Annotated in this window: 48 protein-coding genes; 35 read left to right on the forward strand and 13 right to left on the reverse strand. The window is 51.1% G+C overall.

Going from position 1 to position 57,671, the window contains the following annotated elements:
• Nucleotides 1–74 precede the first annotated feature (74 nt).
• The 11 genes from OGV38_RS15780 (at nucleotide 75) to vexE (ending at nucleotide 15,170) form a co-directional block, all read left to right on the forward strand.
• On the forward strand, nucleotides 75–629 hold the full coding sequence (locus OGV38_RS15780; RefSeq protein WP_057064486.1) for a recombinase family protein: 555 nt from the start codon (nucleotides 75–77) through the stop codon (nucleotides 627–629).
• A gap of 1,208 nt (nucleotides 630–1,837) precedes the next feature.
• The gene (locus OGV38_RS15785) at nucleotides 1,838–2,365 is read left to right on the forward strand and encodes a hypothetical protein (protein WP_019077624.1); all 528 of its coding nucleotides are present in this window, start codon (nucleotides 1,838–1,840) and stop codon (nucleotides 2,363–2,365) included.
• 257 nt (nucleotides 2,366–2,622) lie between these two features.
• Nucleotides 2,623–3,900, forward strand: coding sequence for a Vi polysaccharide biosynthesis UDP-N-acetylglucosamine C-6 dehydrogenase TviB (tviB, locus tag OGV38_RS15790; protein WP_016157409.1), 1,278 nt, complete (start codon nucleotides 2,623–2,625; stop codon nucleotides 3,898–3,900).
• Between the two features lie 2 nt (nucleotides 3,901–3,902).
• Nucleotides 3,903–4,943, forward strand: a complete 1,041-nt coding sequence (gene tviC, locus OGV38_RS15795; RefSeq protein ID WP_049041951.1) for a Vi polysaccharide biosynthesis UDP-N-acetylglucosaminuronic acid C-4 epimerase TviC — start codon at nucleotides 3,903–3,905, stop codon at nucleotides 4,941–4,943.
• Nucleotides 4,944–4,972: 29 nt separating this feature from the next.
• A complete protein-coding gene (tviD, locus tag OGV38_RS15800) occupies nucleotides 4,973–7,468 on the forward strand; it encodes a Vi polysaccharide biosynthesis protein TviD (protein WP_286473964.1) in 2,496 nt (831 codons plus the stop codon).
• Entirely contained in the window at nucleotides 7,468–9,204 is a 1,737-nt protein-coding gene (tviE, locus tag OGV38_RS15805; RefSeq protein WP_286473967.1) for a Vi polysaccharide biosynthesis glycosyltransferase TviE, read from the forward strand. The genes tviD and tviE overlap by 1 nt, the downstream gene beginning before the upstream one ends.
• Before the next feature lie 45 nt (nucleotides 9,205–9,249).
• Complete coding sequence (gene vexA, locus OGV38_RS15810; RefSeq protein WP_286473970.1) at nucleotides 9,250–10,317, forward strand: Vi polysaccharide ABC transporter protein VexA; 1,068 nt, start codon at nucleotides 9,250–9,252, stop codon at nucleotides 10,315–10,317.
• Between the two features lie 8 nt (nucleotides 10,318–10,325).
• Nucleotides 10,326–11,120: a Vi polysaccharide ABC transporter inner membrane protein VexB gene (vexB, locus tag OGV38_RS15815; RefSeq protein WP_016154312.1), complete on the forward strand. Its 795-nt coding sequence runs from the start codon at nucleotides 10,326–10,328 to the stop codon at nucleotides 11,118–11,120.
• Nucleotides 11,121–11,145: 25 nt separating this feature from the next.
• Nucleotides 11,146–11,841 carry a Vi polysaccharide ABC transporter ATP-binding protein VexC gene (vexC, locus tag OGV38_RS15820; RefSeq protein ID WP_286473973.1) on the forward strand — a complete coding sequence of 232 codons (696 nt, stop codon included), beginning with the start codon at nucleotides 11,146–11,148 and terminating at the stop codon, nucleotides 11,839–11,841.
• Between the two features lie 22 nt (nucleotides 11,842–11,863).
• Entirely contained in the window at nucleotides 11,864–13,168 is a 1,305-nt protein-coding gene (vexD, locus tag OGV38_RS15825) for a Vi polysaccharide ABC transporter inner membrane protein VexD (RefSeq protein WP_115190269.1), read from the forward strand.
• A gap of 19 nt (nucleotides 13,169–13,187) precedes the next feature.
• Complete coding sequence (vexE, locus tag OGV38_RS15830) at nucleotides 13,188–15,170, forward strand: Vi polysaccharide transport protein VexE (protein ID WP_269518035.1); 1,983 nt, start codon at nucleotides 13,188–13,190, stop codon at nucleotides 15,168–15,170.
• Nucleotides 15,171–15,398: 228 nt separating this feature from the next.
• Here vexE and OGV38_RS15835 read toward each other — a convergent pair whose 3' ends face one another.
• Entirely contained in the window at nucleotides 15,399–15,935 is a 537-nt protein-coding gene (locus OGV38_RS15835) for a GNAT family N-acetyltransferase (protein WP_101700195.1), read from the reverse strand.
• Nucleotides 15,936–16,896: 961 nt separating this feature from the next.
• Here OGV38_RS15835 and pgaA point away from each other — a divergent pair.
• From pgaA to OGV38_RS15865, 6 genes are all read left to right on the forward strand, one after another.
• Complete coding sequence (gene pgaA / locus OGV38_RS15840) at nucleotides 16,897–19,359, forward strand: poly-beta-1,6 N-acetyl-D-glucosamine export porin PgaA (protein WP_075847466.1); 2,463 nt, start codon at nucleotides 16,897–16,899, stop codon at nucleotides 19,357–19,359.
• A 9-nt stretch (nucleotides 19,360–19,368) separates the two neighbouring features.
• Nucleotides 19,369–21,390, forward strand: coding sequence for a poly-beta-1,6-N-acetyl-D-glucosamine N-deacetylase PgaB (pgaB, locus tag OGV38_RS15845; RefSeq protein WP_269518031.1), 2,022 nt, complete (start codon nucleotides 19,369–19,371; stop codon nucleotides 21,388–21,390).
• Nucleotides 21,387–22,721 (forward strand): poly-beta-1,6-N-acetyl-D-glucosamine synthase, encoded by a 1,335-nt coding sequence (pgaC, locus tag OGV38_RS15850; protein WP_109017259.1) that lies wholly within the window; start codon nucleotides 21,387–21,389, stop codon nucleotides 22,719–22,721. Before pgaB ends, pgaC begins: the two co-directional genes overlap by 4 nt.
• Nucleotides 22,718–23,224 carry a poly-beta-1,6-N-acetyl-D-glucosamine biosynthesis protein PgaD gene (gene pgaD, locus OGV38_RS15855; RefSeq protein WP_016154304.1) on the forward strand — a complete coding sequence of 169 codons (507 nt, stop codon included), beginning with the start codon at nucleotides 22,718–22,720 and terminating at the stop codon, nucleotides 23,222–23,224. Before pgaC ends, pgaD begins: the two co-directional genes overlap by 4 nt.
• 82 nt (nucleotides 23,225–23,306) lie before the next feature.
• Nucleotides 23,307–23,537 carry a 4Fe-4S mono-cluster protein YjdI gene (gene yjdI, locus OGV38_RS15860; protein ID WP_016154303.1) on the forward strand — a complete coding sequence of 77 codons (231 nt, stop codon included), beginning with the start codon at nucleotides 23,307–23,309 and terminating at the stop codon, nucleotides 23,535–23,537.
• An 11-nt stretch (nucleotides 23,538–23,548) separates the two neighbouring features.
• On the forward strand, nucleotides 23,549–23,821 hold the full coding sequence (locus OGV38_RS15865) for a GNAT family N-acetyltransferase (protein WP_016157396.1): 273 nt from the start codon (nucleotides 23,549–23,551) through the stop codon (nucleotides 23,819–23,821).
• A gap of 42 nt (nucleotides 23,822–23,863) precedes the next feature.
• Here OGV38_RS15865 and OGV38_RS15870 read toward each other — a convergent pair whose 3' ends face one another.
• Nucleotides 23,864–24,793, reverse strand: coding sequence for a LysR substrate-binding domain-containing protein (locus OGV38_RS15870; protein ID WP_046276120.1), 930 nt, complete (start codon nucleotides 24,791–24,793; stop codon nucleotides 23,864–23,866).
• Between the two features lie 391 nt (nucleotides 24,794–25,184).
• On the opposite strand from OGV38_RS15870, the gene OGV38_RS15875 reads away from it, so the two are divergent.
• The 7 genes from OGV38_RS15875 (at nucleotide 25,185) to OGV38_RS15905 (ending at nucleotide 33,688) form a co-directional block, all read left to right on the forward strand.
• On the forward strand, nucleotides 25,185–25,790 hold the full coding sequence (locus OGV38_RS15875; protein ID WP_016157395.1) for an ankyrin repeat domain-containing protein: 606 nt from the start codon (nucleotides 25,185–25,187) through the stop codon (nucleotides 25,788–25,790).
• A 15-nt stretch (nucleotides 25,791–25,805) separates the two neighbouring features.
• Nucleotides 25,806–26,705: an oxamate carbamoyltransferase subunit AllH family protein gene (locus OGV38_RS15880; RefSeq protein ID WP_502874075.1), complete on the forward strand. Its 900-nt coding sequence runs from the start codon at nucleotides 25,806–25,808 to the stop codon at nucleotides 26,703–26,705.
• On the forward strand, nucleotides 26,683–28,230 hold the full coding sequence (gene fdrA / locus OGV38_RS15885) for an acyl-CoA synthetase FdrA (RefSeq protein WP_286473984.1): 1,548 nt from the start codon (nucleotides 26,683–26,685) through the stop codon (nucleotides 28,228–28,230). The genes OGV38_RS15880 and fdrA overlap by 23 nt, the downstream gene beginning before the upstream one ends.
• Nucleotides 28,230–29,648 carry a YlbE family protein gene (locus OGV38_RS15890; RefSeq protein WP_286473987.1) on the forward strand — a complete coding sequence of 473 codons (1,419 nt, stop codon included), beginning with the start codon at nucleotides 28,230–28,232 and terminating at the stop codon, nucleotides 29,646–29,648. The genes fdrA and OGV38_RS15890 overlap by 1 nt, the downstream gene beginning before the upstream one ends.
• A gap of 117 nt (nucleotides 29,649–29,765) precedes the next feature.
• The gene (locus OGV38_RS15895; protein WP_286473990.1) at nucleotides 29,766–31,316 is read left to right on the forward strand and encodes a permease family protein; all 1,551 of its coding nucleotides are present in this window, start codon (nucleotides 29,766–29,768) and stop codon (nucleotides 31,314–31,316) included.
• Between the two features lie 26 nt (nucleotides 31,317–31,342).
• The gene (locus OGV38_RS15900) at nucleotides 31,343–32,293 is read left to right on the forward strand and encodes a carbamate kinase family protein (RefSeq protein WP_016154295.1); all 951 of its coding nucleotides are present in this window, start codon (nucleotides 31,343–31,345) and stop codon (nucleotides 32,291–32,293) included.
• 12 nt (nucleotides 32,294–32,305) lie between these two features.
• Complete coding sequence (locus tag OGV38_RS15905) at nucleotides 32,306–33,688, forward strand: amidohydrolase family protein (RefSeq protein ID WP_286473995.1); 1,383 nt, start codon at nucleotides 32,306–32,308, stop codon at nucleotides 33,686–33,688.
• Nucleotides 33,689–33,733: 45 nt separating this feature from the next.
• Here the strand turns inward: OGV38_RS15905 and OGV38_RS15910 are convergent, their stop codons facing one another.
• Nucleotides 33,734–34,627 carry a nickel/cobalt efflux protein RcnA gene (locus OGV38_RS15910; protein ID WP_075847478.1) on the reverse strand — a complete coding sequence of 298 codons (894 nt, stop codon included), beginning with the start codon at nucleotides 34,625–34,627 and terminating at the stop codon, nucleotides 33,734–33,736.
• Between the two features lie 120 nt (nucleotides 34,628–34,747).
• On the opposite strand from OGV38_RS15910, the gene rcnR reads away from it, so the two are divergent.
• Nucleotides 34,748–35,020: a Ni(II)/Co(II)-binding transcriptional repressor RcnR gene (gene rcnR, locus OGV38_RS15915; protein WP_003825567.1), complete on the forward strand. Its 273-nt coding sequence runs from the start codon at nucleotides 34,748–34,750 to the stop codon at nucleotides 35,018–35,020.
• Nucleotides 35,021–35,073: 53 nt separating this feature from the next.
• Here the strand turns inward: rcnR and OGV38_RS15920 are convergent, their stop codons facing one another.
• Nucleotides 35,074–36,303, reverse strand: coding sequence for an amino acid permease (locus tag OGV38_RS15920; protein ID WP_286473998.1), 1,230 nt, complete (start codon nucleotides 36,301–36,303; stop codon nucleotides 35,074–35,076).
• 142 nt (nucleotides 36,304–36,445) lie between these two features.
• Nucleotides 36,446–36,901, reverse strand: a complete 456-nt coding sequence (locus tag OGV38_RS15925) for a multidrug/biocide efflux PACE transporter (protein ID WP_269518022.1) — start codon at nucleotides 36,899–36,901, stop codon at nucleotides 36,446–36,448.
• A 101-nt stretch (nucleotides 36,902–37,002) separates the two neighbouring features.
• On the opposite strand from OGV38_RS15925, the gene OGV38_RS15930 reads away from it, so the two are divergent.
• From OGV38_RS15930 to kduD, 4 genes are all read left to right on the forward strand, one after another.
• Nucleotides 37,003–37,887, forward strand: coding sequence for a LysR family transcriptional regulator (locus tag OGV38_RS15930; RefSeq protein WP_016154289.1), 885 nt, complete (start codon nucleotides 37,003–37,005; stop codon nucleotides 37,885–37,887).
• A 102-nt stretch (nucleotides 37,888–37,989) separates the two neighbouring features.
• Complete coding sequence (locus OGV38_RS15935) at nucleotides 37,990–39,168, forward strand: acetyl-CoA C-acetyltransferase (protein ID WP_006686936.1); 1,179 nt, start codon at nucleotides 37,990–37,992, stop codon at nucleotides 39,166–39,168.
• Between the two features lie 484 nt (nucleotides 39,169–39,652).
• Nucleotides 39,653–40,489: a 5-dehydro-4-deoxy-D-glucuronate isomerase gene (kduI, locus tag OGV38_RS15940; protein ID WP_016154287.1), complete on the forward strand. Its 837-nt coding sequence runs from the start codon at nucleotides 39,653–39,655 to the stop codon at nucleotides 40,487–40,489.
• Between the two features lie 57 nt (nucleotides 40,490–40,546).
• Entirely contained in the window at nucleotides 40,547–41,308 is a 762-nt protein-coding gene (kduD, locus tag OGV38_RS15945; protein WP_016154286.1) for a 2-dehydro-3-deoxy-D-gluconate 5-dehydrogenase KduD, read from the forward strand.
• Between the two features lie 144 nt (nucleotides 41,309–41,452).
• On the opposite strand, the gene OGV38_RS15950 is transcribed toward kduD, so the two are convergent.
• Nucleotides 41,453–41,779 carry a cupin domain-containing protein gene (locus OGV38_RS15950; RefSeq protein ID WP_019077609.1) on the reverse strand — a complete coding sequence of 109 codons (327 nt, stop codon included), beginning with the start codon at nucleotides 41,777–41,779 and terminating at the stop codon, nucleotides 41,453–41,455.
• A 137-nt stretch (nucleotides 41,780–41,916) separates the two neighbouring features.
• Between OGV38_RS15950 and OGV38_RS15955 the strand changes: the two genes are divergently transcribed.
• Nucleotides 41,917–42,624, forward strand: a complete 708-nt coding sequence (locus OGV38_RS15955; RefSeq protein WP_016154284.1) for an aspartate/glutamate racemase — start codon at nucleotides 41,917–41,919, stop codon at nucleotides 42,622–42,624.
• Here the strand turns inward: OGV38_RS15955 and OGV38_RS15960 are convergent.
• On the reverse strand, nucleotides 42,596–43,531 hold the full coding sequence (locus OGV38_RS15960) for a LysR family transcriptional regulator (protein WP_269518019.1): 936 nt from the start codon (nucleotides 43,529–43,531) through the stop codon (nucleotides 42,596–42,598). The two genes, OGV38_RS15955 and OGV38_RS15960, sit on opposite strands and share 29 nt — an antisense overlap.
• A gap of 118 nt (nucleotides 43,532–43,649) precedes the next feature.
• On the opposite strand from OGV38_RS15960, the gene lysA reads away from it, so the two are divergent.
• Nucleotides 43,650–44,906: a diaminopimelate decarboxylase gene (lysA, locus tag OGV38_RS15965; protein WP_016154282.1), complete on the forward strand. Its 1,257-nt coding sequence runs from the start codon at nucleotides 43,650–43,652 to the stop codon at nucleotides 44,904–44,906.
• 51 nt (nucleotides 44,907–44,957) lie between these two features.
• Here the strand turns inward: lysA and OGV38_RS15970 are convergent, their stop codons facing one another.
• The gene (locus tag OGV38_RS15970) at nucleotides 44,958–45,968 is read right to left on the reverse strand and encodes a LacI family DNA-binding transcriptional regulator (protein WP_016157383.1); all 1,011 of its coding nucleotides are present in this window, start codon (nucleotides 45,966–45,968) and stop codon (nucleotides 44,958–44,960) included.
• A gap of 13 nt (nucleotides 45,969–45,981) precedes the next feature.
• On the reverse strand, nucleotides 45,982–47,010 hold the full coding sequence (gene galR / locus OGV38_RS15975) for an HTH-type transcriptional regulator GalR (protein WP_016157382.1): 1,029 nt from the start codon (nucleotides 47,008–47,010) through the stop codon (nucleotides 45,982–45,984).
• A 599-nt stretch (nucleotides 47,011–47,609) separates the two neighbouring features.
• Between galR and aas the strand changes: the two genes are divergently transcribed.
• Nucleotides 47,610–49,769, forward strand: a complete 2,160-nt coding sequence (aas, locus tag OGV38_RS15980; RefSeq protein ID WP_016154280.1) for a bifunctional acyl-ACP--phospholipid O-acyltransferase/long-chain-fatty-acid--ACP ligase — start codon at nucleotides 47,610–47,612, stop codon at nucleotides 49,767–49,769.
• Nucleotides 49,762–50,967 carry a lysophospholipid transporter LplT gene (lplT, locus tag OGV38_RS15985; protein WP_016154279.1) on the forward strand — a complete coding sequence of 402 codons (1,206 nt, stop codon included), beginning with the start codon at nucleotides 49,762–49,764 and terminating at the stop codon, nucleotides 50,965–50,967. The genes aas and lplT overlap by 8 nt, the downstream gene beginning before the upstream one ends.
• A gap of 100 nt (nucleotides 50,968–51,067) precedes the next feature.
• On the opposite strand, the gene OGV38_RS15990 is transcribed toward lplT, so the two are convergent.
• The 4 genes from OGV38_RS15990 to mutH all read right to left on the reverse strand — a co-directional run bounded on the left by OGV38_RS15990 (nucleotide 51,068) and on the right by mutH (nucleotide 54,062).
• Nucleotides 51,068–52,108, reverse strand: a complete 1,041-nt coding sequence (locus OGV38_RS15990; protein WP_016154278.1) for an NADP(H)-dependent aldo-keto reductase — start codon at nucleotides 52,106–52,108, stop codon at nucleotides 51,068–51,070.
• A gap of 106 nt (nucleotides 52,109–52,214) precedes the next feature.
• Nucleotides 52,215–52,433 (reverse strand): lipoprotein YgdR, encoded by a 219-nt coding sequence (gene ygdR, locus OGV38_RS15995; protein WP_000758660.1) that lies wholly within the window; start codon nucleotides 52,431–52,433, stop codon nucleotides 52,215–52,217.
• 144 nt (nucleotides 52,434–52,577) lie between these two features.
• Nucleotides 52,578–53,291: a TerC family protein gene (locus OGV38_RS16000; RefSeq protein WP_016154277.1), complete on the reverse strand. Its 714-nt coding sequence runs from the start codon at nucleotides 53,289–53,291 to the stop codon at nucleotides 52,578–52,580.
• A gap of 75 nt (nucleotides 53,292–53,366) precedes the next feature.
• A complete protein-coding gene (gene mutH / locus OGV38_RS16005; RefSeq protein WP_286474001.1) occupies nucleotides 53,367–54,062 on the reverse strand; it encodes a DNA mismatch repair endonuclease MutH in 696 nt (231 codons plus the stop codon).
• Nucleotides 54,063–54,746: 684 nt separating this feature from the next.
• Between mutH and rppH the strand changes: the two genes are divergently transcribed.
• Both rppH and ptsP read left to right on the forward strand, forming a co-directional pair.
• The gene (rppH, locus tag OGV38_RS16010; RefSeq protein ID WP_003825602.1) at nucleotides 54,747–55,277 is read left to right on the forward strand and encodes an RNA pyrophosphohydrolase; all 531 of its coding nucleotides are present in this window, start codon (nucleotides 54,747–54,749) and stop codon (nucleotides 55,275–55,277) included.
• A 12-nt stretch (nucleotides 55,278–55,289) separates the two neighbouring features.
• A complete protein-coding gene (gene ptsP, locus OGV38_RS16015; RefSeq protein ID WP_016157379.1) occupies nucleotides 55,290–57,536 on the forward strand; it encodes a phosphoenolpyruvate--protein phosphotransferase in 2,247 nt (748 codons plus the stop codon).
• Nucleotides 57,537–57,671: the final 135 nt, after the last annotated feature.

A 57,671-nucleotide genomic window follows, 5' to 3' on the forward strand; every position in this document is an offset into this window, starting at 1 on the left:
CAAACCAACGTTTCCGATAATGATCGTTAGTCGCTCAAATGGCATTATTCCCGCCATTTAAAGTGAGTTTAACCATGCTTATTGGCTATGTACGTGTATCAACAAATGACCAGAACACGGCATTACAGCGTAATGCGCTGGAATGTGCAGGATGTGAGCTGATTTTTGAAGATAAGATAAGCGGCAGAACCTCAGACAGACCTGGACTTAAACGGTTACTCAGAACGCTATCTGAAGGTGACACGCTCGTGGTCTGGAAGCTTGATCGCCTCGGACGCAGCATGCGTCATCTGGTTGGACTGGTGGAAGAACTACGCGAGCGAGGTATCAACTTTAAAAGTCTGACTGACAGCATAGATACTTCATCGCCAATGGGGCGCTTCTTCTTTCATGTTATGGGAGCATTGGCTGAGATGGAACGTGAACTGATTGTTGAACGTACACGTGCAGGTCTGGCTGCTGCGCGAGCTGAGGGGCGCGTGGGAGGTCGAAGACCTAAGTTAACACCTGAACAGTGGGCGCAGGCTGGAAGATTGTTAGCGGCTGGCGAAACTCGTCAGAGGGTGGCCCTAATTTATGACGTCGGAATCTCAACCCTGTACAAACGATTCCCAGCATCTGACATATAAATCACGATCACAAACGCGATCCAATGTTAGTTGTCAATGTGTCGCGTTTTGATTGGCGCGCGGCACAGGCTAAAGCGATTGTGGGAGACGATAGGCCCCCCTGGCGGGAGATACCTCATATGAAACTAACTATCCACAGGGGCCAAAGAGAAATCTTTGACGCTCTCGGATAGTAGAGCTTTGTATATGCTGGTTAATCCTTACAATTCGCGATACTGGTGTCTTAAATATCGCATTTCCCCCGTGGTACAAAAAATCAACTATCAATCAATTGAATTTATTTAAGAAATTTTAAGGAGTATGTTTGATTGTCTGTCTGAAAATATATCAACGCTAATACAGGTCAAGTAGTTAATTGTTAGATTATAATTCCATAGTTATCTTTTTTGAACACGATATAAGATTAGTTATCCTTCATAAATAAGTAATGTGGCCTTTTCGTAGGTCAATTTTCTCTAATCGGTAGTAACAGGTTTTAAATGGTTTAGACTTGGTAGGATTTTACCTGGATAAACATGGTGGACATCTATTTTGTTAAAAATATCTTCAGGAGTTTTATCATTAGTAATAATTTCTTAAAGTGACTAGTTTTGTTCTCATTATCCGGTCACGAAATTATGTAGATACACAAAAATATACGAATTACTTTAGTACTTTGTACCATTTTGAATGCTTGCTATGCCGGGGGTTCGTTAGCCTTGTGTATATTCTGTCATTGTTGTTGAAAAATATAGCAAATATAGTTAGATAGACTTCAGTTGTACTGATTAAAATCTCACACGGTATAGCTACGAATTTAAAGGTAGATATATGGGTGACAATTCAGTCAGGCTACCTTTAACCACAGTATGTATGCTGGTAATTTGTAAGAAAATGTTTCATTGTGTTTTGAGAATTTTCTCATTTTGAATAAAAGATGAAAGTGCGGTTTCACAGGTGGTGCTAATAATACAACCAATAATCGTATTGAAATGCCGGTATCCATTAGTAATTCAAATCTAAGAATGAGTGATTGATAGCTTTTAGCTATGAATGGCGAGGGGTTGATATCACATCCTTGTTGTGTAAAAGTTCATCTCATGTATTTAGCAATATTAATAAAATCAATTACTCGATTGTTAGGTATTTTTTAGAGGGTCGGTGTGCTTAAAAGTACACACTTACCTTTCCATGGATGAAATAGAGTTTTTTGAGGTTATGGAGGCTTCATGAAGTATCAACATTTCTGGCCACCTAATGATATTTACTTTGGGGGTGGTGTCGCTAGTGTTATTGATGAAATGTCATTGATTACAAACGAAAGAAATTATTTATTCGTGAATCTTAATCAATACAGCTTACGTAGTACCTTGGTTTTTTTCTCACGTAATAAAGATATCAATAAAATTATAATCATCATTTCCAGCTCACGGTTGATGCCTTTGGCTCTTTTTTGGCTGGATAATATCAAAAATGTTATTGCTGTTTTCGATACCTCAACACCTGTGTCGGAGATGATTAAGAAAATAAGCCTATATCGACGAAATGGTGACAAGATAACGGCAGGGCGAAGGGAATGTAACTTTAAGATTAGCAACAAAGATATCATGAAGATGAAGTACTTCTTAACCGAAAGCGGTATGGAGGAGCTTCAGGATAGATTTATGAACTCGCCGTCAACATTGTATCGTTGGAGAAAAGAGATTGCCCTTAAATTTGGCGTGCGAGACCCTCGATATCTTCTATTGCCAGAATAAAATGCTATGCGTTTTCTCATTAAGAATTACAATTAAAGATCCGATCTTTAATTGTTGTTTTAGAACGGATACTGCATACGACTTCCATTTAACTAAAATTAGGAAATATAAAATTTCTAGCCTTGCTTAGACTAGAAACTGTCGTGATTTCGATAAGAATAGATACGCTGGCTAAGAACGTCAGGGGCGGTAGCGTTCCAGAAAACATCTGGGATTTATTTAAAGTTAATAATTATTAAATAAGGGACTTATCAGTAATGATCAGCAAAGATGATGTAAAAATTGCCATTATTGGACTCGGGTATGTTGGCTTACCATTGGCTGCTGAATTTGGGAAAATTCGTCAGGTGGTTGGTTTTGATGTTAATCATAAACGTATACTCGAGCTAAAAGAAGGGATCGATGTCAATCTCGAAACCACAGAAGAAGAGCTACGTGATGCTCGCCATCTGACGTTTACCTCATCAATTGATGAAATCAGAGAATGCAATTTTTACATCATTACCGTCCCGACGCCGATCAACGATTATAAGCAACCAGATCTCACCCCTTTGATTATGGCAAGTGAAACTGTTGGCAAAGTACTGAGGCCGGGGGATATCGTGGTGTATGAATCTACGGTATATCCAGGGTGTACTGAAGAAGAATGCGTGCCGATCCTTGAGCGTATGTCAGCGATGACATTTAACAAAGACTTCTTTGTCGGATATAGCCCAGAGCGCATCAATCCCGGCGATAAAAAATATCGTCTGACAACTATCAAGAAAATTACCTCAGGTTCAACTGCAGAAACGGCCTGTCTGGTTGATGAGATCTATCGACAGATCATCACGGCAGGAACGTACAAAACGGAAAGCATTAAGATCGCGGAAGCGGCAAAGGTGATTGAAAATACCCAACGCGATCTCAATATCGCGCTGGTAAATGAATTGGCGATTATCTTTAACCGATTAGAGATTGACACTGAAGCCGTACTGCGAGCAGCGGGAAGTAAATGGAACTTCCTGCCATTCCGTCCTGGACTGGTTGGTGGTCACTGCATTGGCGTCGATCCCTATTATCTGACTCATAAATCTCAGGGCATCGGTTACTATCCGGAAATTATCCTCGCGGGTCGTCGACTGAACGATAATATGGGTAACTATGTTTCGGGACAGTTGATCAAAGCCATGATCAAAAAAGGGATTAATGTTGAGGGTTCTAACGTTCTGATTCTGGGGTTCACCTTTAAAGAAAACTGCCCGGATATCAGGAATACCCGCATTATCGATGTTGTAAAAGAGTTGGGCAATTACAGCTGTAATGTTGATATTTTTGACCCTTGGGTGGATGCTGAGGAAGTCGAAGAGGAATACGGGATTATACCTGTATCGGAAATCAAGGCGGCTTCTTATGATGCCATTATTGTTGCCGTTGGCCATGAGCAGTTTAAGAAGATGGGGAGTACTGATATTCGTGGCTTTGGAAAAGATAAACATGTGCTTTATGATTTGAAGTATATCCTTTCGCCTGAGCAGTCAGATGTGAGGTTATAATCATGACAGCCTATGATGAATTAAAAATACAACTCGTTCTTGAACCAAAACGTTGGCTTATTACTGGCGTAGCAGGTTTTATCGGCTCTGGATTATTAGAAGAACTACTCTATTTAAATCAAACAGTAATTGGGTTGGATAACTTTTCAACTGGCTATCAACATAATTTAGAGGATGTGCGTGCCGCTGTCAGTGAAGAACAATGGTCGCGGTTTACCTTTGTTCATGGGGATATCCGGTCGTTTGCCGATTGTCAGGCTGTTTGTGAGAATGTCGATTACGTTTTACATCAGGCCGCTCTGGGAAGCGTACCACGTTCCTTGCAGGATCCTATCACGACAAATAGCGCTAACATTGATGGTTTTTTAAATATGTTGACGGCGGCGAGAGATGCACATGTATCTGGTTTCACCTATGCCGCAAGCAGTAGTACTTATGGTGACCATCCCGATTTACCTAAAATTGAGGAACGGATCGGCAGGCCATTAAGCCCGTATGCGGTTACAAAATACGTCAATGAATTGTACGCCGAGGTGTTTGCTCGCAGCTATGATTTTAACGCTATTGGCCTACGCTACTTTAATGTATTTGGCCGTCGCCAAAACCCTAACGGAGCATACTCTGCAGTCATTCCTCGCTGGATACTATCGCTTCTTAAAGATGAACCAATTTATATCAATGGCGATGGTTCAACAAGCCGCGATTTTTGCTATATAGAAAATGTGATTCAGGCCAATTTATTATCAGCAACGACTAATGATTTAGACTCAAAAAATAAAGTCTATAATGTGGCTGTTGGAGACAGAACTTCGCTAAATGAGCTTTATTATCTCATCCGCGATGGGTTGAATTTATGGCGGGACGAACAAATTAGTGCTGAACCAATTTATAAAGATTTTCGTGACGGTGACGTTAAGCATAGTCAGGCAGATATTACCAGAATAAAAACATTTCTTTCATATGAGCCTGAGTTTGATATCAAAGAAGGACTTAAGCAGACTCTAAAATGGTATATCGATAAAAAGACTGCTTTGTATTCCTGAGTAAAACTACTCACTTTCCTTTCACGTGGATGAATTTAATGAAATCGTCAGGGATGTTTACGCTTACAGCCATTGGTAGTTGCCGTATTGTGAGTCCGGTAAAACGAGCTCAGTCTTATTTTAATTTCAAGGCTAATTTTAAAAGGATATATGGTTTTACGCATACGAGCAGCGAGGCATTACAGCAGGTTCGTTTTATTTTAGGCTTGATAGATATTCCTGAAAAGGTCCGGCCTTTTATTTTTAGATCTGCCGTAAATTATTCAAACACCGACGTTCATAGTCGTTCTGATTTCTATATCGTTGAGATTTCAAGTCAGAAGAAGATTATGGCCTATGGGTTCTGCTTACAAATAAATTATTTAACTCGTCATTTCTATGAGTTTTTTAGCCAAACAGAGCGGGCGCGTGTGTACTGGTCGCTGGCCACGCAAGGAAATCAACACAAACTGCTGGCCTATCTCAAAGACGATCCCTGTTTTGCCGGAATGTCGGAAGACGATCGTGCCTTATTAAGCAATATCAATGTTGAGCAGATGGATGAGCATGCTATCGAACAGGACATGATGGAAATCGTTCAGCTTCTTGGTCGCGATCGCGTTATGTTTATGACCCATGTTGATGCCGTGACTCGTGCTGGAACCGTCATTCAGTCCCGCAGTCGATTGATTAAAAATGTCGAGACCATCGCCACCAGGATGGATATTCCCTGCGTTAATCCGACAAATTTGATGGAAAAGTGGGGACAGAAAAGAGCCCTGAAAAAAAATGGCGACGATCTTACTCATTATACCGACATGTTTGGTGACGCGATCGTTGCGGCTATTTTTAAGGGAGTGATCAATAATACTAATCATCATCTTGATGAGGGGCGACAAGAGAAACAGGACCAAATACGTGAGATTACCCTATCGATCACTAAGCTGCTTGCCGATGGCGACATTATTACTGCATCACAGCAACTTTTTGCCGCATTAAGAAATCAGCAGCAAGAGCCTGTTCTAATCCAACTTCGGTCCGTAATCTTCAGCCGTTTAGGTTATTATGAACAGGCTTATCAGGATATTAGTGATGTTGAGAAAATTATCGGTACGACGGACAGTACATTACGTTGTCGGCTGAGGTCTCTGCATGGATTAGCGCGTTGGCGGGAAGCCTTATCGACGGCCGAGATGATGCTTTCCAATGAAATTGAAGATGAAGAAGTCCTTACCGTTGCCGCCGGCTCAGCCGATGCTTTACATCTGTTTGATAAGTCATATCAATACTGGAAACGTGTACTGTTATTGAATCCTGAAACCCAAAGCGGATGGGTTAATTTCCTGAGCAGCACGCAATATTTCAATGATGGCAACGCATTCTCCGAAGCTTTCCATGCCGGCATTCAATCGCAGCGCCTAAATGATGCGTTTATGGAAACAGCGTTATCTTTGGCAATCAAATTCAGTGATGAATTGATTTTCATGCATGCGCTCGAGCAGCTACTCCGCCATGAGTCAGAATTTGCGCTGACGGTATTGTCGACGATTCATGATACCGGTCTCGTTATCCGCACAGCTTTCTGTATCAAGAATATGAGCTATCATCAGGCGCTTAGCACCTCGTATAAAGATAAACTCCACGACGTTTTTGAGGCATGGAACAATACCGCGCTGTCGCTACATTCGGTTGATGATTTTGTCTCACTGAGTACTTCGCTGGTCTACAGCTACTCTGCATTTATGGTTTATCCCCATGCACGTATTTCTCGTTTTAATAATGAAGTTAAAATGGCATGGCGCGAGAAATTAAGAGAAATGTATGAGCGTGAGGATTATGAAAATATCCTGGCAGGGGCGAAAATAGTATGGCCACTTCTGGAGTTCGATCCCGTTAGCACCGTATATAGTGCAAGAACGCTGGTGAATCTTGGTGCCTGGAAAGACGCGTGCACGTTGGCCCATATGACCTTGATTCGTAATTCGAATATTACCAGCCTGCAGTCGATTATGTTACGCAGTATACGTCATATTAACGACATTCCGTTCCTCATTGATTTGATTGCTAACGTCATGAGCATTTCTCCATCATTCCAGAATGCCTCGATGAACGAGTTGTTTGAGAAAGAGTGTCGCAATGTTGCAACCAGAGCCCTTAAATATGTACGCCAGAAGAAAACTGAAGGGCGTTTGGATGAAGCATTGTCTGTATTGATTAGCCTGAAACGAATTGATCCTGATGTTTCTCGCCTGATGCGTGAATATAAGCAAATTATCAGATTATTTAATGAGTTACTGAAGGATGGCGGTAGCACTATCGCGTCTTATGAACATCTAGATTATGCGAAAAAATTACTCGTTTTTGATAGCGAAAATGCCTATGCCTTGAAATATGCCGCATTAAACGCAATGCATTTACGCGACTACACCCAGGCTTTGCAGTATTGGCAGCGACTGGAGAAAGTGAATGGGCCAACGGAGCCGGTGACAAGGCAGATCTCGACCTGCATTACCGCATTACAAAAAAATACATCAGGGAAGTCGTAATGATTACGCAGGAAGAAAAGTTAGCTGCGCTAGGGAAAACGCTTTTAACATTGAAACAAGAGAAGAAACTTGCGCAAGCTGTTGCGTTAATTGACAGCGAATTACCGGCTGAGGCTTTAACTTCATTAGCGATGCTAAAAAAAGCAGAATTTCTTCATGATTTCAATGAAACGGCGCGTGCATACGCGCTCTACGAAACGCTGATTGCACAAAACAATGATGAAGCTCGTTATGAGTATGCGCGTCGTTTATATAATACGGGGCTAGCCAAAGATGCGCAGCTAATTCTTAAAAAGGTTAGCACCGGCGTGCAGAAAAAATATAACAATTATTTAGGCAAAATAAATAAGATCTGCGATTTGCTTGAACGCCTTGAAGGGGAAGCGATCCCTGTGGGAACCAACACCCGTATTATTGCAATGAAGCATGCCATCTTGTTCTATCGAAATCGTCAGCCGCGGCAGCTTCCCGTCGGATCTTTTGGTCGCCTTGCGCTCTGTACAGGCTCGCTAGGTAGCGGCGGTGCAGAGCGTCAGATTTCCAGGCTGGCTATTGAGATCGCCAGAAAATATCGGCAACAGGGGAAAATTGGCGGCCTGAAAGTAGAAGAGCCGGTAGAGCTCATTATTCGCTCCCTGGCACCGGAACTCGGGCAAGACTTTTTCCTGAAAGAAGTGCTGGAAGAACAGGTCGAGGTGCTTGAAATCGCGAAGATTACCGGAAACTTCTTTGACGATACGACAATAGAATCTCCGGAGTTGCGCTTATTGCTCTCTCATCTGCCGCCGGTGTGTAACTACGGTATCAAGCATCTGGTCCCCCACTTATGCGAGCGCAAGCTGGATTATCTCTCCGTTTGGCAGGATGGCGCTTGTCTGATGATTGCGCTTGCAGCGCTGATTGCTGGCGTGCCCAGAATTCAGCTGGGATTACGTGGCTTACCGCCGGTGGTGAGAAAGCGTCTGTTCAAGCCGGAATATGAGCCTCTCTACCAGGCGCTGGCGGTCGTGCCTGGCGTTGATTTTATGAGTAACAACCATTGTGTGACCCGCCATTATGCCGACTGGCTAAAGTTGGAGGCGAAGCACTTCCAGGTTGTATATAACGGCGTCTTACCGCCATCTACCGAACCCTCTTCTGAGGTGCCACATAAAATCTGGCAGCAGTTTACGCAAAAAACACAGGATGCGGACACGACTATTGGTGGCGTTTTCCGCTTTGTAGGCGATAAGAACCCTTTTGCATGGATTGATTTTGCAGCACGCTATTTACAGCACCATCCCGCCACACGCTTTGTGCTGGTAGGCGATGGTGATTTGCGCGCTGAAGCGCAGAAACGCGCCGAACAGTTGGGGATTCTGGAGAGAATACTATTCGTTGGCGTCTCGCGTGACGTGGGGTATTGGCTGCAAAAAATGGACGTATTCATTTTGTTTTCGCGTTATGAAGGGCTACCCAATGTGCTCATTGAAGCACAAATGGTCGGGGTGCCGGTGATTTCAACCCCTGCAGGTGGATCGGCAGAATGCTTTATTGAGGGTGTTTCGGGTTTCATTCTTGATGATGCACAGACGGTCAATCTTGACCAGGCTTGCCGCTATGCAGAACAGTTGGTCAATTTATGGCGCAGCAGAACCGGTATTTGCCAACAGACGCAGTCATTTTTACAAGAACGCTTCACCGTGGAACATATGGTGGGAACGTTTGTACAAACCATTGCCTCTCAGCCTCGTTAATTAATGGGCAGCATTTTTTCAGCTATTTCATTTATAAAATAAGTTATGAAAAAAATTATTATATTATTAACGACGTTTTTTCTGCTTTCGGGATGCACTATTCCCAGGGCGGTATTTAAATCCAGCCTGATTAATCAGGACGATCCTCATTATCATCTGGTCGAAGTCACGCCGACATTAAAACTGAGTGATGCCGATACTGTGCCGAAAACTATTGTCGATCCGGTCTTTGCCGAAAATAACTGGCACTGGACATCTTTGGCTAAAGGCGATGTGCTGCATATCACTATTTTATCCTCGGGCGGGGCGGGGTATTTATCCAATAACGTGAGCGGCGACCTGGCGGATTTTGAAAATATTCTTGTGACTGACGGTAATATCGTTCAGGTGCCTTATGCCGGGATCATTCCGGTTACCGGGCTGGATGTGACACAACTGGCTGAAGAGATCAGAAAGCGACTTTCGCGCGTTGTCCTGAATCCTCAGGTGCTGGTGACGCTTACCGCCCGCACCGGAGCCATGGTGACGGTCGAGGGCAGCGGGAAAACGGGTCGCTACCCTCTCGAACAGAGTATGAATCGTCTTAGTCATTTTTTGGCAACGGCGGCGGCAGTAGAAAATACCAGCGCAGATATGATGGAAGTTCACGTGACGCGCCAGCAGCATTATTTCAACGCGCGACTGTCAGATATTTATCAGTATCCCGGGTTGGATATTGTCTTACAGCCGGATGACCGTATCACTCTGCGTCAAGTGACCGAGTATGTTAATGTGCTCGGCGCGGCGGGTGTTCAGGGAAAACATGCTCTGGTTCAGCGTCATTCCAGCGTAGTGGATGCTTTGGCGCTGGCGAAAGGATTAAACGACAATCTTGCCGATCCGCAGGCGGTTTTTCTGTACAAGCATGACGAAGCGGAGCAAGCGAAACAGCAGATGCGTAAGCTGAATATCTATCATGTCGATATGAGCCAACCTGACTCGGTGTTTTTAGCACAGGCCATGCGGGTGGAAGACGGCGATGTTATCTATATCTCGAACGCCTCCTTGACTGATTTCGCTAAGGTGAAAGCCGCATTCGATAGCTTTTTGATCCGCGGCTCTAATTCTTTCTAACGCGCCATATGAATATTTTGAAAAATAATACTTATTATTTTATGAAACTCATTACCGTCTGTGAGTTAATCATTTTGTTAATGTCACGCGATATCAAAACACGCTATAACGGTAATTTGCTAAACTATATGATGGTGCTGGCCGTACCATTGGTATGGATAACCATTACCGTTATTTCTTTTCAATATTTAAATCGCACCGTGCCAATATTCACTGATGATATCAGCTTTGTTATTGCAGGTATATTACCGTATCTGTTATTTCGTTATACCATTACCGCAACCATGCGCACCCGTTCATTCTTTACATCGTTGGCGGTTGTCTCGCAGGTTAAGAAAAGACATGTGATTTTTGCTCTTGCCGCAGTCGAATTTGTTAATGCGGTTATCATTTATATTATTGTTTCATTAATTAACTTTCTTATCTTCTCCCGTTGGGAAGCCCAGAAACCGATCCTGATTTTTGAAGGGATGGTTATCGCATGGCTTCTGGGGTTATCGTTTGGTTACTTTTGTGACGCACTGTCTGAACGGTTTCCGCTGGTCTACAAAGCCGTTCCTGTAGTGCTAAGACCGATGTTTTTGATTTCAGCTGTCTTTTATACGGCGAATGAATTGCCCTATTCATTATTAAGCATATTCAGCTGGAACCCTCTACTTCATGCTAATGAGATAGTCAGAGAAGGAATGTTTGAGGGGTATAACTCCTTGTACCTTGAGCCTCTTTACCCTCTGGCATTTTCCGCAACGTTATTCCTCGCGGGCATCATTTTTCACCTGATTTGTGACACTGAAAATCACTGACTTTAGCTTCAGGAGAGACGCGTTCGTGTTCGGTTTATTAGGTTGTACACGCTATTTTGAGTCTGATAAGGGCCCGCGGGTGGTCCTTGATAAAACAGATTTTGTCATGGATTACCATGAGCATATCGGTATTCTGGCGGCCCCTGGTTCAGGCAAAACGACGCTAACCCGATTGCTGTGCGGTATAGATGCTCCTGATGAAGGGGATTTTATTGGGCTACGGGGTGATGCGCTCCCACTGGGGGCAAATGCTTTTGTTCTGCCGGGGTTAACCGGCGAAGAGAATGCGCGCATGATGGCCAGTCTTTATGGCTTGGATGGCGATGAATTTTCACATTTCTGCTATCAATTGACCCAGCTTGAACAGCGCTATACCGACAGGGTGAGTGAATATTCTGTCACGATGAAAGTGCATCTGGCATTTGCCATTAATTTACTGCTTCCCTGCCGCCTTTATATTGCCGATGACAAGCTGTACACCGGGGATAATGCTACACAGTTGCGTATGCAGGCGGCGCTAGCTTATGAGCTGCAACAGAAAGGGTTGATTGTGCTAACGCGCAACCCTCGGCTTATTAAAGAACACTGTCATGCGTTTGGCGTACTGCTGCATGGAAAAATTACGATGTGTGAGGATTTAGCACAGGCATCTGCGCTTTTTGAACAATATCAGTCAAATCAGGCGACGATTCAAACTGATGATTATTCCTTTGATATATAATTAGAAAATATACGGATAGAGTGTGGAAAATTCAGAACGTATTAAAAAATGGAAAGAGGAAAGGGCGAAGGTAGCAGAAGAAAGCCGAGCCTCGCGACTACAACAAAAAGAGGATGAACGCGCCCTTCGCCAGACGGAAAAAACGGCCGATGCGAAAAGTCATCATCGCCCAGACGCCGGGTGGTCCGCGACGGATGCTGATTCCGTCCGTAGAGCGTCATTGGTTATTAAAGAGCGACGTGTTCAGCAAGCCAAACAATCGCTACGTCGGCTCTTTCTTTATATTGCTTTGCCGCTGCTGGTTATTATGCTTATGTCGTGGCTATTAACTTCGCGTTTTTATAGCGCGGATGCCACCTTTATTGTGCAAACTGATGCCAGCCAGGATAATTTTTCTGGAACAGCTTTCTTTGGTGCAGGCAATGAGATGTCGGAGGGCTTTCAGGTTCGCGAGTTTATACTTTCGAAAGAAATGATGGAGCGGATGGAAAAAGAGCTCGGTTTTTTATCTTATTTCGCGCAAGACGATATCGCATTATTTTCCCGCTACCACGCGCCGCTGGGTATTAATGATGATCCTTATCGTTACTATTTATCGAAAGTCTCGGTTGCTGTCGATATTCAACAGGGCATGCTGCGTTTAAACGTCAAGGCGCGGAGTGCGAAACAGGCTGAGTTTTTTGCCCAGCGCATTCTGGCTTTTGCTGAACAGCACGTTAATACCGTTTCAGCGCGGATGCAGCAGGAACGGATTTTATGGCTGGAAAACGATGTTAAATCGGCCCAGGAGAATCTGGGGGCCGCTCGGCTTGAATTGCTAAAAATACAGCATATACAAAAAGATATTGAACCGCAGGAAACCGTGACCGCGATTTATCAATTAATTGCTGGCTTTGAAACGCAGTTGGCGGAGGCGAAAGCGGAATACGCGCAATTAATGGCTAATGGTTTGGATCAGAACCCCCTTATTCCTCGCCTGTCGGCCAAAATCAAGGTCCTGGAAAAGCAGATCGGCGAACAACGTAACCGCCTGTCAAATAAGTTAGGGTCGCAAGGTTCTTCAGAAAGTCTGTCCCTGTTTGAAGATCTTCGCCTGCAGAGTGAGATCGCCAAAACACGCTGGGAATCTGCCTTGCAGACCTTACAGCAAGGGAAGCTTCAAGCGCTACGTGAGAGACGGTATTTGCTGATCATTTCTCAACCGATGGTGGTGTCTGACACCACTCGCTATGCCGATGGAACAAAGTGGTTACTGTTCTTCGTGTTGCTGGGCATCGCGTACCTGGTGACTTCTCTCCTGATAACCATCAGGCGGATGCGTGAATAAGGCGGAGTAAGGAAATACGATGAGCTTGCACTCTACATGTAAAAAAATATCGCCAACCACCCTGCTCAAACAAGAGGATTGGGAGGGGCTATGTCACTATTTCGGTCAGCATCCCGAAAAAGTACGAGATAGTGCTGGAAATGAGCAAAACATTCTTCTCTTCGCTATCGCGTGTGTGCGTAAAGATGAAACAGATGCCGCGCTGACTTTGTTGTCAGACCGTGTGCTGACGGCAAAGAATAGCCGTGATTTATTGCGACGCTGGATTATTTCGCCGCTGGCATCACATCATCGGGACGCTGTACTACAGGTGGTTAACAAACTGCTGGCGGTGAATGTGTGCCAGCCGGAGGATGTCCTGCTGGTCGCAAGCGTGCTGCTTAAGAGTAAACAATATGCGACTGTTGCTGACTTAGCCGAGCGGGCATGGCTCGCTTTTTCGGGCAATAGCAAAATTTTTGCCCTCCATCTGCGCAGCCTGACGCTGGTGGATAAAGAGTTACAGGCAATCTCGTTGGCCAGAACACAGGCGCAGGAAGTTCCCCCGCGGGGAGATATGATTGAGACCTGCCTCCGTTTCTTAAATAAAAGCCGCCTACCAGAAGATCATGATCTGGCCCGCGCATTGCTCCCTTTCTTCGTGTTAGAAAGCCAGGAGTCGGCGGGGCTGGCGGTTGATACGCTGTGCGCTGTCGGTAAATATCAGGAAGCCATTCAGACTGGGGAGTCCGCATTAGCCCGTGGGTTGGATGGTGCGGCGCTGCGTCGTAGCCTGGGGCTTGCCTACTATCAATCCGGTCGCAGCCGGGAAGCGAAGCTTCAGGCCGCTGAGCATTGGCGTCATGCCCTGGATTTTAACCCTGATAATTTACGGATCGTGACCCTGTATGCCGATGCCTTAATCAGAACGGGTCAGAATGAGAAAGCCATTCCGTTACTGCAGCAGTCGCTCGCGACTCATCCTGATCTTCCTTATGTCAGAGCCATGTATGCCCGAGCACTGCGCCAGGTTGGGCAATACGCTGCTGCCAGCGATGAGTTTGTACAACTGGCAAGGGAAAAAGGGGCGACCAGTAAATGGAACCGTTATGCCGCGGCGGCGTTGTTACAGGCGGGGAAAACAAGCGAAGCGGAAAGCGTCTTTGAGCACTATATTCAGGCCAGAGCAAGCCATCTGCCTCAGTCATTCGAAGAGGGGCTGCTGGCGCTTGATGGGCAAATATCTGCCGTTAATCTACCGCCTGAGCGCCTTGACTGGGCATGGGAAGTTGCCGGCAGACAGTCCGGTATCGAGCGCGATGAATGGGAACGCCGGGCGAAGTGGGGGTATCTTGCCGATAATTATCTCCTCGACTGGCTTGAATGCCGTGGAGAGCAGGCCGACGAACCGATGTATCGGTTGGCCGATATATCGCATGTCGAGCAGTTTTTCCAACGGCTGCAGCTCGATAAGCGTGGTTGCATTGTTGTATCGGCTCATATGGGCGCAATGTATGCCGGGCCGATGATCCTCTCCTTGCTGGAAATGAACAGTAAATGGGTGGCTTCCACGCCTGGCGTGCTCAAAGGGGGCTACGGTGAGCGGTTGATTTCGGTTAGTGACAAAAGCGAAGCGGACGTGGTCAGGGCCTGCATACAGACCTTACATAGTGGGCAGTCGCTTGTTGTAGCGATCGACGGCGCGATGAATTTGAGCGCGCCGACTATCGACTTTTTCGGCCAGCAGATTACCTACTCCACCTTTTGCTCTCGACTTGCCTGGAAAATGCACTTACCCACCGTATTTGGTGTTCCGGTGTGGCGAGACGGGCGCATCCATTTTGTTTTGGAGAAAATGGTCGATCCGCAGAGGTTCGAAAGCCAGTCTTCTTTTATTGAGCGCTGGAAAGACAATTACCTGAAATGTGTAACCCAAATCCTGAATAGCGGGCCTGAAAATCTGAGACTGTCGGGGGGGATTTGGCGAAATATCACGCGCAGGGATGAATCATCTTCGGGCTGAAAAGATGTTTGCCCCGCGATGCCTTTGGCGCACCAGGCGGGGCCGCCCGCTAAGTAAAACTGAGTTATTCGATTTAGAAAGCATCCGTTCATTAACGTTCGGGTGCTTTTTTCGTTCTAACGAGCTGAAAAATGGAGAATTATTTAATAACTACGTTATACCTGATTGTGGTTCTGTTTGTCTGAGGGTTACCAGAAGACAGTATCCTGAAATCATCCCTTAGCAATGTTAAATGGCGGCATCGAAATCCGCTGGTAGCGTACTGTTTCCTGTGCCCAGGCTGCGTTGCATTAATACCGTATCAAGCCAGAGCCCATGCTTGAATCCAATGTTCGTCAGCGTGCCTATTTTCGTAAATCCGGCCTGCTGATGGACTTTCAGCGATCCCTGATTATTGCTGTCGCCGACGATAGCGATCAACTGCCGATAACCCTGCGTTTCAGCCCACTCAATTACATGGCGTAGCAACGCTTTTCCCACCCCCTGACGCTGTGCCGTCGGGTCAATATAAATCGAATCTTCGAGGGTATAGCGATAGGCATAACGCTCGCGGTAGCGGGTGAGATAGCAATACCCGATGACCTTATCTTCTTGCAATGCGACAACCCACGGCAGCCCCAGACTGCGGATTTTTTCCAGACGACCCTGCATCTCGCGGGTATCCGGCGGGTCAGTTTCAAAGCTGCCGGTACCGTGAATAACATGATGGGCGTAGATATCGCGTATGGCGGGGATGTGTTTTTTTTCAGCGTTAACGATTTTCATTGACCAGCTCCCATTGGCATCTTTGTCCAAATTACCTCAAAGGCTGGAGAGAAGGTAAGTGCAAAAAATTATGCGTCTATACCCGTCATTCTTTAAGCTGCATGTGCGTTGGCTACGCTAGCTCGCCTCAGTCACATAGTTCGCTATGCTCCTGGGGATTTACTCACTTGCCGCCTTCATGTAACTCGAATTATTTAGGGTATATAAATTATTTTCAATGTAAATAAGCTTTCAAATTGTAAGGGTAAAGTGAGTGGGGTTGATACTGTCAATAATACGCAAGGTTGGTAAATATTTTAGCGAGTTGAGCAATGCACAATTCTTCGCGCACGTATTATGGCGGATACCAAAATACCAATTTTGGTAGATTTCTAGGATAGGTCAAGAAGTCATTTGATTTTATTGAGTTTTTACTGTTTTTTTTACTGTACTTAGTTCTGCTTATGACTGTACCTTTAATTTCATTTTATCGACCCTGTTCGAAACTTAAAATTAGGTTATATTATTTACATTGTTATCTTTGTTGTTATCAGGGGCATTATTATCAGAACTTTCTCTATCCGCACACAATAGTTACCATGCAAACAGTTGCGCGGTGTAGCTATGCCAACCAGCAATAGTTATCATCGTCACAAGGTTTCGTCATGCAAACTTAATCTAAATCCAGAATTCAATCCCAAGAGTATTAGGATTATTTAGTCTAAAATACTTTTTTGTCTAAGAGTTTTCGTATCGCATAGCCACGAACTACGCTGAGTGATAAAATTTTCGAGTTTACGCCTGCTTTCCCACGATTAGAGGGCGAGGCGCGGGTAGTCAATAAGACGAAAGAATTAATTGCTTCATAACCCTATTGCAAAATAAGCGGCATTGCATCTTACATGGTCGGGTATCGTAAGTAACTGACTGTAATATATTGAAAACGCTTATTTTTACTCTGATGTAAGTTATAAGGGCAGATATGTTAAGTATGCGTCGACATGCCAACTTCATTAAACGTTTTAAGTCTTTAAGCTGTTTATTTACGGCAAGCGTTCTTTTCCCTATGCAAATCTCTGCAGCGACATCAGATTATGACGCTTTGGTTATTGAAGCGCGGGGTGGTAATAGTGCACCGTTATTGCGTTATCTAGAGGATCAGGGAAAGCAAAGCGCGCTAACGCCAAATCAGGTTGCCGACTGGCTGCAAGTTTCCAGTTGGGTTGATAACAACGATAAAGCCACTATTGAAATCTGGCAGCGCTATCGTGGGCAGATGGATGTGCCTGCACGCGGCAAAGTCGCCGCTGCACGTGCGTACCGTAACCAGAAAAACTGGAATGATTCATTGGCGGTATGGGAAAGCGTTTTACAGGAAGAGCCTGACAACGTTGACGTACGCACCGGCTGGATAATGACGTTGGCAGATGCTCGCTACAATCAGCAAGCCCTTACTGAAGCGAATAAATGGGCACAGGCACATCCGGGTGCTGACTCCGATGCGCTACTTGCCTACGTATATCATTCTCAGGGAAAAAACTGGGACGCGCTGTTGGTTGCCAGCCAGGCAGATGACGTTGATCCTGGCAACAAAAATGCAAAATCTACGCTGCTGTCTGCTCTGTCAGCAAACCGTGTTTCCGGGCCCGCCTTAAATATGGCGGAGGTAGTGCCTACGGCAGATCCTGTGAAGCGTCGCCTTGAGCTTGATGCGGCCGCCGAAATGGTACGTTCCTCCTATACGTCCGCACGTAATGAAGAAGAGCGGTTTATCGTGGCGGATAAAGCGCTGGCCCGCTATGACCAGTTGCTGGCTGCCTGGAAGGATGAGCCGTCCGCGCAGAATGATGTCCGTCGGGCGAGAATTGACCGCATGGGGGCTTTGCTGGTTCGTAAGCGAACGTCTGAAGTGATTAAGGAATACGAATCGCTTTCTGCGAGCGGCGAAGTGCCAAACTACGCAAAACGCTGGGTAGCATCGGCATGGTTAAGCGAACGCCAGCCAGAAAAAACCGAAGCGATGCTGATGAGCATCTACTACCCGAATGGACCGATTCCCGTTACGCCGCTTGGTCCTGAGGATCAACAGGATCTGTTCTACGCGCATATCGATAATGAAAACTTTGATGCCGCTAAAAAACAGGCCGAAAACCTAATCAAAGAGAGTCCGTACCTGCGACGCATCTATGGTTCGCCAACGCCGCAGCCTAACGATAACTGGCTGCTCGGACAGTCGATGCTGACGCAATATTATATTGCTGCCAATGAACTACCTGAGGCTGAAAAGCTCGCAGAGCATCTGGCGCGAACAGGTTCAGGTAACCAGGGGCTGCGCATATCTTATGCCTCCGTTCTTGAAGCACGTGGCTTGCCGCATGCGGCGGAGAAAGAGCTGAAGCTGGCGGAAGTGATTGAGCCAAGCAACCTGGAACTGGAACGTCAGCAGGCTTATGTTGCGTTGGATCTCCAGGAATGGAGGCAGGCCGATGAACTGACGGATGACGTCATCGCCCGTAGCCCGGATGATGAAGCGACGCTGCGCCTCGCGCGTATTCGTGATGTCCACAAAATGTCGGAAGTGCGCATTAGCGGCACACAAGGGATCTCGTCCGATAGCCCGGTCAGCGGTAAGAATGACTTCAACATCAATACTGCCATTTACAGTCCGCCAATTAACGACAACTGGCGATTGTTTACTGGATTCAACTTTGCTACCGGCGAATTTGAGGAAGGTAAAGGCATCAGCCGCGATCTGGCGGCAGGGGCGGAATGGACTTCCCGCGACTACTGGGCAGAAATGGAAGTCTCTGGCCGAAATTATGGCGATGGTCAGAAAATTGGCGGTCGTCTTTCCGGCTGGCATGACTTCAATGACAACTGGCGCGTAGGCGGTTCGGCCGAGCGCTTGTCGCGTAATACGCCACTGCGCGCGCTGCGTAGCGGCGTGTATGCCAACGGCGGCGATATGTTTGTTCGCTGGTATCAAAACGAACGACGTGAATATCAACTGTCGTTTGCCGCATCACATTTCTCAGATGGTAACGATCGCATCGAATACGGACTCAGCGGAAAAGAGCGTATGTGGACGACGCCGCGCTTCACCCTGGACTTTACCCCGGGCATCGGCGGGAGCACCAACACCAAAGAGAATGTGCCGTATTACAACCCGAAGAGTGATTTTTCCGTGGTACCGGCTCTGAGCGCGGAGCAGGTTCTTTACCGCCATTATGACACCGTGTGGACGCAGCAAGGTCTGGCTGGCGTAGGTGGCTATTGGCAGCAAGGCCAGGACGCTGGTGCCATCGTTCAGGTGGGATACGGACAACGGCTCAAATGGAACAACGTCGTAGATGGCGGGGTGATGCTGATTTGGGATAAACGCCCCTACGACGGTAAACGTGAGCGGAATATCTCCCTCGCTTTCGATTTAAATGTCAGGTTTTAAGGATTGTTCATGCTGAAAAGATGCCTGTGGCTTAGCGCATTAATCGCTGGCTGGTTGATGATTACCGCGTGCAGTAGCGCGCACAATACAACGCCTCGCTACGTTCCTCCCGCAGAGAGAACGCCGCTGACGGCGGATCATCCGTGGCCGAAAAATAGCTTCCTGGTGCTCGGCTACCACGATGTCGAGGATGGTGCCGCCGACCAGCGCTATCTTTCTGTGCGGACCAGCGCGTTGAGCGACCAAATGGCCTGGCTGCGTGATAATGGCTATAACCCGATCAGCGTGCAGCAAATCCTGGACGCCCATGACGGTAAAATCGTGTTGCCGGAAAAAGCGGTATTACTCACCTTTGATGACGGATATAGCAGTTTTTATACCCGCGTCTGGCCGCTGCTGAAAGCCTATAACTGGCCTGCGCTCTGGGCGCCGGTGGGGAGTTGGGTTGATGCTCCCGCCAACAAAAAAGTCGATTTTGGTGGCTTAATGACGGCGCGAGATAAATTCGCCACCTGGAAAATGGTCGAAGAGATGGGCAAATCACCGTTGGTGGAAGTCGGTGCGCACACCTGGAATTCGCATTTCGGTGCACAAGCCAACCCGCAGGGAAGTAAAGAACCGGCGGTGGCGAACCGCCTGTATGATAAGAAAACCGGCACTTACGAAACGGATGAACAGTACGCGCGCCGTATAAACGCGGATATCTCTCTCATCACCAACAAGATCAAATCGGTGACCGGGAAATCACCGCGCGCGTGGGTCTGGCCTTACGGGGCAGCCAACGGCACAACGTTAAACCTGGCTAAAGAGCATGGCTATAAGATGGCCTTCACGCTCAACGAAGGGTTGGCGAATGCCGCGTTTCTTGATGACATCCCGCGCGTGCTAATCTCTGATAACCCCTCTCTTAAGCGCTTTGCCAGCCAGGTCGCTCAGGTACGTGAACCGCAGACGATGCGCGTGATGCATGTCGATCTGGATTACGTGTATGACAAGGACCCTGCTCAGCAGAAGCGAAACATCGACAAACTCATCCAGCGCGTTTATGACATGCGTATTTCTCATGTCTTCCTGCAGGCCTACGCCGATCCGCAGGGTGACGGAAATATTCGCGAGCTCTATTTCCCTAACCGCTGGCTGCCGATGCGTGCCGACCTCTTTAACTATATCTCCTGGCAGTTACAAACGCGGGCAGGGGTGACGGTGTATGCCTGGATGCCGGTTCTGGCTTTCGATCTCGACGCTTCCATCCCACGCGTAACTGCCTGGGATCCGAAAACGGGACGTACAGCGATCAACCGCGAGAATTATGTCCGTCTGTCCCCCTGGAGCAGCGAAGCGCGTCAGCGCATCGCTGAAATCTATGAAGACCTGGCCAAACACGCCAGCTTCAAAGGGATTTTGTTCCATGACGATGCTTTCCTGACGGACTTTGAAGACGCGTCACCGGAGGCGTTGGCTGCCTACCGCGCCGCAGGGCTTCCCGGAAGCGTTGAGCAAATCCGTAGCAATCCACAGGCGTTCGAGCGCTGGACGCGACTGAAAAGTAAGGTGCTGATCGACTTCACCAAACAACTGACCCAGGCGGTGCGTAATATTCGCGGTCCGCAGGTGCAGACGGCGCGCAATATTTACGCCATGCCGGTACTGGAGCCGGAGAGTGAAGCCTGGTTTGCGCAGAACCTGAATGATTTCCTCAATACCTATGACTGGACGGCACCGATGGCGATGCCTTTCATGGAGCAGATCCCGGCTAATGATGCCAACGCCTGGCTCGACAGATTAGTGAATGCCGTTGCACAAACGCCCGGCGCGCTGGACAAAACCGTGTTTGAACTACAGGCACGAGACTGGCGTAAATCCGGGGACGAGGCTGAAATCAGCGGAAAACAAATAGCCGAATGGATGCGCCAGCTGAAATTAAGCGGTGCAGGTAACTACGGCTATTACCCGGATGATTTCATCAGCGACAAACCTGAGATGTCAGAGATTCGTTCGACGTTCTCCTCATACTGGTACCCGCAAAAATGACCGATCGCATAATTGCTTTCCTGATACTTTGCCTGATGTTCAGCCTGCCGTTTGGCGTGGCGGTCATCTTTACAGGTGAAGTGATGTTGAACTTCGTCTTCTTCTGGCCCTTGTTTATGTCTGCTTTGTGGATAAGCGGCGGGGTCTATTTCTGGTTCTACCGTGAGCGTCACTGGAAATGGGGAGATGACACACCGCCACCGACGCTGGAGGGGAATCCGCTGGTTTCCATTCTGATCCCCTGTTTTAACGAAGGGATCAATGCGCGCGAAACCATTGAGGCCGCGCTGGCGCAGCGATATAAAAATATTGAAGTGATTGCCATCAACGATGGTTCAACGGATGACACCCACGACGTGCTGGAACAACTGGCGGTGGAATACCCCAGTCTGCGGGTGATTCATCTGGCTGAAAACCAGGGCAAAGCGCTGGCGCTCAAGACCGGGGCAGCAGCGGCGCGCAGTGATTACCTGGTGTGTATTGATGGCGATGCGTTACTGGACCGTGATGCCGTTGCCTATATTGTGGCGCCGCTTATCCAGTTCCCGCGCGTCGGTGCGGTGACCGGGAACCCACGTATTCGAACCCGCTCCACCTTAATCGGTCGGGTGCAGGTCGGGGAGTTTTCTTCCATTATCGGCTTGATTAAGCGTACTCAGCGAGTTTATGGGCAGATCTTTACCGTTTCCGGCGTGGTTGCTGCGTTTCGTCGTCGCGCGCTGGCCGAGGTCGGTTACTGGAGCCCGGACATGATCACCGAAGACATCGATATCAGTTGGAAGCTGCAATTGCGCCACTGGTCGATATTCTTTGAGCCGCGCGCACTGTGCTGGATCCTGATGCCTGAAACGTTAAGAGGGTTATGGAAACAACGACTGCGCTGGGCGCAAGGCGGTGCGGAGGTGTTTATCGTGAACATGCGCCGCCTGTGGTCATGGGAATATCGCCGTATGTGGCCGCTGTTTTTTGAGTTCTGTTTTTCTACCACCTGGGCGTTTGCCTATGCGATCAGTATCGTGCTGTTCCTGTTAGGGCTGATGATCCCGATGCCGGACTCGCTGTATGTACAACATCTGTTCCCGCCGGCCTTTACTGGGCTTATCCTCGGTGTGGTGTGCTTGCTGCAGTTTGCGGTGAGTCTGATGATTGAGCGGCGCTATGAAAAAGGCATTGGCGCGTCGTTGTTCTGGATTATCTGGTTCCCGGTGGTGTACTGGATGCTAAGCCTGTTCACCACGCTGGTCGCCTTCCCGAAAGTAATGCTCAAACGCAAACGCAGCAGGGCGCGTTGGGTGAGTCCCGATCGTGGAATTGGGAGGATCGAATCATGAGCCAGCCGCTGATCTTTACGGAGCAGCGTTTGCTGCCGCGCATCATTGACGTGCTGTTAACGCTTTTTGCCTGGGTTGGTTTTTTATATTTGATCTATAAAGGGCTGATCACCGCTCTGGCGCACTCACCTTATATAGGCGTGCGACCCTTTTTCACCACGCTGGATACGGTCACGTTTTACATCCTTGTCGCGCTGGTCAACGGACTGGTGCTGATTGGTTGGGCGAAGTACAACCAGTTTCGTTTTCGGGTGGAACGTCGCAGTCGCAGGCCCGGACTGGAAGATCATGAGCTGGCGGAAAGTTTACGTATTACCCGGGAACTGGTGACAGAGCTGAACAAAGCGCGGGTGCTGACGGTTCACCATCATGAAAGTGGTGAAATCAGTCATATCGATGTGGACAGGGACATCGCCGATAACCGTCTACCGCCGCCGACGCCTGCGATGCTGGAGTATTTGCCGCCAGAGCCGCAGCCGTTGTTGCAGAAAAGGCCTGAGTGATATTTCTACTTTCAGTTGCTTCCTTCAGCCTCGCACAGGTCTATGATTAGACCCAGACAATAAAAAAATGCGAGGCAATGTCGTGGATAAGGAACTACTGGATGCCGGTTACCGGGCCTATACCGGTGAGAAGATTGACGTCTACTTCAATACGGCGATATGTCAACATTCGGGCAACTGCGTGCGGGGAAGCGCAGCGCTTTTTAACCTGAAACGTAAACCGTGGATCATTCCGGATGAAGTGGATGTCGCGACGGTCATTAAAGTGATTGATACCTGTCCGAGCGGTGCGCTGAAATATCGCCAGAAATGAGTGAGGGGACCATGGAAATTCTTGCAGGCCACAACAAATTTTATGTTAACGATGCCGAAGGCAATCAGGTTGCCGAGATTGTCTTCGTGCCGACGGGTGAGCATCTGAGCATCATTGAACATACCGATGTCGACCCAAGCCTGAAAGGCCAGGGAGTCGGTAAACTGCTGGTGGCGAAGGTGGTGGAGAAAATGCGCGCCGAAAACCGCAAAGTTATTCCGCTGTGCCCGTTTGCCAAACATGAGTTTGATAAAACCCGCGAGTACGACGATATTCGCGCCTGATAATCTTACGTGCGCCGGAAGGCATGACCGCAGTCCGGCGCATCACTCCCGATGCAGCAAATCCTGATAAATTCCCGTCAATACACCTTGTGGGCCAAACTCTTTTTTAATCCACTGGGTTACACGACCGGTGGCCGAATGCTGGGTCGCCAGCAGCATCCGTGAATCCTGACGCGGGTTGTGGATCTGCCGCGTGACCAGCAACGACTTTTCCATCGCCTCGCGTACCATATAGTCCGGCAGAAAACCGATGCCCTCACCCAGGATCTGGCACTGGCATTTGGTATTAAAATCAGGAACCAGAATCGACTCCTGTCCGTGTAACAGCCAGCCGACCTTCTTGTTGATGGTGTGGGCGGTGTCTTCCACCATGATGTTCGGGTACAGGCGCAGCTGGCTCTCAGAAATCGGTTCAGGCATAAAAGCCAGCGGATGATCCGGGGCAATCGCAAACGACCAACGGATCGCGCCGATCTCGGTGTAATCAATCCCCCCGCCGTCCAGTAACGTATCCGGCGCGCCGATAGCGATGTTGGCGAGGTTGTTAATGATCGAATCCCAGACGCCGTTATACACCTCGGTGGTGACGGTTATCTGGCAGGTTGGAAACTGTTTCTTGAGTACCTGCAGCAGTCGTGCCGTATGTTGAGGGGTATACAACAGTTGATTAATACAGATGCGTACCCGGGCTTCAATGCCCTGAGCAATGGTATCAATACTGCGCTTGATGGCGTGGAAATCGTTGAGCAGGTCGGTCGCCTTGCGAAACAGATAGCGTCCGGACTCGGTCAGCTCAATGCTGCGGGTACTGCGGGTAAACAGCACCACGTCGAGCCCCACCTCCATGCGCTTAATGGTGTAACTAATTGCTGATGTGGTTAAGCCAAGTTCCTCAGCCGCCTTGCTGAAGCTGCTGTAGCGGGCTGCCATCGTAAATGCCAGCAGGTTTTCCTCGGTAAAAATTGAATTCATCTTCCTCCCCTCCGGCGACAAACGCGCATCCGCGACGCGATGATTATTGAATGTATTTGTAATCCTTATGCAGAGCAATCAGTTTTGAACAGAATTTAACACTAGTTTTACAATTGATTTGAAGGCAATCACACTTCTGTATATTAATTGCAGGCCGCTATCCGTGTAGCATCACGCCTGATTTTCCTGACAACTGATTAATGGCTAAAAGCGGCTCTGTCATAAGGAAAAGATTGCACTACAGCACGTTTTGTTCTCATTGTTAAATTTGATTCAATAATCGACACGCTTACGATGAATGAAATTTAAGCGGATATTATTCTCTGCACTCTGTTGCTATTCTCAACTTATCGGATATTTAAAAAGTCTAAAAAACTGCAGGAGAGCGATTATGTCAGAGAAAGAACTCATTACTGAATTTCTGCTGGCGGCAGAGCAGGGTGATGCCGATGGATTAAAATCCTGCCTGGCAAAAAATGTGGATATTAATGCCACTAACCGCCAGGGGCGCACTGCCATAATTATTGCCAGCCTGAATAAACATTATGACTGTGTTTCTTTATTGATTGCTGCCGGTGCCGATATTAATAAACAGGATCAAACCTGTTTTAATCCATTCCTGATTAGCTGTCTGACTAACGATTTAACGCTGCTGCGTACCGTATTACCGGCCAATCCCGATCTTAATTGCCTGAGCCGTTTTGGCGGCGTCGGTATTACGCCAGCCAGCGAAAAAGGTCATGTAGAGATCGTGCGCGAACTGCTGCTGCGTACCGATATCAATGTTAATCATACCAACTTTGTCGGCTGGACGCCGTTACTGGAAGCCATCGTGCTTAATGACGGCGGCGCGAAACAGCAGGAAATCGTCAAGCTGCTGCTCGACCATGGCGCAAACCCGCACATGACGGATAAATACGGTAAAACCCCGCTGGAGCTGGCGCGGGAGAAAGGATACCACGAAATTGCCGAGCTGCTGATTGCGGCCGGAGCCTGACAGAGGAGCGCTACTATCGCTACGCCATCACGGCGATGCGTACGGGCGCTAACCGCAGACGGCGCGTTTCTCGCTTTCCGGGGAACGGGACGGGTTGAACAGGTTTTTTCCCGCGCGGTAAACCTGTTGATACCTGAACAGCAGCGGTTGCTGACGTTACTGAGTGAAGGTTGTGATAACGCGCCTAACAGCTGTCGGCTGGCGCTGACGCATTGTGAAGAGCTGTTTCACCCCGGTGAGAGAGTCAGTTTTACCGAATCGGGGATAGCCGTTGGCAACGATAAATGGATAGAAACTTCCGGTTGTCTGCCGTGGCGCATACCACAGTGGAGGCCTGATGCAATAAGCCTTGCTGCAATCCGCTGGCTGCGCTGGGAAGAGGTTATCCGCCAACAGCTAAGAAGCGCTGACACATTATTTCTGTACCAGGGTGATAACCCGTTTTATCTGGAAATCACCCGCCAATTACTTAATCGCCGACAAACATTACTGGCGGCGTTGCAGACAGGAGAAAATATCTCTACAGCGGTCAGCCATTTAATTGGTCTGGGGATTGGTCTGACGCCCTCATCTGATGACTATTTAGTGGGTTTAAGCACTATTTTATTTATTCCTGGACATCCGCTGGGGAAATATTGTGATGATTTTTTAGCAGCCTTACAACGTGCCGGAAATAATACCACGCTACTCAGCAAAATAACGCTAGAGGAAGCCTTTCATCAACGTTATCGGGAAAGCGTCGGACGGCTGCTGAACCATATTATTACAGAGCAACAACCCGTTTCTACGCAATATATTACTGACATTAAAAATATCGGCTCAAGTTCTGGCTGCGACATGCTGTATGGCATGGCGGATGCCTGCGCCCTGAGCCACAGGTCCGGAGGGAATTATGTCGATCAGGATAGTTGTTAAAAAGAACACGTATTTTGATTCTGTCTCACTGATGTCTATCTCCACACGCGCAAATAAGCTCGATGGCGTTGAGCAGGCGTTCGTGGTTATGGCGACAGAAATGAATAAGGGCGTACTGAAGAATCTCGGTCTGCTCACGCCTGAACTTGAAGAGGCGAAAAGTGGCGACCTGATGATTGTCATTAAAGGTGCCAGCGAGGCGGCGAACGATCAGACGCTGGTGGCGATTGAAGACTTGTTTACGCATAAAGAGCAAGGGGGGCAGCATGAAGCGCGCTATGCCACGCTTGCCAGTGCGAAGAAGCATGTTCCTGACAGCAACCTGGCGGTGATCTCGGTCAATGGTCTGTTTGCCGCGCGTGAAGCGCGTCAGGCGCTGCAAAATAACCTCAACGTGATGCTGTTCTCTGACAACGTCTCTCTTGAAGACGAACTGGCGCTCAAGCAGCTGGCGCATGAAAAAGGGCTGCTGATGATGGGGCCCGATTGCGGAACCGCCATTATTAACGGCGCGGCGCTGTGTTTTGGCAATGCGGTGCGTCGCGGCAACATCGGAATTGTTGGCGCCTCCGGTACCGGTAGCCAGGAGCTGAGCGTACGCATTCACGAGTTTGGCGGCGGGATTTCCCAACTGATTGGCACCGGTGGACGCGATCTGAGCGAAAAGATTGGCGGCCTGATGATGCTTGACGCGATTGGTATGCTGGAGGCCGATCCGCAAACCGAGATCATCGCGCTTATCTCCAAACCTCCTGCGCCAACAGTGGCGCGCAAAGTGCTGGAACGTGCGCGCGCCTGCCATAAGCCCGTCGTGGTGTGTTTCCTCGGACGTGAAGCCGCGCCTGCGGATGAAAACGGTCTGCTGTTTGCACGCGGCACTAAAGAGACGGCGCTGAAAGCGGTACTGCTGACTGGCGTGAAAAAAGAGAGTCTGGATCTGCATCCGCTCAACTGGCCGCTGATTGAAGAGGTCCGCGCCCGCCTGACCCCGCAGCAAAAGTACATTCGCGGCTTGTTCTGTGGCGGCACGCTGTGCGATGAGGCGATGTTTGCTGCCATGGAAAAACATGCGGAGGTTTACAGCAACATTCATCCGGATCCGGCTTTTCGCCTGACAGATCTCAACCGCAGCGTGGGACATACCTTCCTTGATTTCGGAGATGACGATTTTACCAACGGTAAACCGCACCCGATGATCGATCCAACCAACCGCATTAGTCGTCTGTTGCAGGAAGCACGCGATCCTGAAGTCGGCGTGATCGTTATGGACTTTGTTCTTGGATATGGATCACATGAAGATCCGGTTGGCGTGATGATCGAGGCGATCGTCGAAGCCAAAGCGATCGCCGCCGCAGAGGGGCGTCCGCTTGAGATCCTCGGCTACGTGCTGGGAACCGATCTCGATACGCCGTCGCTGGAAAAACAGTGCCAGATGCTGACCGATGCAGGCGTGATCTGGGCGAGCAGTAGCACCAATACCGGATTGCTGGCGCGTGAATTTATCTGTAAAGGGGAGGAAGCCTGATGAGCCAGACACTGTTTAACCAGCCGCTGAACGTGATTAACGTCGGCATCGCGATGTTCAGCGATGACCTGAAAAAGCAGAATGTTCCCGTGACCCAGCTCGACTGGACGCCGCCGGGCCAGGGCAACATGCAGGTCGTGGCCGCACTGGACGAAATTGCCGATTCGCCGCTGGCTGACAAAATCGCTGCCGCTAACCAGCAGGCGCTGGAACGCATTATCCAGTCGCATCCGGTGCTGATTGGCTATGACCAGGCGATCAACGTCGTGCCGGGCATGACCCGCAACACCATCCTGCACGCCGGACCGCCCATCTGCTGGGAAAAAATGTGCGGCGCAATGAAGGGCGCGGTCACCGGGGCTTTGGTGTTTGAAGGGCTGGCGAAAGATCTGGATGAAGCCGCCGACCTGGCCGCCTCGGGTGAAATCATCTTCTCACCGTGCCACGAGCATGACTGTGTCGGTTCGATGGCGGGTGTGACGTCGGCGTCGATGTTTATGCACATCGTCGAGAACAAAACCTACGGCAACCGCGCATACACCAATATGAGCGAGCAGATGGCGAAGATCCTGCGCATGGGCGCGAACGATCAGAGCGTAATCGATCGCCTGAACTGGATGCGCGATGTGATGGGACCGATGCTGCGCGACGCCATGAAGCTGGCGGGCGAAATCGATCTGCGCCTGATGCTGGCGCAGGCGCTGCACATGGGCGATGAGTGTCATAACCGCAATAACGCCGGGACGGCGCTACTGATACAGGCACTGACGCCGTGGATTATTCAGACCGGCTATCCGGTTGAGCAGCAACGTGAGGTATTCGAGTTCGTCCTCAGCAGCGATTACTTCTCCGGACCGACCTGGATGGCGATGTGTAAAGCCGCAATGGACGCCGCACACGGGATCGAATACAGCACCGTAGTCACGACGATGGCGCGTAACGGCGTTGAATTCGGTCTGCGCATCAGCGGCTTACCGGGTCAGTGGTTTACCGGTCCGGCGCAGCAGGTGATTGGCCCAATGTTTGCGGGCTATAAGCCCGAAGATTCCGGACGTGATATCGGTGATAGCGCAATTACCGAAACCTACGGCATCGGCGGTTTTGCCATGGCCACGGCACCGGCCATCGTGGCGCTGGTGGGCGGTACGATTGAAGAGGCGGTCGATTTCTCTCGCCAGATGCGTGAAATCACTCTCGGCGAAAACCCCAACGTTACCATTCCGTTACTTGGTTTTATGGGCGTACCGACCGCTATCGACATTACGCGCGTGGGTAGCACCGGCATTCTGCCGGTGATTAACACCGCAATTGCGCACAAAGATGCGGGGATCGGCATGATCGGCGCCGGAATAGTGCATCCGCCGTTCGCCTGTTTTGAAAAGGCGATCCTCAACTGGCGCGACCGCTACTGCCAATAACAACAATCGGGGCTAACGCTGTTAGCCCCACAGTAGCGAAGCAAAAAACGTTGCTTACCTGCAGGGCTGGGCGATCCCCGGGATCGCAAACGATGCTTAACCTGTTAAGGATATTCCATGAACAGCATAAAACTAGAATGGAAACGTGGTGACTGGGCTGCTTACTTTGGGCTGATGACCAACAACCTGACTAACCTGCTGACAATGATGGGGCTGCTCATTTTTGTCGTCGGGATCCCTACCGAAATTGTCTATGGTCGCATTGCGCCTGCCTTTGGTCTGGCGGTGCTGGTGGCCAGCGTCTGCTACGCCTGGTTTGGCCTGCAGATGGCAAAGCACACCGGGCGTAAAGACGTGACGGCGCTGCCATCCGGGCCGAGCGCACCGTCAATTTTTACCGTGACCTTCCTGGTGCTAATGCCGGTATATCAGCAAACCAAAGATGCCAACTTTGCTATCCAGATAGCTCTGGTGTGGTGCTTTGTCGAAGCGTTGATCCTGGTCGGCGGCTCCTTCCTGGGCGAGACCATCCGCAAGATGATCCCGCGTACGGTATTACTTTCTTGTCTGTCCGGTCTGGGACTGTTGCTGCTGGCGATGAACCCGATGCTGCAGGCATTTGAAGCGCCGACCGTCTCTTTCATCGTCTTGTTGTTGATCTTCATTAACTGGTTCGGTAAGAAGCCGATTTTTGCCCGCATCCCCACCGGTTTGCTGTTGCTGATTGCCGGTACAGCGTTGGCGTGGATCTCCGGTTTGCAAAGCCCGGAAGCCATTAAATCTTCGATGTCTTCCTTTGGCTTCAACCCGCCGGAAATCCATGTCGACAGCTTCCTGCAGGGTTTGCCGCACGCGCTGCCGTACCTGGCTTCTGCGGTTCCTCTGGGTCTGGCGAACTACATTTTTGACCTTGAGAATATTGAAAGTGCGCATGCGGCGGGTGATGAGTACAACACCCGTAAAGTCATGATGGCGAACGGTTTTGCCTCCATGCTCGGCTGCATGCTGGGCAACCCATTCCCGGTGACCGTATATGTTGGGCATGCGGGCTGGAAAGCGATGGGGGCCAGCATCGGTTATACCCTCGCTTCAGGCATCACCATGTTCCTGGTACCGCTGTTTGGGCTGGGGGCGTTTATGCTCGCGATTATTCCGATGACTGCGATAGTGCCGATTCTGGTGTTTATCGGCGTGGTGACCGCCAACCAGGTGGTGCGAGAGACGCCCAAAGTCGAGGTTCCCGTTATCTTTATCTGCTTGTTCCCGTGGATCGCTAACTGGGCGTTGACCATCGTCAACAGCGTGATGGGCGCCGCCGGAACATCCGCGGGGAAACTGGGCAGCGACCTGCTGCACAGCAAAGGTGTCTATTACGATGGGCTGGTGCATCTGGGAAGCGGCGCGCCGCTGGCCAGTATGCTGTGGGGCTGCGTCGCTATCTTCGCCATTATGAATAAGCCGCTGCGTGGGGCGATTGCCGCAGCTTTTGGCGCGCTGTTATCGCTGTTTGGTGTGATCCGCTCTCCGGCGGTTGGCTTTGCAGAAGGCAGTTCGATGATGTTTGTTGTGGCCTACCTGATGATGAGCGGCATGTTTGTCCTCAAGCATGTTCTTGATAGCCGTGAAGCGGTGACTGCGCCTGAGCAGGAACCGACGAAAACGACCTGAATCGCCTGTAAGCGGAAGATAACACTATGAAAGAACTTGTGGTCGTTGCCATTGGCGGCAACAGCATTATCAAAGATAACGCCAGCCAGTCGATTGAGCACCAGGCTGAAGCGGTGAAAGCGGTGGCGGACACGGTGCTGGAGATGTTGGCATCGGACTACAACATTGTGCTGACGCACGGAAACGGGCCGCAGGTGGGGCTGGATCTACGGCGTGCGGAAATCGCGCATGAGCGTGAAGGGTTGCCGCTCACCCCGCTGGCAAACTGCGTCGCCGATACGCAGGGCGGGATCGGCTATCTGATCCAACAGGCGCTGAACAACCGCCTGGCGCGGCGTGGTGAGCAGAAGGCGGTTACGGTGGTCACGCAGGTGGAGGTCGATAAAAACGATCCGGGCTTCGCTAACCCGACCAAGCCTATCGGCGCGTTCTTTAGCGAAGCGCAGCGCGATGAACTGCAGCGGGTCAATCCGGGCTGGCGCTTTGTTGAAGATTCGGGACGCGGCTACCGCCGGGTCGTCGCCTCTCCGGAACCGAAGCGTATTGTCGAGGCTGAGGCGATCAAAACGCTGACCCAGCAAGGTTTTGTGGTGATTGGCGCGGGTGGCGGTGGGATCCCGGTGGTGCGTAGCGATCAGGGGGATTATCAGAGCGTGGATGCGGTGATTGATAAAGATCTCTCCACGGCTCTGCTGGCGCAGGAGATCCGCGCTGACATTCTGGTGATCACCACCGGCGTCGAACAGGTCTGTATTCATTTTGGCAAACCCAACCAGCAGGCGCTGGATAAGGTGGATGTCGCAACGATGACCCGTTACATGCAGGAGGGACATTTCCCGCCGGGGAGCATGTTACCCAAAATCGTTGCCAGTCTGGCGTTCCTGGCGCGTGGCGGTAAGCGAGTGATCATCACCACGCCGGAATGCCTGCCGGCCGCACTGCGCGGCGAAACGGGCACCCATATTGTCCATTCCTGAGAGGAAATGTGAATGAAGGAAAGTAACAGCCGCCGTGAATTTTTAAGTCAGAGCGGAAAAATGGTGACCGCTGCCGCGCTGTTTGGCGCAGTGGCTCCGGTCGCGTATGCTGCTAATCCTGTCGGGAACACCTGCGGGGCGAAGAGCACAATGACGATTAACGATAAGCACTATTACCTGGATAACGTCCTGCTGGAAGCGGGGTTTGATTACGAAAACTCGGTGGTGGTGCATACCCATACCGCGCTGCAAACCGTTGAAATTCAGGACGGGAAAATTGTTGCACTGCGTGAGAATAAGCAGCATCCGGATGCGACGCTGCCGCACTACGATGCGGGTGGAAAGCTGATGCTGCCCGCCATGCGCGACATGCACATCCATCTGGATAAAACCTTTTACGGCGGTCCCTGGCGTTCGCTGAATCGCCCGGCTGGCACCACCATTCAGGATATGATCCGCCTTGAGCAAAAGCTGCTGCCTGAACTCCAGCCTTACACGCAGGAGCGCGCGGAAAAGCTCATCGATCTGCTGCAATCAAAAGGCACCTCGATCGCCCGCAGCCACTGCAATATCGAACCGGTTTCCGGGCTGAAAAACCTGGAAAATCTGCAGGCGGTGCTGGCGCGTCGCCAGCCGGGTTTTGCCTGTGAAATCGTGGCGTTTCCGCAGCATGGCCTGCTGTTATCGAAGTCTGAATCGTTGATGCGTGAAGCAATGCAGGCGGGGGCGCATTACGTCGGCGGTCTGGACCCAACCAGTGTGGACGGGGCGATGGAAAAATCCCTCGACACCATGTTCCAGATTGCGCTGGATTACGATAAAGGCGTGGATATCCATCTGCATGAAACCAGCCCGGCGGGCGTTGCGGCGGTGAATTACATGGTGGAAACGGTGGAGAAAACGCCGCAGTTGAAGGGCAAACTGACCATCAGCCACGCATTTGCGCTGGCGACGCTGAACGAACAGCAGGTGGATGCGCTGGCGAGCCGCATGGTGGCGCAGCAGATTACCATTGCCTCGACGGTGCCGATCGGAACCTTGCATATGCCGCTCAAGCAGCTGCGTGACAAAGGCGTGGAAGTGATTACCGGGACTGACAGTGTGATTGACCACTGGTCGCCGTACGGGCTTGGAGACATGCTGGAGAAGGCGAATCTGTACGCGCAGCTCTATATTCGTCCCAATGAACTCAACCTGTCGCGAGCGCTGTTCCTCGCCACCGGCGATGTGCTGCCGCTTAACGATAAAGGTGAGCGCGTCTGGCCGAAGGCGCAGGATGAAGCCAGCTTTGTACTGGTGGATGCCTCCTGCTCAGCGGAAGCGGTCGCGCGAATCTCCCCACGCACCGCGACCTTCCATAAAGGCCAACTGGTGTGGGGGAACGTCGCAAGCTAGCCTGGTTTGATGCGCAGCGGCAATCGCTGCTGCGCTCTCTGCTCGTTAACCGACGATCCCCATATAGCCGTGAATCCCCATATATAAGCCGACCATCGCGATAAGCGCGCTGGAAAAATAGGGCGCTTTGCGTGCCAGTGTGTTAAATCCGCTCCAGCGTTTGGCCGCCTGCTGCACGCTGATTGCCGCTCCCACGCCCACCGTTACCAGCGTTAGCGCCAGCCCGAGGCTGAAGCACAGCACCATGGTGGCACCCAGCGTGAAGGCTTTGAGCTGGATGCAAATCAGCAGTACCGTAATGGCGGCAGGGCAGGGGATCAACCCGCCGGTCAGACCAAACAATAATATTTGGCCGTTGGTGACCTCTTTGCCTGCAAAGCGGCGCTGAATATCGTTAGCATGTGCCCGCTCGTGCGCGTCCTGATACGCTTTCGAACCCTCGCTCAGCCCTGCTAACGCAGCATGGTTATGATCGTGGTCGTGGTCGTGTTCGTGATGATGATGGTGAGCTTCACCGTGGTTATGATGGTGGTGATGGTCATCATGATCATGGTGATGCTCATGATCGTGGTCATGATGCGTCTGGGTCAGCCAGTTCTGTTCTCCCTGCCAGGTTCGCCAGAACATCCAGAATGCGGTCCCGAGAATAATAATCGCCGAGACAAACTGCAGCCAGGGCTCAACGGTCTGGGCAGTAAACGCTTTGCTGATATACATCCCGCCGAGCGCAATCAGCCATACCACTGCGGTATGCGACAGCGTTGCCGCCAGCCCCAGCATCACCGCCTGTTTGATGGTCCCCTTAATGGCAATAATAAAGGCCGCCATCATCGTCTTGGAATGCCCCGGTTCCAGACCGTGTAACACTCCTAATAGAATCGCGCTGGGAATGAAAAACCAGGCGTTGCCTTGCTGAAGAAGCGTAGAAAACTCACCCATGAGAATGATTCTTAGTTGTTTAATTTTGCCAGATTCTACTCCCCCCCAGTATTAAATACTACCCCCCAGTAGAATGACGATGGTATTGTCGCTCCAGCCAGACGTTGAAAAGGTATTGCTATGTCACATACGATCCGCGACAAACAAAAGCTGAAAGCCCGAACCAGTAAGATTCAGGGGCAGGTAGCGGCGTTGAAAACCATGCTGGATGAACCGCATGAATGCGCGGCGGTATTGCAGCAAATAGCGGCGATCCGCGGTGCGGTAAACGGGTTAATGCGCGAGGTGATTAAAGGTCATCTGACCGAGCACATTGTGCATCAGGGCGATGAAATTAAGCGCGAAGAAGATTTGGATGTGGTTTTGAAGGTACTCGATTCGTACATCAAATAAGTCAGTTTAACGGCTCATCCCCATACTGATGAATGAGCCGTTAAAAACACGTTCTAGCCAAAAAACATCACAGATACGCACAGCAGACCGACAATCAGGGTGATCAGATTACCCACTGAACGGTACGGCTTTAGCGCCGGGATCAGATAGGTAGATAATGTCGGCATGATAAACAGAATCATGGCAATCAGCGGCCCGCTAATCGCGTAAATCATTGAAATTGCATTAGGGTTAATGCAGCAAATGATAAACGTAATGGTCGAAACCAGCATAATGGACAGGGCGCGGTTAAAGGCCCGGCTTTTCTTCACTCCCACCTGATGCAACGATGTTTTTACCACCTCGGTTGCCCCTTCAATCACGCCAAAGTAGGTGCCGAGGAACGATTTTGACATCGCCACGACGGCGACAATGATCCCAGAAATCGACAGCCATGCTGGTGCGTTTGGCATCATCGATAGCGCTGACAGAATGGTCACCCCTTCATTTTTCGCGTCCTCGATATAGTTTGTCGGAATCGAAAGCAAACAGCTGAAGACGAAAAACAGCACGCTCAGGCAGATGATGACGTAGGCTACCTTCATGATTTTTTTGCATTTACCCATGGCCTGCTCGCCATATTTCTCACGTCGGTCGATGGCGAACGTCGAGATAATTGGCGTATGGCTAAAAGCAAAAACCATCACGGGAATAGATATCCAAACCTGATGAAGCGTGTGCTGATCGAAGGACATCTGGCCGGTGAGTAGCGTTGGCTGCCAGCTTCCGGTCAGGTAGAGCGAAAGGAACAAAAAGTACGCGATGAGCGGGAACACCAGAAAGCCCATTACCCGAATGGTTGCTTGTCGGCCCATCAGAAAAATCAGGTTCAGCACCAGCACCACGCCAAGACTGACCAGCATGCGAACACGCAGATCGATGGCGATATGTTTTGTCAGTTGTTCAGTGAGTGAATTGGTTATCGCCACGGCGTAGATCAGCACCACCACAAAGAAGGCAATAAAATAGAGGGTCGTGATCAGGCTGCCTATCTTTTTGCCGTAGTAGTGCGTAACTGCACCAGTGATCCCTTCACCTGCCGAGGTTTTTGAGGACAGGATAAACTGGCACAGCGCCTTGTGCGGCCAGTAGGTTAAAGGCCAGGCGACGAGTGCGGTGATAAACAGTACCACCGCGCCTGCAGAACCCAGCTGTATGGGGAGGAAGAGGGTTCCTGCGCCGACGGCAGTCCCATATAGTGCGAAGCTCCAGAGAGTCTCTTCTTTTGACCAAAATTTCGACATTATTTGAACGTATCAACTATAAAATAAACAAAAAGAAGCGCAATTTACCACAAATGGCAGGGGCTGGGGGAGGTGTCAACAAGCGGGCGAGTGAATGGATCAAAAGCCGGAACCGAGAAGATTCCGGCTATTGTTTGAATTATCAGGCAGTAACGCGCTGCTGGCGACGCTTCATAACGCGCTCGCGTAAAGTGTCATAAGCCCAGTTATAGAACATGGTGTATGGCAGGAAGAACAGGAAGAAACCTATTTCCAACGTGAATGCCTGGAGCAGGCTGACGTTCAGCACATACGCCACGATGCTCACCCCGATGACAATAAAACCGCTCTCGAAGCCTAAGGCGTGGAATGCCCGCACTTTAGCCGTACGTTTTACCAGGTGCGACGGCCACAGTCGGTCAAACAGGGCGTTATAAATGATATTCCAGATCATCGCCGTCGTGGCGAGAAGAATGGTCAGTCCGCCCATTTCCAGCACCGAGCGCTGCATCAACCATGCGGTGGTTGGTGCGAGGATCGTGGTGGCAATGCCTTCAAAGCAGACGGCATGAAAAATTCGCTCCAGTAACGAGCGGCGTTGGATTGTATCGTGTTGCATAATCTAAAACCTTCTTTGATGCCCGGATAACGGAATGGTGGCAATTTTATCGTTTTATGTGATATCTAAAAGATAGTATCCATCGATAAAGTAGATAGTTCATGCGTTACTCTCCTGAAGCGTTAACGGCATTTGTGGAGACCGTTTCCTGCGGCTCATTTTCTGCTGCGGCCCGGCGGCTGCGTAAAAGTCAGTCCACCATCAGCACGGCAATTGCGCATCTGGAAGCCGATCTTGGTTTTGCGCTATTTGACCGCTCATCACGTCAGCCGACGCTAACCGAAGAAGGTAAGCGGGTGCTGGGCTATGTGCAGGCAATTTTGACGGCCAGCGAACGTCTTGATGAGGCAGCGATTTCGCTGTCGGGTGAAACGGAAGCGCGTCTGACCTTCGTTTTGTCTGACACGCTGCACCCGGATGTGCTGGAAGAATTGATGGTGCAGTTTGACCACAAGTTTCCCCATACCGAGTTTGAATGTCTGATTGGCGAAGATGAAGACGTTATCGATCTGCTGCAAAAAGGACGTGCTCAGGTTGGGTTGATCGAAGCGCGGGAGGATTACCCGACCGACATGGGCGTCACGCGTCTGCCGATGCAAACCTGGATGGGATTATACGTTGCGGCATCGCATCCACTGGCGACTCAAGAAAAACTGCAGTGGGAACAGCTACATACCTGGCGAGAGCTGCGGCTGAATACCTATCTGGAAAGCGGCACCAACGTGGCGCGCGGCCCCGTCTGGTCGGCGCCTAACTATTTGTTGCTGCTGAGTATGGCGGTGCAGGGATTCGGCTGGTGCGCGCTCCCTTGTGCGCTGGTGGAGGAGTTTGCGGCAGAAAAACCGCTGGTTCAATTGATGCTGCCCGGCTGGCCAAAGGCTATCTCTATCGATCTGCTGTGGAATAAGAAATCACCGCCTGGCGTGGCGGGAAGTTGGCTGCGCGACCATTTACAGCAGAGTGGCGTTCAGATGACCAATAAATGATACGAATTTCCTTTGTGATAAAAATCACCGTTTTTAAACAACCTTGATAACTCTTTTTAACAATCATCTACTATTGCGGTGTTATTTTGCGCTGAGGTGGTGATGAAAGAGGTTGTGATAGTCGGGGCGTTACGGACACCAATCGGCTGCTTCCAGGGGACGCTGGCGCGCCACTCTGCCGTTGAATTAGGTAGCATGGTAGTCAGGGCGTTACTGGAGCGCACGGGCGTGGACGTTCACGCTGTGGATGAAGTGATCCTCGGACAGGTGCTTACCGCTGGTGCCGGGCAAAACCCGGCGCGTCAGTCCGCCATCAATGGTGGGCTACCCAATACCGTCTCCGCCATCACCATTAACGATGTCTGCGGCTCGGGTCTGAAAGCGCTGCATCTGGCGACCCAGGCTATCCAGTGCGGCGAAGCCGACATTGTGATTGCGGGCGGACAAGAGAATATGAGCCGTGCGCCGCATGTCCTTACTGATAGCCGTACCGGCGCACAGTTGGGCAACAGTCAACTGGTCGACAGCCTGGTGCATGACGGCCTGTGGGACGCTTTCAACGATTACCATATGGGCGTGACTGCGGAAAATCTGGCGCGGGAATATGGCATCAGCCGTGAACTGCAGGATGCCTACGCACTGCATTCGCAGCACAAGGCGCGTATGGCAATTGACGCCGGGCGCTTTAAAGATGAAATCGTGCCGGTGGTAACGCAGCGTAATGGGCAATCGTTCGTGGTGGATACCGACGAACAGCCGCGCACCGATGCCAGCGCAGAAGGGCTGGCGCGTCTGGATCCGACCTTTGACAGGCTCGGTTCAGTAACCGCGGGCAACGCGTCATCCATCAATGATGGCGCCGCTGCGGTGATGATGATGAGCGAGGCCAAGGCCCAGGAGCTGAATTTGCCGGTGCTGGCCCGCATTCGTGCCTTTGCCAGCGTCGGGGTCGATCCCGCGCTCATGGGAATTGCGCCGGTGTACGCGACGCGCCGTTGCCTTGAGCGTGTGGGCTGGCAACTGGCTGATGTTGATCTTATCGAGGCCAACGAAGCCTTTGCCGCACAGGCATTGTCCGTTGGGAAAATGCTGGAGTGGGATGAACGGCGGGTGAATGTGAACGGCGGAGCCATTGCGCTCGGTCATCCGATTGGCGCATCTGGCTGCCGTATTCTGGTTTCACTGGTGCATGAAATGGTGAAGCGTCGGGCGCACAAGGGCCTGGCAACGTTATGTATCGGCGGTGGTCAGGGCGTGGCGCTCGCTATCGAACGAGATTAACCACCCGTAGTTTTCTCTGCTTAAACGCCTTTCCCGCTGTATATCCCCTGCATCTATAAAAAAGCCCTCCAACAGGAGGGCAAGGCCAGTTACAGAAACATACACTCTAAACTCTGCCAACGTATCAAAACGGCGTTTCATTTCATGTGATTAACAGCGCACTTTGCTATAAAAGGTGTGTGAACGGCATGTGAGGCTGGCTGTATTTTCAATGTCTTATCCCTACCCTTCATGAACTACTCTTGTTTATTTTTATCTATCTAATTGTTTTAAATGATTTTATTGAAATTACTTCCGCGATTTATATGCGCTAGCGTGATCGCAATTACACTTTTGATAATAAGATGCAGAAAAAGTGAAACGTTGTTTTATTTGTAATTGAAAACCCATTCCGGGAGGGATATCATGAGCGCATAAGATAAAACGGAACAGCGTTTTGCTATTCGTTTAAGCATTCACGGTCAATTTATCACTGGAGGTAAATGTGGACGTAAGACAAAGCATCCATAGTGCGCATGCGAAAACCCTGGACACTCAGGAGCTGCGTAATGAGTTTTTGGTCGAAGAAGTGTTTGTCGCAGATGAATACACCATGGTCTACAGCCACATTGACCGCATCATTGTTGGCGGCATTATGCCAGTGGCCAAAACCGTCTCTGTGGGTGGCGAAGTCGGCAAACAGCTGGGCGTAACCTACTTTCTCGAGCGTCGTGAGCTGGGTGTGATTAACATCGGTGGCCCGGGCACGATTACCGTTGACGGCCAGTGCTATGAAATTGGTCATCGTGACGCGCTGTACGTCGGGAAAGGGGCCAAAGAAGTGGTATTCGCCAGCATTGATACGGCGAAACCAGCGAAGTTTTACTACAACTGCGCGCCGGCCCACACGACTTATCCCACCAAAAAAGTCACGCCAGCAGACGTTGCGCCAGTGACGCTGGGCGATGACCTCACCAGTAACCGTCGTACCATCAACAAATATTTTGTGCCGGATGTGCTGGAAACCTGCCAGTTGAGCATGGGTCTGACCGAACTGGCGCCGGGTAACCTGTGGAACACCATGCCGTGTCATACCCATGAACGTCGTATGGAAGTCTATTTCTATTTCAATATGGAAGAAGATACCTGCGTCTTCCACATGATGGGGCAGCCTCAGGAAACGCGTCATATTGTGATGCACAACGAGCAGGCGGTGATTTCGCCGAGCTGGTCAATTCACTCCGGCGTTGGCACAAAAGCTTATACGTTCATTTGGGGCATGGTCGGCGAAAACCAGGTCTTTGATGATATGGACCATGTAGCGGTCAAAGATCTGCGCTAGTTGCGGGCGATAGCCGTGCCTGCTGCGGCGGGCATTATAAAAAATTAAGGATTTACAATGATTTTGAATGCATTCTCTCTTGAAGGTAAGGTCGCCGTTGTGACCGGTTGTGACACTGGCCTGGGTCAGGGTATGGCGTTGGGTTTGGCTGAAGCGGGCTGCGATATCGTGGGGATCAACATCGTTGAACCGACGGAAACTATCGAACGCGTGACCGCGCTGGGGCGCCGTTTTTTAAGTCTGACCGCCGACCTGCGTCAAATTGACGGCATTCCGGCGCTTCTGGAGCGCGCAGTGGCAGAATTCGGTCATATCGATATTCTGGTCAACAACGCAGGTCTTATCCGTCGTGACGATGCGATCGACTTCAGTGAAAAAGACTGGGACGACGTGATGAACCTGAACATTAAGAGCGTGTTCTTTATGTCTCAGGCCGCGGCGAAGCACTTTATCGCTCAGGGTAACGGCGGCAAAATTATCAACATCGCCTCTATGCTTTCTTTCCAGGGCGGGATCCGCGTGCCGTCTTACACCGCGTCTAAAAGCGGCGTAATGGGCGTCACCCGCCTGATGGCGAATGAGTGGGCCAAACATAACATCAACGTCAACGCAATTGCGCCGGGTTACATGGCGACGAACAACACTCAACAGCTGCGCGCTGATGAGCAGCGTAGCGCAGAAATTCTCGATCGTATCCCGGCGGGTCGTTGGGGTCTGCCGAGTGACTTGATGGGGCCGATTGTGTTCCTGGCATCCAGCGCATCTGACTATATCAACGGCTATACCGTTGCGGTAGACGGCGGCTGGCTGGCGCGTTAATTCGCTTTCCAGAACTGACAAACCCTGCCCTTTGGCAGGTTTTGTCGGTTAAACATAAGGTGAATGTAGCAATACACCGGAGGTGACATATTCATTCCCTCTGGAACAACATTATGCCGCCAGGCAGATTACGAACAGATAAAATTACGCAGGCAGAAAATCTTCGCGCATGGGCGTAAAGGTATCGAGTAGCGTTCCCGGTTTTAAACAGACGCAGCCATGCATAATGTTGGGCTGTTTATATAGGGTATCGCCTGCCCTAACGACATGCTTTTCTTCGCCGATGGTAAATTCAAACTCCCCAGACAAAACGTAAGTCAGCTGCTCATGCGGATGATTGTGCATCGGGCCAATCGCGCCTTGCTCGAAGTTCACCTCAACCGCCATCATTTTACCGTCGTGAGCAAGAATGCGTCGGGTAACGCCATTGCCCAGATTTTCAAGGGTGGTCTCTTTATGAAAAATAAACATCTGGCCTTCCAGTAATTAAAACAATGTTTCATTAAACCTATATCAGAAAATTAAAAAAAGAAATGCACGCCAACAGATGTGGAAAGTTGATCACATCTTTGGTTCACTGGAGAGATAACAACAAATCAGGGGAAATGATGAAAACGATCGGTCTGTTAGGCGGTATGAGCTGGGAATCCACCATTCCTTATTATCGACTCATTAATGAAGGGGTAAAACAGCGTCTGGGTGGCCTGCACTCGGCACAGATTCTGTTGCACAGCGTAGATTTTCACGAGATCGAAGCCTGTCAGTCTGGCGGTGACTGGCAGCGGGCTGGGGAGATCCTCGCGCAGGCCGCCGCAGGGCTTCAGCAAGCCGGAGCGGAAGGGATTGTGCTGTGTACCAACACCATGCACAAAGTTGCTGAGGCGATTGAAACCGCCTGTGACGTGCCGTTCCTGCATATTGCCGATGCGACGGGTCGGGCCATACAAAAACAGCAGATGAGCAACGTGGCGCTACTGGGTACGCGCTACACCATGGAGCAGGATTTTTACCGCGGACGTCTACAGACTGAATTTGGTATTAGCACGCTTATTCCTGAGGCTGATGATCGTCAGAAAATAAACCAGATTATTTTCGACGAGCTGTGCCTCGGTGAGTTCAGCAACGCTTCCCGCGACTACTACCTGAGCGTAATTGATCAGTTGGCTAAACAGGGCGCTCAAGGGGTTATCTTTGGCTGTACCGAGATTGGTCTGCTGGTTCCAGCCGAGCTAAGTCCATTACCGGTTTTCGACACCGCGGCAATCCATGCGCAAGATGCGGTGGCGTTTATGCTTTCGTCTGTGGATACAAAATAGCCTCCAGCGGATCGATAAGCCTCGGGAGTTGGGCTTGCAGATGCGCCGTAAAAGCATCGACCAGCGCCGAGGCAGGGCGATGAAGTGGGTGGATCAGGCTGACCGTAAAGGGTACCGAAACACTGAAGCGGCGGATAACCACTCCGCTGCTGGCATAATCCAGCGCGGTCAGTGGGTTTACCACCGAGATCCCCACGCCCGCCCGCACCATTGCACAAATTGAAGCGGCGCTGTGGGTTTCAATCACCATGCGGCGCTTCACCTGATGTTCGTTAAACAGGGTGTCCAATAGCTGACGGTAACTGTCGGTCCGCGACAGGCTGATATAGTTCTCTCCCTGAAAATCCTGCGGCGTTAATACCGCTTTCTCGGTCAGCGGATGCCCCTGCGGCAGTACACACACTTCATCCAGCGCCAGCAATTCGGTGCGTTTCGTTCCGGCTGGCGTATGCAGCGTTTCCGTTAACCCCAGATCGTGGCGCTGCGCCGACAGCCACTCTTCCAACAGTGGTGACTCCTGCGGCACGATCTGAATGTTGACCTGCGGATAGCGCGCGAGAAATGGCTGCAGCAGCGGCGGTAAAAAGGACTGCGAAAATACCGGCAGGCAAACAATCGACAATTCACCTTGACGAAATTCGCGCAGGCTTTCGGCGGCGCTCACAATTCTGTCCAGGCCGTACCACGAACGTTGTACCTCTTCAAACAGACGTAAGCCTTGCACGGTTGGATGCAGTCGGCCACGCGTGCGTTCAAACAGCGTTAATCCCAGGACTTTTTCGAATCGGGCCAGTTCACGGCTGACGGTGGGCTGCGAGGTATGTAGCATGCGCGCGGCTTCCGTCAGATTGCCCGCGGTCATGATGGCGTGAAAAATTTCAATGTGGCGCAGGTTAACCGCGGGCATAAGCAATCCTCGAATGAGCTAATCCATATCATTTTTGCATAGACTCAAGATAAAACGATATTTTTTATTCTTTTTGAGCTGTGGCGTAATCATAAAAAAGCCAATACCGGAGCACGCCATGCCACGCCCACTCAACAACACAGACACTGACCTGACCGCCGACAACCTGTTGCGCCTGCCTGCCGAATTCGGCTGCCCGGTGTGGGTCTATGATGCGCAGATTATTCGCGCGCAGATTGCCAAACTGAGTCAGTTTGACGTGGTGCGTTTTGCCCAGAAGGCATGTTCGAATATTCATATTTTGCGCCTGATGCGCGAGCAGGGCGTGAAGGTCGATTCCGTCTCGCTTGGCGAAATTGAACGCGCGCTGGCGGCAGGTTTTGTACCGGGCAAAGATGAGATTGTCTTTACCGCCGATATGATTGATGAAGCGACGCTCGCCCGGGTGCATGAATTGAGCATTCCGGTAAATGCCGGGTCGGTCGATATGCTGGAACAACTGGGCCAGCTCTCGCCGGGCCATCGCGTCTGGCTCCGCGTAAACCCTGGCTTTGGGCATGGACACAGTCAGAAAACCAATACCGGGGGTGAGAACAGCAAGCACGGTATCTGGTACAGCGATCTTCCGGCGGCGCTGGAGGTAATTCAGCGCTATAAGCTGAAGCTGGTAGGTATTCATATGCATATCGGCTCTGGCGTGGACTACGCGCATCTGGAGCAGGTGTGCGGCGCGATGGTGCGTCAGGTGGTGGAATTTGGTCAGGATCTGGAGGCGATCTCCGCAGGCGGCGGTTTATCAATCCCGTATCGCGAAGGTGAAGAGGCGATCGACACCGATCACTATTTTGGATTGTGGAACGCCGCGCGCGATAGTATTGCGCGTCATCTGGGTCATGCCGTCAAACTGGAGATCGAACCAGGGCGTTTTCTGGTCGCGGAAGCCGGCGTGTTAGTGGCGCAGGTGCGCAGCGTAAAAGAGATGGGCAGCCGTCACTTTGTGCTGATCGATGCGGGCTTCAACGATCTGATGCGCCCGGCCATGTACGGTAGCTATCACCATATCTCCGCGCTGGCGGGAGATGGTCGTTCTCTGCAACAAACTCCTCAACGAGAGACCGTGGTGGCCGGACCGTTGTGCGAATCAGGCGACGTGTTTACCCAGCAGGAAGGCGGAAATGTGGAAACCCGTCTGTTGCCTGCGGTGGTGCCGGGTGATTATCTGGTTTTGCATGATACCGGGGCGTACGGAGCGTCAATGTCGTCAAACTACAATAGCCGCCCGCTGCTGCCGGAGGTCTTGTTTGATAACGGTGTGGCGCGACTGATTCGTCGTCGCCAGACCATTGATGAGCTGTTAGCGCTGGAATTAATCTGAGTAAAGCTGGCCGGATAAGGTGCTTGCGTCACTATCCGGCTCTTTTTCATATTACTTAAAGTACGGTCCGAGCGTTACTGAGTCACGTAATACCAGTTTGCCGGTAAACGGAGGGATCGGCTCCACGCTCTCACCGTTGGCCAGACGTATAGCCTGGTCGATTGCCGTGGTTATCATGGTATCAATCGGCAGATAAACGGTAGATAACCCCGGTTCCAGCCATTTGGCGCTGGGCGCATCATCAAAACCAAACAGCGAGACGTCCGTCGGGATCCTCAGTCCGGCCTGATGTAACGCTTTTGATGCACCTAATGCCATGTCATCGTTACAGGCGAACAGGGCGCTGAATTTCACCCCTTCCTCCAGCAGTTCTCGACAGGCTTCATAGCCTCGCGTCATCGTGGAGTCGCCGTATTTAACCTTATCAGGATCCCAGGGAATACCGTTTTTTTCCAGAGCCTTACGATACCCCATCAGGCGGGATTTACCAGTAGGCGTATGGCCTGGCACGGTGATACAAGCAATATCGCTGTGCCCCTGCGAGATCAGATAATTGACCGCCTGATACGCCGCGTCTTCCTGCTCAAAGAAAATCGCGCGATCGCGGGCCTGACTGACATCACGGTTGATGACCAGCAAGGGCATCGCAATGCTGTTCATCAGCGACATAATCGCCGTTTCACTCATATAGCGGGTATAGAGAATAATGGCGTCGCACTGCCTGTCGGCCAGCATTTGCACGGCTTCCTGCTCACGCTCCGGCGTGTCGTGACCATCGGTGACGATCAACTGCTTGCCGTGAGACTCCGTCTGGCGCGAGGCCTGTTGCAGCAGGCGGCCAAAGTAGAATCCATCAAATGTGGAAACCACCAGGCCAATGCTGTTGCTGGTGCGATTCGCTAAAGAGCGCGCTAAAAAGTTGGGCCGATAATCGAGTGCCTGCATGGCCTTGAACACTTTCTGGCGCGTGCTCTCTTTTACCTGACCCGTTCCATTTAGTACGCGCGAAACGGTCGCTTTTGAGACGCCTGCGTGTCGTGAAACGTCCAACATCGTAGTCATGACGCAATCCTGGTTAATCGTTTGACGATGAGTTCCCCGGCTCTGTCAGCGCCGAAACGGAATGGCGACGCACCAGAGTTGGGTTAAAGACGTGGGTAATTTCAGGTGCGGGTCGCTTCTCCGCCAGCGCGAGCGCCAGTTCGGCGGCCTGGGTTGCCATCGTCACGATGGGATAGCGTACCGTGGTCAGACGTGGGCGCACATAGCGGGAAATCAGCACATCATCAAAGCCAATCAGCGAGATTTCTCCCGGCACATCAATGCCGTTATCATTCAATACGCCCATGGCGCCAGCCGCCATTGAGTCGTTGTAGCAGGCTACCGCAGTGAAGTTTTTGCCACGACCAAGTAACTCAGTCATGGCCTGTTCACCACCGCTTTCATCCGGTTCGCCGAACGTCACCAGTCGATCGCTTACCGGTATATTGCTCTCCGCCAGCGCGTCGTAATAGCCTTGCAGACGATCTTCCGCATCAGAAATACTGTGATTGGAACACAGGTAGCCAATGCGCGTATGGCCCTGTTGAATAAGGTGTCGGGTAGCGAGCCACGCGCCGAAACGGTCATCGAGGGCAACGCAGCGTTGTTCGAATCCCGGCAGAATTCGGTTAATCAATACCATGCCGGGGATTTGCTTCATTAATGAAGCCAAGTCCGCATCCGGGATGATTTTGGCATGGACAACAAGGGCCGCGCAGCGGTGGCGAATGAGCTGTTCAATCGCCTGACGTTCCTTCTGTTCATTATGGTAGCCGTTGCCAATCAGCAAAAAATTCCCGGTGTTATAGGCCACCTGCTCGACAGCTTTAACCATTGCCCCAAAGAATGGATCGGACACATCACCAACGACCAGACCGATGGTTTCAGTGGATTGTTGCGCCAGTGCACGCGCATTCGCATTGGGGTGGTAGCTGAGTGATTCCATTGCACTCGTTACGGCCAGACGCGATGCTTCGCTGGCTTTGGGGGAATCATTGATCACTCGAGAAACGGTGGCGACTGATACACCAGCTAGTCGGGCTACATCCTTTATGGTCGCCATGATAGTACCTGTTGTGGGTAAACGCTTACATTCCGTCAGTGTTACGGAAAATGGCTGGCTGTTCAAGCAGATTGCCCGTCAGGACCTCGCAAATGTGAGCGCGCGCGAGCGAAGATAAGACAGAAAATAGAAAATGCTAATTTTTGCTTACACTTTGCGATGTGCTGTTGCGATTGTTCGCTGGTGGGAGAACTGAGCGGATTGCTAAAGTTGGGATCCCAGAGGTATTGATAGGTGAAATCAACTTTCGGGTTGATCACTAGAATTACACCAGCCTGCGCAGATGCGCAGGTTTTTTTTTGCCTTCAGCCTATCTGTAACAGTAACCGATAATTTACACAACTCGTTGCATTTGGGTTCATTCCTTTGCGTTTTCGTACTGGCGTATCTGGCTGCTGACGACCACAATCAAGATCCCAGAGGTATTGATTGGTGAGATTATTCGGTACGCACTTCGTACCTGTCTCTTGCACCGACCTGCGCGGATGCGCAGGTTTTTTTTCGGACTGTATTTACCTGTTTACCTGTCGCGCCCATTCCCCAACTCGTATACTCTCCCACCATTAATGTTTCTATAATTAATGGCACAGGGAGTTGAGATGCTATTTGGCTTTTTTCGTAATCTGTTTCGCGTGCTTTTCCGCGTTCGCGTCACGGGCAATGTCAGCGCGCTACAGGGAGAACGCGTTCTAATCACTCCCAACCATGTCTCATTTATAGACGGCATCCTGCTGGCGCTATTTTTACCGATTCGTCCCGTCTTCGCCGTTTACACCTCGATCAGCCAGCAATGGTATATGCGCTGGCTAACCCCGCTGATTGACTTCGTGCCGTTAGACCCAACTAAACCGATGTCGATTAAGCATCTGGTCCGTCTGGTCGAGCAGGGCCGTCCGGTGGTGATTTTTCCCGAAGGACGCATTTCGACCACCGGTTCGTTGATGAAAATATATGACGGTGCCGGGTTTGTCGCCGCGAAGTCGGGAGCGACGGTCGTTCCTGTCCGCATTGAGGGAGCAGAGCTTTCCCACTTCAGCCGCCTGAAAGGTCTGGTTAAACAGCGATTCTTCCCGCGTATCCAACTGCACATTCTACCGCCGACTCAAATGCCAATGCCGGAAGCCCCGCGAGCGCGCGATCGCCGCAAAATCGCCGGTGAAATGCTGCATCAAATTATGATGGAAGCACGCATGGCGGTACGCCCGCGTGAAACGCTATACGAGTCGCTGCTGGCGGCAAAATACCGTTTTGGCGCGGGCAAAAACTGCATTGAAGATGTTAACTTTACGCCGGACAGCTACCGCAAACTGCTGACTAAGACGCTCTTTGTGGCCCGTATTCTGGAAAAATACAGCGCCGAAGGTGAAAAAATCGGCCTGATGCTGCCAAATGCGGGGATCAGCGCGGCGGTCATTTTTGGAGCCATTGCGCGTCGACGCATTCCGGCCATGATGAACTACACGGCGGGCGTGAAAGGGTTAACCAGCGCCATTACTGCGTCTGAAATCAAAACGATCTTCACTTCCCGACAGTTTCTCGATAAAGGCAAACTCTGGCATCTACCGGAACAGCTCACCCAGGTACGCTGGGTTTATCTGGAAGATTTAAAAGCCGATGTGACGTTGAGCGATAAGCTGTGGATTTTCTCACATCTGCTGGCACCGCATCTGGCGCAGGTGAAACAGCAGCCGGAAGAGGCTGCTGTGATCCTCTTTACGTCTGGTTCGGAAGGCCATCCGAAAGGCGTGGTCCACAGCCACAAGAGTATTCTGGCGAACGTTGAGCAGATTAAAACAATTGCCGATTTCACCGCCGATGACCGCTTTATGTCGGCACTGCCGCTGTTCCACTCCTTTGGCCTGACGGTGGGATTATTCACGCCGCTACTGACCGGTGCGGAAGTGTTTCTTTATCCCAGCCCGCTTCATTACCGCATTGTGCCGGAGCTGGTATACGACCGGAACTGCACCGTGTTGTTTGGTACTTCAACGTTCCTCGGCAACTATGCGCGTTTCGCGCATCCGTACGATTTCCACCGCCTGCGCTATGTGGTGGCAGGCGCGGAAAAACTGCAAGACAGCACAAAACAGCTATGGCAGGAGAAATTTGGCCTGCGCGTCCTTGAAGGCTATGGCGTGACGGAATGTGCGCCGGTTGTGTCGATCAATGTGCCGATGGCGGCAAAATCAGGAACGGTAGGGCGCATCTTGCCTGGCATGGATGCCCGACTGCTGGCTGTTCCGGGTATTGAGGATGGTGGGCGTTTGCAACTGAAAGGCCCGAATATTATGAGCGGCTATTTGCGCGTCGAAAAACCTGGCGTGCTGGAAGTGCCGACGGCAGAAAATGCGCAGGGTGAGATTGAGCGCGGCTGGTATGACACCGGAGACATCGTCCGCTTTGATGAAAACGGCTTTGTACAGATCCAGGGGCGCGCCAAGCGTTTTGCTAAAATTGCCGGAGAGATGGTCTCGCTGGAAATGGTTGAGCAACTGGCATTGGCGGTATCTGCAGACAAAATGCACGCCACGGCGATCAAGAGCGATGCCAGCAAAGGTGAGGCGCTGGTGCTGTTCACTACCGACAGCGAACTCACGCGTGAAAAACTACAGCAGTATGCGCGAGCGCATGGCGTGCCTGAACTTGCCGTGCCGCGTGATATTCGCCACCTGAAGCAACTCCCATTACTCGGCAGCGGTAAGCCGGATTTTGTTACGCTGAAAAGCTGGGTCGATGAGCCGGAAAAACAACATGATTGAGTCAGCGCACACTAACACTTCAATCTGGTCCAAAGGGATGATGTCCGTCATCGCCGCGCAGTTTCTGTCGGCGTTTGGCGATAACGCACTGCTGTTCGCTACGCTGGCGCTGCTGAAGGAACAATTTTATCCGGACTGGAGCCAGCCAATCCTGCAAATGGTGTTTGTGGGCGCTTACATCCTGTTTGCGCCATTTGTTGGACAGGTGGCGGATAGCTTTGCCAAAGGCAGAGTGATGATGTTCGCGAACGCCCTGAAACTGCTGGGCGCGGCGAGTATTTGCTTCGGCATTAATCCGTTTCTCGGGTATACGTTGGTGGGGATTGGCGCGGCCGCGTATTCACCGGCCAAGTATGGCATTCTCGGTGAATTGACCACCGGTGACAAACTGGTGAAAGCCAACGGCCTGATGGAAGCCTCCACTATCGCCGCGATTTTGCTCGGTTCTGTCGCTGGTGGCGTTCTGGCCGACTGGCATGTGATTGCCGCGCTTTCTGCCTGTGCGCTGGCCTATGCTGGCGCCGTGGTGGCTAACCTGTACATCCCGAAACTGGCCGCGGCTCGTCCTGGCCAATCCTGGCATCTGGGGAAAATGACGCGCAGTTTCTTCTGCGCCGCTTCTTCGCTGTGGCGCAACGGTGAAACACGTTTTTCGTTGGTCGGAACCAGCCTTTTTTGGGGCGCGGGCGTCACGCTGCGTTTTCTGCTGGTGCTGTGGGTTCCGGTGGCGCTCGGCATCACCGATAACGCTACGCCGACCTACCTCAATGCCATGGTAGCGATTGGGATTGTCGTAGGCGCGGGGGCGGCAGCGAAGCTGGTGACGCTGGAAACCGTGTCGCGCTGTATGCCAGCGGGGATCCTGATTGGCGTCGTGGTGCTGATTTTCTCACTTCAGCATGCGCTGCTTCCGGCTTACGCGTTGCTGATGCTTATCGGCGTGTCAGGTGGCTTCTTTGTGGTACCGCTGAATGCGTTGCTGCAGGAGCGGGGCAAGAAAAGCGTCGGTGCGGGTAATGCGATCGCGGTGCAAAACCTGGGCGAAAACAGCGCGATGCTGCTGATGCTTGGGATTTACTCACTGGCAGTGCTGGTGGGGATCCCGGCGGTAGCGATTGGTATTGGATTCGGCGCGCTGTTTGCGCTGGCGATTGCGGCGCTGTGGATTTGGCAGCGCCGCCAGCCTGGTACGAGATGAATGAACAATGAATGTGCCGGATGGCAGCGTCGCCTTATCTGGCCTACAGAACGCAGCAATTTGTAGGTCTGATAAGCGTAGCGCCATCAGGCACTAACCGTCACGGTGCAGGATAGGTATACACCTGATGCACCGCTTCAATCTCTGCCAGTACTTCTTCGCTCAACTCCAGATGCAGGCTTTCAACGTTGGTTTTTAGCTGCTCCATCGTCGTGGCTCCCAGCAGGGTGCTGGCGACAAACGGCTGACGACGCACGAATGCCAACGCCATTTGCGCAGGATCCAGATTATGGCGTTTCGCGATATCCACATAGGCCGCAACGGCTTTTTGCGTTTGCTCGCCGCTGTAACGTGTGAAACGGCTAAACAGCGTATTGCGTGCACCGGCAGGCTTCGCGCCGTTCAGGTATTTACCGGTTAATGTACCGAAGCCAAGGCAAGAGTAGGCCAGCAGTTCAACGCCTTCATACTGGCTCACTTCCGCTAGTCCAACCTCAAAGCTGCGATTCAGCAGGCTGTAGGGGTTCTGGATGGTGGCGATGCGCGGCAGATCGTGTTTGTCCGCCAGGTGCAGGTAGCGCATCACGCCAAACGCGGTTTCATTGGACACGCCGATGTAGCGAATTTTCCCCGCGCGCTGAAACTCTGCCAGCGCGTCCAGCGTATCCAGCAGCGAAACGACTGGCGCAGAGTCCGTCCAGCTGTAGCCTAACTTACCAAAGCAGTTGGTCGGGCGCTGCGGCCAGTGAACCTGATACAGATCCAGGTAATCGGTTTGCAGTCTTTTCAGACTGTCGTGCAGCGCTTCACGGATATTTTTACGGTCCAGCGCCTGATTCGGTCGAATACCGCTGTCGTTGTTACGTGAAGGTCCACTCACCTTAGAAGCAACGATTAGCTTTTCACGGCTGCCGTGTTTGGCGAGCCAGTTACCTACGTAGGTTTCGGTGAGACCCTGGGTTTCAGGACGCGGCGGTACCGGATACATCTCGGCAACGTCGATCAAATTTATGCCTTGTTCTACGGCATAATCGAGCTGTGCATGTGCGTCGGCTTCGCTGTTTTGTTCACCAAACGTCATTGTGCCCAGCCCCAGTGTACTGACTTCAAGCGAGCTGTGGGGTATACGGTGATATTGCATAGCCGTTTCCTTTTTATAATCACGACATAAGGATTATAAAAATGGCTGAGGGAAGAGAAAAAGGGAAGTAAAATTGTTAAGGCCAGCGCGCTGCTGACCTCAACCATCAGCGTTCAATGATTTGAGACACATCATCGCGATTAATCTGCATCGCATTGCCTTGCTGGTCGTGATAGCTCACCAGACCGGTATCATCGTCAATTTCTGGTTTTCCATCGGTCAGGATCATTCGACCATCTTTTGTCGCCATTACATAATCACTGCTGCATCCGGAAACGGCAAAAGCCAGTCCTACGGCGGAAATCAAAACTGCCCATTTTTTCATCTGCTTATCCTCACATGGCCTGCATCTGACAATAGTTTAGTAATAACGCGAAGTTGTGCATGGCGAAAGCAGTAAAATCTTAAACTGTGAGAAGAGGTAGGTGTGGCGCGCATTCGCTCCCCGTGCGGGGAGCGATGGATTTCATCAGAGCGGATTTTTTTTATTACGCCACAGGTTCAGGGTCTCTACCGCAATAGAGAAGAACATGGCGAAATAGATATATCCTTTCGGAACGTGGACGTCGAAACTTTCCAGAATTAGCGTGAAACCGACCAGAATCAGGAACGAGAGCGCCAGCATTTTTACCGAAGGATGGCGATCGACAAAATCGCCAATCGGGCGTGCAGCAAACATCATCACACCCACGGCAATCACCACTGCCGCCATCATGATAAACAGATGATCGGACAAGCCTACCGCAGTAATCACGGAATCCAGGCTGAAGATAATGTCTAACAACATGATCTGCACAATCGCGCCCAGAAAAGAGGAAACGCGGGTTTTCAGCCCCTCTTCCTCACCTTCAATGGATTCGTGGATCTCCTTACTGGCTTTCCAGATCAGGAACAATCCCCCCAGTAGAAGGATCAGGTCGCGCGCTGATATTGCCTCGCCAAACACTTCGAATAGCGGGTTTGTCAGACGCGTTACCCAGGCAATAGAGGCGAGCAGTGCCAGACGCATGATCATCGCCGCCGCAAGCCCAATACGTCGGGCATGATTGCGTTGCGCTGTCGGGAGTTTGGCTACAACCAGAGAGAGGAAAATAATATTGTCGATCCCAAGAACGATCTCCAGCAGCGTCAGCGTACCGAGCGCAAGCCAGGCGTTAGGATCGGTTATCCATGCAAATAACATCGAACAAAGTCCTGCCAAAAAAAAGAAGCGGTAATTATAGGCCCGTAACGCGGCGGGTGAAAGACCGGACGGTGTCTATTGCGCCTGAAACAAGAAATGTCGCTCAAGCAATGCGCGCGTGAAGTTCTTTTTCAAGTAAAAACCGCGTGGTAGGGTCAGGATGGGTTCGCCATGGGCGCCAATGGCCTCGGTAAGCGCTCGGGCGTTGGCGGCTTTAGGACACAGCTGTAGCACTTCCCCATGGCGGGCAGTGATGCGTTCGACGTGGCCTAACACTATCATGTCCATCAACTCTTCCCAGTCCAGACGCAATTGCCGGTCTTCTTCTTCATTCGGGCTCCACAGCAGGGGAGAGCCGACGCGGCGCTCTGCCAGCGGGATGCTGCGTTCGCCTTCTACCGGGATCCACAGAACGCGTTTAAGTTTGTGCCGCACATGGCTGGTTTCCCAGGTAACGCCGGTATTGCCGGTTAACGGTGCCACGCACACAAAGGTGGTTTCCAGCGGTCTGCCAAGGCTATCCACTGGGATTGTTTTCAGCTCCACGCCCAGCGCCGCAAAATCCTGCTCCGGTTTGCTGCCCGCACTGGCGCCGAGCCAGATTTCCAGTAGCACGCCAATCCAGCCTTTATCGCGCTTGAGATCCTTGGGGGCGACGAGTCCCGCCATTGCCGCCAACTCTCCCAGCGCGTAGCCCGAAAGCAGCTGTGCCTGGCTCAACAACTGGGCTTCAGATTCAGGGGGAGAAAGCAGCGGATGGAGTTCTGACATCGGGTTAACCCTTAGGTGAAAAAATGAGCAAAGATTTTATACCGTGTGGACAGAGTTTATCTTTTTCCACATGCTTTATTCAATTCTATGATTTATATTGGTTTTTAGATTCACATACGCAGAGTTGCGCAACAGCGAAGCGGGTTTTCCAATTCTGGTCACTGACAATGAACAGGATCTTACACCATGTTATCCACAGAAAGATGGGATAACTGTGAAAAACCCCCACTACTGTTTCAATTTACAGCCTTGACGTGCGACGAAAATCGAATTTTCACACAAATTGTGCCTAACTTATTGGCATAATCTGTGGATAAAACCAACGCTGGTCGATCTTTCATCAGCCTGAAGATCGTGTGCGTGATATACGTCACGTTTCTATGGGTTTATTTGCGCTGAACGGTTTTAACTTTATGAATATAGAAGACTATTTTTGATATGTGACGAATGTCTTATTCGGACTGTTCTGGGTTTTCCCATAGTAATTCCGTACTTCTTCACAACTATATCCACAGAAAAGGTGAATAAAATCGCCTTGCTTGCCCTTCTTCTGTTTATAACTCCGCCCTTAGCTGTGAGTTATTCAATTGTTATTAGAGTATCGCGCCCTTAACAGAGTGGTTTACCGCCTCTCTGGAGTGTGAAACAATCGTTTGTATATAAGGTTTATATTGAGGTAGTCCGGTGATTGATGACGATGGCTACCGCCCGAATGTAGGGATAGTAATTTGTAACCGCCAGGGGCAGGTCATGTGGGCCCGGCGATTTGGTCAGCACTCCTGGCAATTCCCGCAAGGTGGGATAAATGCAGGAGAGACAGCAGAGCAGGCGATGTACCGGGAACTCTTTGAAGAAGTGGGTCTCAGTCGTAAAGATGTACGGATCCTTGCTTCTACTCGTAACTGGTTGCGTTACAAGTTACCGAAACGTTTGGTGCGTTGGGACACGAAGCCGGTTTGTATCGGCCAGAAACAAAAATGGTTTCTTCTGCAATTGGTCAGCAGCGATGCTGAAATCAATATGCAAACCAGCAGTACACCTGAGTTCGACGGCTGGCGCTGGGTGAGTTACTGGTATCCGGTTCGACAGGTGGTGTCATTTAAACGCGATGTCTATCGCAGGGTGATGAAAGAATTCGCAAGTGTTGTCATGGCGCTTCAGGAGAGCACTCCTAAGCCGCAAAGCGCACCTGCGTACAGACGTAAAAGAGGTTAAGCTACGCAAATTATGCTCACCCGCCTGCGCGAAATAGTCGAAAAGGTGGCCAGTGCTCCGCGTCTGAATGAAGCGCTGAATATTCTGGTTACCGACATCTGTCTTGCGATGGATACAGAGGTCTGTTCGGTTTACTTGGCCGATCACGATCGACGTTGTTATTACCTCATGGCGACCCGGGGACTGAAGAAACCGCGTGGTCGTACTGTCGCACTCGCGTTTGATGAAGGTATCGTTGGCCTGGTTGGCAGGCTGGCGGAACCTATCAACCTCGCCGATGCGCAAAAACATCCCAGCTTTAAATACATCCCTTCGGTAAAAGAAGAGCGCTTTCGTGCGTTCTTAGGCGTACCGATTATTCAGCGCCGTCAGCTGTTAGGTGTGCTGGTGGTCCAGCAGCGCGAATTGCGCCAGTACGATGAAAGTGAAGAGTCTTTCCTCGTCACGCTCGCTACGCAAATGGCGGCGATTCTTTCGCAGTCGCAGCTTAACGCGCTGTTCGGCCAATACCGGCAAACGCGCATCCGCGCATTGCCCGCCGCCCCTGGCGTGGCAATAGCCGAAGGCTGGCAGGATGCGACGCTGCCGCTGATGGAGCAGGTCTATCAGGCTTCAACGCTGGATCCGGTGCTTGAGCGCGAGCGACTCACCGGTGCGCTGGAAGAGGCGGCGAATGAATTCCGCCGCTACAGCAAACGCTTTACCGCCGGGGCGCAAAAAGAAACGGCGGCGATTTTTGATCTCTATTCACACTTGCTTTCCGATACTCGTCTGCGCCGTGAGCTGTTTGCGGAAGTGGATAACGGTTCGGTGGCCGAGTGGGCCGTTAAAACGATCATTGAAAAGTTTGCCGAACAGTTTGCCGCGCTGAGTGATAACTACCTCAAAGAGCGGGCCGGAGATTTACGCGCGCTGGGCCAGCGTCTACTGTTCCATCTTGACGACTCAATCCAGGGGCCGAATACCTGGCCGGAACGTTTTGTGCTGGTGGCGGATGAGCTTTCCGCCACCACGTTGGCGGAACTTCCTCAGGACCGCTTAGTCGGTGTGGTTGTCCGGGACGGCGCGGCCAACTCTCATGCGGCTATTATGGTTCGTGCGCTGGGTATCCCTACCGTCATGGGGGCCGATATCCAGCCATCGGTGTTACACCGCCGTACGCTGGTAGTGGACGGTTATCGCGGTGAACTGCTGGTCGATCCAGAACCGGTATTGATCCAGGAATACCAGCGTCTTATCAGTGAAGAAATTGAGCTGAGCCGCCTGGCGGAAGACGACGTCAACCAGCCAGCACAGTTGAAAAGCGGCGAGCGCGTGAAGGTGATGCTCAATGCGGGCCTCAGCCCGGAGCATGAAGAGAAGCTGGGGAGCCGGATCGACGGCATTGGCCTGTATCGCACCGAAATCCCGTTCATGCTGCAAAGCGGTTTTCCTTCGGAAGAAGAACAGGTTGCGCAGTATCAGGGCATGCTGCAAATGTTTAACGACAAGCCGGTGACCCTACGTACGCTGGATGTCGGCGCCGATAAACAACTGCCCTACATGCCGATCAGTGAAGAGAACCCGTGCCTTGGCTGGCGTGGGATCCGCATAACGCTCGATCAGCCGGAGATCTTTTTGATCCAGGTTCGGGCCATGCTGCGTGCCAACGCGGCAACCGGCAACCTGAGCATTTTGCTGCCGATGGTCACCAGCATTGATGAAGTGGACGAAGCGCGACGTTTGATTGAACGCGCCGGACGCGAAGTGGAAGAGATGATCGGCTACGCGATCCCAAAACCGCGCATTGGCATCATGCTGGAAGTTCCGTCGATGGTGTTTATGCTGCCGCATCTGATAAACCGGATAGACTTTATCTCGGTCGGAACCAACGATCTCACCCAGTACATTCTGGCTGTCGATCGTAACAATACACGGGTAGCCAGCATTTATGACAGCCTGCATCCGGGTATGTTACGTGTGCTGGCGATGATTGCGCAGGAAGCCGAAAGAAGCGGTATCGATTTGCGATTGTGCGGTGAAATGGCGGGCGACCCGATGTGCGTGGCCATTCTGATCGGCCTGGGTTTTCGCCATTTGTCGATGAACGGTCGTTCCGTGGCTCGCGTTAAATATCTGCTGCGCCATATCGATTTTGATGAGGCGCAAACGCTGGCGCAACGCAGCCTGGAAGCGCAGATGGCGACAGAAGTACGCCATCAGGTGGCGGCTTTTATGGAACGCCGTGGCATGGGGGGACTGATTCGCGGGGGATTGTGAATCGAGGGCTGGTAACAGTAGGTATACATATCTTTTAACTGTAATCGGCATCCGCTGCGATCCCCATGTGCTATCATTCGCACCTTTGGAGCGCCTGCATTATGCAGGCGCGCTTATCAATTGCTGTCTGACTTC

The sequence above is a fragment of the Citrobacter sp. Cb080 genome (assembly GCF_030334745.1).
GTDB lineage: Bacteria > Pseudomonadota > Gammaproteobacteria > Enterobacterales > Enterobacteriaceae > Citrobacter > Citrobacter braakii.

Coding starts and splice junctions, on each gene's coding strand:
- OGV38_RS15895 (WP_286473990.1), top strand. CDS start 29,766: ATGAACAGCATAAAACTAGAATGGAAACGTGGTGACTGGGCTGCTTAC.
- tviE (WP_286473967.1), top strand. CDS start 7,468: ATGATTACGCAGGAAGAAAAGTTAGCTGCGCTAGGGAAAACGCTTTTA.
- OGV38_RS15910 (WP_075847478.1), bottom strand. CDS start 34,627: ATGGGTGAGTTTTCTACGCTTCTTCAGCAAGGCAACGCCTGGTTTTTC.
- OGV38_RS15875 (WP_016157395.1), top strand. CDS start 25,185: ATGTCAGAGAAAGAACTCATTACTGAATTTCTGCTGGCGGCAGAGCAG.
- OGV38_RS15780 (WP_057064486.1), top strand. CDS start 75: ATGCTTATTGGCTATGTACGTGTATCAACAAATGACCAGAACACGGCA.
- OGV38_RS16000 (WP_016154277.1), bottom strand. CDS start 53,291: ATGTTATTTGCATGGATAACCGATCCTAACGCCTGGCTTGCGCTCGGT.
- OGV38_RS15890 (WP_286473987.1), top strand. CDS start 28,230: ATGAGCCAGACACTGTTTAACCAGCCGCTGAACGTGATTAACGTCGGC.
- OGV38_RS15925 (WP_269518022.1), bottom strand. CDS start 36,901: ATGCAACACGATACAATCCAACGCCGCTCGTTACTGGAGCGAATTTTT.
- pgaA (WP_075847466.1), top strand. CDS start 16,897: ATGTTAAGTATGCGTCGACATGCCAACTTCATTAAACGTTTTAAGTCT.
- tviC (WP_049041951.1), top strand. CDS start 3,903: ATGACAGCCTATGATGAATTAAAAATACAACTCGTTCTTGAACCAAAA.
- galR (WP_016157382.1), bottom strand. CDS start 47,010: ATGGCGACCATAAAGGATGTAGCCCGACTAGCTGGTGTATCAGTCGCC.
- lplT (WP_016154279.1), top strand. CDS start 49,762: ATGATTGAGTCAGCGCACACTAACACTTCAATCTGGTCCAAAGGGATG.
- OGV38_RS15960 (WP_269518019.1), bottom strand. CDS start 43,531: ATGCCCGCGGTTAACCTGCGCCACATTGAAATTTTTCACGCCATCATG.
- OGV38_RS15865 (WP_016157396.1), top strand. CDS start 23,549: ATGGAAATTCTTGCAGGCCACAACAAATTTTATGTTAACGATGCCGAA.
- aas (WP_016154280.1), top strand. CDS start 47,610: ATGCTATTTGGCTTTTTTCGTAATCTGTTTCGCGTGCTTTTCCGCGTT.
- OGV38_RS15955 (WP_016154284.1), top strand. CDS start 41,917: ATGAAAACGATCGGTCTGTTAGGCGGTATGAGCTGGGAATCCACCATT.
- pgaD (WP_016154304.1), top strand. CDS start 22,718: ATGAGCCAGCCGCTGATCTTTACGGAGCAGCGTTTGCTGCCGCGCATC.
- vexA (WP_286473970.1), top strand. CDS start 9,250: ATGAAAAAAATTATTATATTATTAACGACGTTTTTTCTGCTTTCGGGA.
- pgaC (WP_109017259.1), top strand. CDS start 21,387: ATGACCGATCGCATAATTGCTTTCCTGATACTTTGCCTGATGTTCAGC.
- OGV38_RS15870 (WP_046276120.1), bottom strand. CDS start 24,793: ATGAATTCAATTTTTACCGAGGAAAACCTGCTGGCATTTACGATGGCA.
- OGV38_RS15920 (WP_286473998.1), bottom strand. CDS start 36,303: ATGTCGAAATTTTGGTCAAAAGAAGAGACTCTCTGGAGCTTCGCACTA.
- OGV38_RS15950 (WP_019077609.1), bottom strand. CDS start 41,779: ATGTTTATTTTTCATAAAGAGACCACCCTTGAAAATCTGGGCAATGGC.
- pgaB (WP_269518031.1), top strand. CDS start 19,369: ATGCTGAAAAGATGCCTGTGGCTTAGCGCATTAATCGCTGGCTGGTTG.
- OGV38_RS15785 (WP_019077624.1), top strand. CDS start 1,838: ATGAAGTATCAACATTTCTGGCCACCTAATGATATTTACTTTGGGGGT.
- vexE (WP_269518035.1), top strand. CDS start 13,188: ATGAGCTTGCACTCTACATGTAAAAAAATATCGCCAACCACCCTGCTC.
- ygdR (WP_000758660.1), bottom strand. CDS start 52,433: ATGAAAAAATGGGCAGTTTTGATTTCCGCCGTAGGACTGGCTTTTGCC.
- OGV38_RS15835 (WP_101700195.1), bottom strand. CDS start 15,935: ATGAAAATCGTTAACGCTGAAAAAAAACACATCCCCGCCATACGCGAT.
- mutH (WP_286474001.1), bottom strand. CDS start 54,062: ATGTCAGAACTCCATCCGCTGCTTTCTCCCCCTGAATCTGAAGCCCAG.
- OGV38_RS15990 (WP_016154278.1), bottom strand. CDS start 52,108: ATGCAATATCACCGTATACCCCACAGCTCGCTTGAAGTCAGTACACTG.
- rcnR (WP_003825567.1), top strand. CDS start 34,748: ATGTCACATACGATCCGCGACAAACAAAAGCTGAAAGCCCGAACCAGT.
- OGV38_RS15970 (WP_016157383.1), bottom strand. CDS start 45,968: ATGACTACGATGTTGGACGTTTCACGACACGCAGGCGTCTCAAAAGCG.
- OGV38_RS15905 (WP_286473995.1), top strand. CDS start 32,306: ATGAAGGAAAGTAACAGCCGCCGTGAATTTTTAAGTCAGAGCGGAAAA.
- tviB (WP_016157409.1), top strand. CDS start 2,623: ATGATCAGCAAAGATGATGTAAAAATTGCCATTATTGGACTCGGGTAT.
- fdrA (WP_286473984.1), top strand. CDS start 26,683: ATGTCGATCAGGATAGTTGTTAAAAAGAACACGTATTTTGATTCTGTC.
- OGV38_RS15900 (WP_016154295.1), top strand. CDS start 31,343: ATGAAAGAACTTGTGGTCGTTGCCATTGGCGGCAACAGCATTATCAAA.
- kduD (WP_016154286.1), top strand. CDS start 40,547: ATGATTTTGAATGCATTCTCTCTTGAAGGTAAGGTCGCCGTTGTGACC.
- lysA (WP_016154282.1), top strand. CDS start 43,650: ATGCCACGCCCACTCAACAACACAGACACTGACCTGACCGCCGACAAC.
- OGV38_RS15935 (WP_006686936.1), top strand. CDS start 37,990: ATGAAAGAGGTTGTGATAGTCGGGGCGTTACGGACACCAATCGGCTGC.
- ptsP (WP_016157379.1), top strand. CDS start 55,290: ATGCTCACCCGCCTGCGCGAAATAGTCGAAAAGGTGGCCAGTGCTCCG.
- OGV38_RS15930 (WP_016154289.1), top strand. CDS start 37,003: ATGCGTTACTCTCCTGAAGCGTTAACGGCATTTGTGGAGACCGTTTCC.
- tviD (WP_286473964.1), top strand. CDS start 4,973: ATGAATTTAATGAAATCGTCAGGGATGTTTACGCTTACAGCCATTGGT.
- vexB (WP_016154312.1), top strand. CDS start 10,326: ATGAATATTTTGAAAAATAATACTTATTATTTTATGAAACTCATTACC.